The sequence below is a fragment of the Micromonospora sp. LOL_013 genome (genome assembly GCF_048060315.1).
Lineage (GTDB): Bacteria > Actinomycetota > Actinomycetes > Mycobacteriales > Micromonosporaceae > Micromonospora_E.
The window spans coordinates 1-57,671 of sequence record NZ_JBHMIQ010000038.1; the positions used below are offsets into that span (position 1 = coordinate 1).

Consider the following 57,671-nt stretch of genomic DNA (forward strand, 5'->3'; position numbering starts at 1 on the left):
GTCCGCCGACGCCACCCGGCCCGGCGACAACACCCCCCGGATCATGCGCACGACAGGGGCAGTCAGTCATACCGAGCCGGGCGACCGAGCAGTCCCCTGTGGGGACGATCAGTAAGATAACAGGGCACTCCTCAGCTCTACCGCAGGCGGATGTCAGCCCTGCTGGGCGGCCCATTCGGCGACCCGGCGGGCGCTTTCGGACTCGGAGAGGTCCTCGACCCGGGTCATGATCGACCAGCGCACCCCGTACGGGTCGCGGATGCTGGCGAACCGGTCACCGGAGACGAAGGTTGTCGCCGGCTCCCGCACCGTTGCGCCGGCCGCTACCGCGCGGGTGAGCGTGGCGTCGACGTCCGGGCAGTACCGGCCAATCGAGTAGCAGTCCTCGTCGCCAGCCGGTGGGGCAACCAGCCCGTACGCCGGGGACGGCTCGCCGAGCTGCAGTTGGCCGTTGCCGAAGTCGAGCACCGCGTGCACCACGGCGCCGCCCATCTCGGTCACGTCGACCACTCGGGCGCCGAACACGTCCCGGTAGAAGGCGATAGCGCCGCGTGCGTCCGGAAGGGCCAGGAACGGAGTGAGGCTGGTGACGCCGTGCGGCGTACCGTTGGTGGTGTATCGGCCGTCGGCGGCCGGGAAAGTGTCGGACATGTCCCGACCCTAGGCAGCGTGCGGGTGTGGTGACTTGAAGATTCGCGACAGCCGACAGCCGTCGGTGCCGCAGGCCGTAGCCTGGCAGCCGTGGACTCGGCGCAGCGCGGCATCCTGTACCCGTCCCGGCTGCCGACCTTCGCCCGGCTGCCGCCGCCGGAGCAGGTCGCGTCGCTGGTCCGCTGGTTCTGGATCCCCGAGTGGCGGATCGCGCCGGGCCGTACCTCCCGGCAGCAGATCCTGTCGTTCCCGGCCTGCAATCTGGTGGTCGGCCCAGACGGCGTGGAGCTGGCCGGTCCGACGACCCAGGTCTCGTACCGGGACCTGACCGGCACCGGCTGGGCGGTCGGGGCGCTGCTGCGCCCGGCGGCGGTGCCGCACTTCACCCCGGAGCCGGCGGCGCTGCGGGATGCCTCCCGCCGGCTGGACCTGCCCGATCTTCGGCCGCCGGTGGTCGACGCGATGACCGGTGCCGTTGACGCTCCGCAGCGGCACGCTGGTGCGGTGGCGGCGTTCGCCGACTGGCTGAGCGCCACGGTCGGGCCGCCCGGTCCGGAGGCGCTGCTGGCCAACACCTTGGCGGAGCTCGTCGACACCGACCACACGGTGCTGCGGGTCGAGGACGTCGCCGCCCGACTGCACGTGTCGGCCCGTACGGTGCAGCGGCTGGCCCGCCGCCACGTCGGCCTGCCGCCGTCGATGATGATCCGCCGACGGCGGTTGCAGGAGGCGGCGCAGCTGCTGCGGACCGATCCGGCCACCGACCTGGCGGGTCTGGCGGCCCAACTCGGGTACGCCGACCAGGCCCACCTGGCCAACGAGTTCCGGACGGTGCTCGGCTACACCCCGAGCGCGTACCGTCGGGAGTCCACGCCGTCCTGACGACGCAGCCTCCGCTTGACGACGAGGATCGCGTCCTCGTAGCCGACGTACGAAGGCTGGACGCTGCTCGTCAGCGCAGTCAATGTCGCGCTGGCCGCCCGCTACCAGACCGACACCCTGTTGGCCTTGGATCGGCGGGACTTTCGAGCGCTGCGACCGCTGACTCCGCATCCAGCGTTCCGGCTACTCCCGGACGACAGGTGACTGCGGCCTTTGCCCTGTCAGGGAGGTCGTTACCGCTAGGCGGAAGTCGTCCGGACGCTCTACCCACGGCAGGTGGGCGGACCCGGTGAGGATCACGCGCTGACTGTTGGGCAGCGTCCGGTGCAGCGAGTCCACAGCCCAGCGAGGGCGGATGTCCTCGGCGCCGTCGATGATCAACACTGGTAGATCGAGCGCCCGGCAGCGTACGGCTATCTCGGTCTTGGCGAGTTCCCGCTTGACCTCGGCGTTGATGGCCCGGCTGCAGTCGTAGCTGATGCCCAACCATGGTTCGGCCATGCGTTGGGCGTGACTGAGCGCGGTGTCCTGGTCGGCGAAGTCGGCCGACCACTGCAGGACCGCCCACTCACGTTCCTCGGCGGGGGTACGGGAGCGGGCGCCCAGAGTCTCCCACCGGGCCAGACGATCCCCGAGCCGGAGCCGCAGATTCCGTTCGTAGTGCGGATGCCAGTCCCGCCCAGGGTCGATGCCGGTCCCGGACACGTAGATCAGCTGACTGACCCGCTCGGGGTACGCGATGGCGTACCGCAACGTCAGGTGGGCCCCCCAGGAGTGGCCGAGCAGGGCCATGCGCGGCCCGGCCAGCTGGTCGCGTACCGCGTCGAGGTCGGCGACGAAGCGGGCGATGCGGTACGGCCCACGCCGCTGCGATCGCCCGCAGCCGCGTTGGTCCCACCGGATGATGCGAGCGTGATCTTCGAGGAGCCGGGCGAGCGGGTCGAAGTAGTCCCACAGACCCGGACCGCCGTGACAGAGCACCAGCGGCGGTCCGGTGCCCGACTGCTCGGCCCACAACCGACAGCCGTCGTCGCTGCGGACATCCAGGCTCATCGGGTCATTGTCGCGGTGGCGGTCGGGCATGAGGCACCGACCCGCCGACCCGCCGAATGGGTACGATGACGGATGTACCCGCCGTGAGGCTCGTGGCAGATTGTCGTACATGGATGTCGATGATGCCCCGCGTCGGGCACCGTACGGGCGCAGCCTGCTCGTCGCGCTCGGCTGGTACGTCACAGTGATCACTGCGGTTCTCGTCGGGCAGTCAGGGATACCGGCTGCGCTGCGCACCGACTGCTCGGTGATGTTCAGCTGCCTGACACCGCAGGAGGAGATAGATCTGCTGCTGCTCGTCGGCAGTCCGGTCCTCCTCGGCCTGCTGGTCTGCACACTGGCGGTCACCGGTCTGCTGGCCCGCCTGATCCCTTCTCCGATCGTCGTCGGCACTCTTCCGGTGCTGGGCAGCGTCGCTGTCGTGGCGGTAGTCGTCGCGGTCTGGCAGGGTGCCCCGTGAAGCGCATCGGACTCGGCGTGTTGCTCCTCGGTTGGCTCTACGGCGTGCCGTTCCTGCTCATCGTCGGGCTGATTCGACGTACGTCGTCGCCCTATCTCGACACCCGTGCACAGGCACAGGCGTTCGGCGCGACCACCGACACCATCCTGACCACGGCCCTGGTGCTCAACCTGGTTCTCCCGGCGGCGGGGATGTTGCTCGCCTGGCTCATCCACGACCGGTACTGGATTCGCCACTTCGTCGGGGCTCTGGTGGGGGCGGCGCTGATCTACTGTGCTGTCGCGATAGCCGGGCAGGCGGCCACGACGCCGCTGATCGGTTGGACGCCGACCGGCAACGAGCCAGCGCCGCAGGTCACGCAGTGCATCCCGACCAGCGGTGGCCGTAGCTGCCCCGGTGGCTGATCCCGGGGGACGGCTGCCGTGAGGGTTGATCCACTACGCCCTATCGACTCGACACGCCGACACCAGGTCGGCTGAGCCGTCTTGATCACGACCCACCGGCGTGGGCGGGCCCGGCGTGTCATGGTGTGGTGTTGGGTCCAGGTGGCGCCTGGCCTTGGAGTTTGTAGACCCGGACGCCTTCGAAGAGGTTGTTGGTGGTGTCGGTCGTGATGGAAGTTGCCGATGGGCATGCTGGCGCGGTATATGCGGCCGTTGTCGCTGGCGAAGGAGAGGTATCTGTTCTGGTCGTCGCCGATGAGTGCCTGGTCGATGGGTCCGGTGCCGGAGTTGCTGATGCTGCCGGTGAAGAGGGTCTGGTGGGCGGACCAGCTGTTGACGTCGGCCGGGTTGGTGGAGGTGCGGTAGGAGAAGGCGGGGCCGCCCCACTGGTAGGCGAGAACCCAGATGTACCGCTTGCCCTGGCGGCACACCTGGTGCAGGGTCCGACGAGGCGGGCTCGCCCGGTGAGCCGCAGGTGCCATCGCTCTTGGACATAGGCTGTGGGCGAGCAATCTCGCTCGTCAAGCCGTAACATGCCGCGATCGGGCCACCGGTAGCGCCGGCCGGTGCCTCCCAAAATCAGGTGAGCGCCATGGACCTCACCGCACGGTCTTGAGGTCCATGGCGCTCACGTGATCATGACGAGGCCGCCGCCGGTTCTGCGGCCCCGGGTCAACAGTGGGTCACTCAGCGGCCCGCTGTCGTCGCGGTGGCGGTGATCGGGCCGCGGTGCAGCCAGTCGACCAGCTCCGGTACGGCGAGCTTGGCGACCTGCTCCTCGTAGCGCCGCAGGTCGTCGTCGTCGAGCAGGTCACGCCACTGACCGGTGGCGCCCCGGTTGAAAAATTGCTTCGGGTCCCGCCACATCGCCAGGACGGGGGCGAACTCCTTGGCGCGGTTGCGCATGGAATCGAAGGTGGCTGCCTGCACCAGCTCCGGCCAGCGCTGTTCGGGCACCTCGATGTCGAGCCGTTTGGCGATTGCCCGCATCTGGCCCTCAAGGTCGGACTTCAGCTCGTCGTAGTGCAGCAGCAGGACGTTTGACCGCTCACGCTCCGCCCAGAAACCCGACATGTGGTGCAGCATCGACGGCAGGCCGATCTGCACGTCGGGGTGTTCCATCCAGGCCCAGAACCGGTCGTACTCGGACTCCAGCTGCGGTGGCGCGTCGTCGGTGAGCTCGCCGGTCAGGTCGTCGTTGCCGACCGCCTCGTCGCGCAGCTTCAGGACCACGTCGTAGTCGGTGTTGCGGAAATGTGCATCCCAGGACAGGGCGACGTCCCGCGGGTCCCGGCCGACGGCGATGTAGGTGACCCCGTCGTGGATCGGCAGACCGTCGAACGGGGTGTGGGTCTTGATGATGCGTCGGTGCTGCTGCGCCTCGTAGAACGCGAGCACGTCGGCCTGGCTGCGCGTCTTCATGTCCGGCCAGATGGTGATGTCGTCCAGCGGGCGGGGCAGCTCCGGTGTCTGGAAGATCAACAGAGCGCAGATCGTCTGGGTCCACGTCGTGCCGCATTTGGCGGGTGTCGAGATCACGATGTCGCCGTCGCGGAAGGGGAACCCCTCCCATCGGGCGCTGTCCATGATCGCATTGTGGTACCGAACCGTGGGTTGGCGCACCGGCCCTCCAGCCTGAGTTGGTCGACTCGTCCAATCCAGACCGTAATCTCCACAGTGTAGCGATGTCCAGAGTCGGGTGAAGAACACGGCACCTGACCAGACGGCGACGGGGCCAGCCGAACCCGGCTGGCCCCGTCGCCGTCTGTGCCCTGGGCCCCATCGTGATCAGGGCTGTCTGGATCGTGGCCGGCGGACGGCCACGGCCAGAGCGGCCACCGCCAGGGCGGCGAGGCCGATCGGCCATGCCCAACGCCACCAACCGGCTCCGGCCGTACCGCCGGATTCGTCCTCGACCGCTGCGGCGGCCAGATCGGCGACCGGCGGAGCCTGACCCTCCACCGCCTGTACATCGACCGTCGTCGCACTGTCGTACGGCGCCGGAGCGCTCACCGTCACCTGCCAGTCACCCGGGCTGAGCACCGGGCCGCTGGCGTAGAAGCCCTGCCCTTCACCGGCCGGTTCGAGCTGCAGCGGGCCGACCGACCGCCCACCGTCGGCGGTGGCGGTCAGCACCAGCCGGACCGGAAGGTCGAGCCGGTGCCCGTCCTCATGGAAGGCCTGCACGGTCACCCCGGTGGCGCCGTCGCCGGCCACCTCCAGGTCAAGTTTGCCGTTGTGCGCCTGCGCGGGACCGGCTACCGGTAGCACCGCCAGCAACAGGCCGAACAGAACGGCGGCCGATCCACGCGTACGACGCATGGTGTCTTCCTTCCTGTCTCGTAGACGGGTCGGTGACCCGTTGATAGGACGCTGGCCCCGCCCGGCACCGAGGACCGGGCGGGGCCACCGCGGATCAGAGTTGCTGGTCGGGGTCGATCCGGGTGGGGTCCTCCGCCAGCCGACCGGCACCGGTGACCGGCTTTCCGCCGTTCGCCTGCACCCCGGCCGAGCTCGCCGTGCCACCGAGCCGTTCGATCATGGCGTCGGCGTCACGGACCAGGGTGTCCCGAACGTCGGCGTCGGTGACCAGATCCGGGTCGGCGGCGAGGGCCTTGAACGCGGTCAGCTGCTGAATCGCTCGCTTGTCCTTGCCAGCCGCCTCCGACAGCCGGACCGCGTCCAGCTTGTTGGACAGCTTGCGGTCCGCCTTCTTGGACAACCGTCCGGTCGACTTGAACCTGTCGATCAGGTTCTGCATGTCCCGGAACGACGTGGTGACGAAGAACCGGACCGTCGAGGTGGTGTCGTTGCCCGCCTTGTCGGTCGCGGTCACGGTCAGCTCGTGCAGGCCGAGCGGCAGGTCGTACATCACCTGCAGGGTGTCGTTCGCGTACGGCTGCCCGTCCAGCGTGCCGACGACGGTGTCGATGCCGGAGGTCGGGTCGACCGCCTGCCACGACACCCGTACGTCCTGGCTGTCGCCGTACAGCTGGCCGTCGGCCAGCCCGGAGATCAGCAGGGTCGGCTTGCTGCCGTCGATCTTCACCACGGCCGACTTCAGCGCCTCGACGTTGCCGGCGAGGTCGGTGGCCCGGTAGAGCAGCTCGTGGTCACCGTCGCCGGTCACCTCGACCGGCTCGTCGTACGGCGTCCAGTCACCGCCGTCGAGCGACCACTCCAGCAGCTCGACCCCGGAACCGTCGTCGGTGGAGGAGAGCACCACCGGGATGGTGCCGTCGTGCCAGCCGTTGTCGTTCGCCGGGGCGAACTCCGCCGAGCTGACCGGCGCCGTGGCGTCGATCTGGAAGGTGACCGACTGGGTCTGCTCCACGTTGCCGGCGGCGTCGGTGGACCGGAACCGCAGCTCGTGGCTACCGTCCCCACTCACCGCTACCGGCTCGGTGTACGCCGTCCACCCGGTCTCGTCGTCGAGCGAGTACTCGGTACCCGCCACCCCGCTGCCACCGTCTTCGTCGGTGGCGGTCAGGGTGACCGCGACCGGCCCCGGGTACCAGCCCTCGACCGGACCAGCCGGCTCGCCGGTCCCGACGACCTCGGCCTCGGTCACCGGCGCCGTGGTGTCCTCCTCCGAAACCTCCGTGGTCAACCGGAAGTAGTCGAACGACGCGGTCTTCGACTCCGTCTGGTTGCCGCTGAGGGTGAATACACCGATCTTCGGGGTGGCCCCGACGACCGCGCTGGTCAGCGACTCGAACTCTGTCCAGTCGGTGCCGTCCGCCGAGTAAGCGGCGGTGAAGACGTCACCGGCACGGGACACCCGCAGGTACCACACACCCGAGGTCAAACCGGTGGCCCCCGGCTGCGGGTTCTGGATCACCGCGTCGATCTCGCTACGGAACTCGATCCGCCGGCTGACTGCCGAACCGGGCGAGTTGTCGGTGACGAAGTCCAACTTCAGGTAGTTGTCGTCATCGGCGTACACCAGCAGACCGGCCTGCTGGTACTGCTCGTTCAGCAGGCTGCCGTCGATCTTCGTCTCGATCGTCCAGTCGCCCTCCGGCGCGGTCTGCAGGATGAAGTTCGTCGGCCCGGTGTTGTCGCCGGTGTAGATGTCGCCGTTGGGCACGTCGATGAACAACGACCCGTCGACTACCCGGTAGGCGGCCAAGTCCTCCCGCACGATGGCGTCCCACCGGCACTTGTCCAGCGCGTTGCCGTCGAACTCGTCGGACGGCTCGACCGGCCCGGCCGGCTCATCCGGCGTCACCTGGAACCAGTCGAAGGCGGCGTCGACCACCGGAGCCTCGGTCCCACCGTTGAGCGCGAACACGCCGAACTGCGGGTTCTCGATGCCAGCCAGCGCCGCCGACCGGCCGACCGGGGTGAAGGTCTGACCGTCGGCCGACATGGCCGCCGTCAGGTTCGTCCCGTCGCTGGTCACCCGCAGATAGAGGGTGTCACCTGTGGGCGCGTCGGTGGCGTCGGCACCCTCGTTGCGCGGGGTGCCGGCAGTCTCCCGGATGAACTCCACCCGGCGACTGCCGTTGAACAGCAGATCCAGCTTGGCGTAGTTGTCGTCGTCGCCGTAGACCAGCAGACCAGCCTGCTGGTAGTTGGCGGTCACCGGCAACGTGACCTTGGTGGTGGCCTGCCAGGCACCGTCCGGCGCGGGCTGCAGGACCAGGTTGGTGGCGTCGTTGCGGCCGCCGTACAGGTCACCGACGCCGGTCGGCAACAGCAGCGCGCCGTCGGCCAGCGAGTACACCTGGCTCTCCCGGACCACCGTCCACCGGTCACGGTCCAGTTCGTCGCCGAGGAAGTCGTCCGACCGCGCCCCGAAGCAGGACGTGTTCGGCGCCTCGACCCGCACCGACGTGTACGCCGATGCGGTCGCGCCCCGGGCGTCGGTCACCACCAGGGTGGCGACGAAGGTGCCCGGTGCGGTGTAGGTGTGGCTGGCGTCCAGGGTGTCAGCGGTACCGCCGTCACCGAAGTCCCAGGCGTACGTCAACGGGGTGTCGCCCTCGGCGTCGTTGGCCGTGCCGTCAAACGCCACGGTGAGCGGCGCGGTGCCGGACGTCGGCGTCGCGGCGACGCTGACCTGCGGCGGCGCGTTCTCGGTGACGCCGCGGCCGAGGAAATCCATCCAGTTGACGTTGAACAGCGAATCGGCACCGCCACCCGGATCCCGGGCGACGAAGTACAGCACCGCCGCGTCGGCGCCGCCGGTGACTGGCGCGGTCACGTCGGTCCAGGTCTGCCAGCCGCCGGTACCCGCGATGTCAGCGGAGGCGACCACCGGACCGTCGACGGCGTCAGCGCGGACCTCGATCCGGCCGCCGGCCGTCGCCGACGCGACCCGGAACCGGATCGAGTCGACGTTGGTCAGGTTGGCCGGGTCGACCGACCACCAGTCGCCGTCCTCGATGAAGCCGATGTTCTCGCCGCCACCGGCCGGGTCGCTGGTGGTCTCGATCCGTACGCCCGGGTCGTCGTCGCCGGTGGCGCCGTCCACCCGTCCGGTCGAGCTGAAGTACTCGGCCTGCTTGCGCTTGGGCTGCAGCAGCTCGATCGCCCGGCCGGTCAGTGGTGCGGCACCGCCGACACCGCCGTCGTCGGTGTAGGTGGCCTCGAACACGCCGAAGACGTTCGCCTCGGCGCCATGGCCGGCGGCGAGCTGGGTCTGCACTGTGCCGGAGCAGCCGGTGTGCTGCTCCAACGGGTGGGCGTGCTCGTCGTGGCCGAGCAGCACCTGCAGCTCCACCCGGTCACAGTCGATCTCGCCGTCCTCCGGGTCGGTCACGGTGATCGTGTACTCGACCTGGTCGCCCCAGTTGAAGAAGCCGCCGGCCGGCGGGAAGTCGATGGTCACCGTCGGTGCGGTGTTACCGACTGTCACCGGCACGTTGGCAACCGCCGTGCGCTCGTTGGGGTTGGTCACCGTCAACTGCGCGGTGTAGTTGCCGGCCTCGGTGTAGGTGTGGGTCGGGTTGGCCTCGGCGGAGGTCCCGCCGTCACCGAACGCCCAGGCGTAGGTCAGCGTGCCCCCGTCCGGGTCGCGCGAGCCCGCGCTGGAGAACTGCACGGTAAGCGGTGCCTGGCCGGAGGTCGGGGTGGCGCTGGCCTCCGCGATCGGTGCCCGGCTACCGGCGATGTAGTCGATCCGGTAGACCCCCGAGTCGTCGTTGTTACCGCCGAAGCCGCTGCCCCATTCGATCAGGTACAGGGCGCCGTCGGGGCCGAACTCGAAGTCCATCGGGCGGATGAAGCTCATCCCGGTCAGCAGCTGGTTGATGTCCACCAGCTCGGTGCCGCCAGCGGACAACTGCATGGTGTACATCTTCGACTGGTTCCACTCGCCCAGCAGCGCCTTGCCGTCGTAGTACGCCGGCCACTTGCGGTCCGAGGCCAGCTCGGTGTCGTAGCGGTAGACCGGTCCACCCATTGGCGCACCGCCGCCACCGATTTCGGGGTAGCGCGGGTCACCGCTGTAGCCGTAGTCGACGGTGGCGGGGATCGCCGGCGGCAACTCGGTCAGGCCGGTGTTGTTGGGGGAGTCGTTGACCGGTGCCGAGCAGTCGAACTTCGCGCCGCTGGGGCCGGACGGGAACTGATAGTCGTTGTACGCCTCGTTCGTCCCGGTGCAGTACGGCCAGCCGTAGTTGCCGGGGGTGTCGACGATGTTCCATTCGACCAGGCCCCGGGGACCCCGGTCGGGGTTGTCCGAGTTGGCGTCCGGGCCGTAGTCCGCCACATACAGCGTGTCGGTGGCCGGGTCCACGCCGATTCGGAACGGGTTGCGGAAACCCATCGCGTAGATTTCCGGGCGGGTCTGCGCGGTGCCCGGCGCGAACAGGTTGCCCTCCGGGATGCTGTACGTCCCGTCGTCCTCCGGGTGGATCCGGATCACCTTGCCGCGCAGGTCGTTGGTGTTGCCAGAGGTACGCTGCGCGTCGTAGTCCTGCCGTCCGGTCCGCTCGTCGATCGGAGTGTAGGCGCTGGACTCGAACGGATTGGTGTTGTCCCCGGTGGCCAGGTAGAGGTTGCCCTGGCTGTCGAAGGTCATGGTGCCGCCGGCGTGACAGCAGGTGTTGCGCTGGGTGTCGACCTGCAGCACGGCCTTTTCGCTGGCCGGGTCGATGCTGTCGCCGACCACCGTGAACCGGGACAGCAGGTTGCGGGCCACGCCGTCGTTGGGGGCGTAGTAGAGGTACACCCAGCCGTTGTCGGCGAAGTCCGGGTCGAGCCGGATACCGATCAGGCCGTCCTCGTTGCCGGTGAATACGTCGAGGTCGATCGCGGTGACCGTGTTGCCGGTGTCCGGCTTGACGATCTGCACCCGGCCGTCCCGCTCGATGTAGAACACCCGCCCGTCCGGGGCGATGTCCAGCTCCATCGGGTTGCTGGTGTTGTTGTCCAGGGTGATCTTCTCGAAGCTCTCGGTCAGCGAGGCGCCGCAGTCGGAGTCGACGACCCCGGCGGCGGTCTGGATGCCGCCGAGCAGGTGGTCGAGGAACTCCGGTTCGGCGAACGACTCGTTGGTGTGGCCGCCGCCGGTGTACCAGGCCCGGCCGCCGTCGTAGTCGCTGCACCAGGCGATCGGGTGGTCGGCGCCCATCGCGCCGGCACCGGGGGTGTAGCTGGTCTCGTCCAGGCTGGCCAGTACGTGCACGTCGCCGCGCGGGTTGGTCTGGAAGTTGTACCACTCGTCGTAGCGGACCCACTCGGCGGGCAGTCCGTCGGTGGACGGGTGGGCCGGGTCCTCGACCTTCACCACGGCGTTCTGGTTGGCCGGGTGGCCGGAGAAGTAGGCACCGACCAGTTCGCCGTACCAGGGCCAGCTGTACTCGGTGTCGGAGGCGGCGTGGATTCCGACGTACCCGCCACCGGCCTGGACGTAGCGCTCGAAGGCGGCCTGCTGGGCGGTGTCGAGGACGTCGCCGGTGGTGGACAGCCAGATGACCGCCCGGTAGTTGGCCAGGTTGGCGTCGGTGAAGTCGGCGCCGTCCTCGGTGGTGTCGACGGTGAAGCCGTTGTCGGCACCGAGCTGCTCGATCGCGGCGATGCCAGCCGGGATGGAGCCGTGCCGGAAGCCGGCGGTCTTGGAGAAGACGAGCACCGAGTACGGCTCGTCGGCGGCCGTCTCGAAATCGCCCGTGCCGGCCTGCACGGCGGGGGCCGGATCGACCGGGTTGCCAGGGGTGCCCGGGGTGCCCGGTGCGGCCTGCGCGGCGGGGGCACCGAGCAGGGCGGTAGACAACATGGAGAGCGAAAGTATTGCAGCGGTTAGCGGGCCACGTTCAAGGTGGCGTCGGCGGGTTCGGGACACGTGGTCTCCTAGTCCTGGTGAACACACTGTCGGGTGGGCCGACCCGCCGATGGCCGTCCCGTCTGGCCCGGTGAACGCGCTGCCACGACGCGGTCACCGAGATTTTGTTAAGCCGTTGGACAAATTAGGGACTGCCGGCTCTGTTTCCGGCAAGTGCTATGCGTGTAACGGTTTGATAAACGCTCAGCCGGTGAACCAGCTGGGAACCATCGCAAGTGCGACGAATCGGATCGATCTGCCGATGAAGCAGACCACTGTGAACACGCTGGCCGGCATCCGGGTGCCACCGGCCACCACCGTCGTGACCAGTAGCGGAGGCACGCCGATCACGCTGCTCGCGAACAGGGTCGGGATGACGAACGCCGGCTCGTACAGTCGGCGGTGCTCCCGGGCCACCCAGCCCGCCCAGCCGGACAACCTGCTGCGCAGCCCCTGCGGCAGCCGGTCGCCGATCGCCGGACCGATCCGGCGGAACCATTGGACCCGCGACCTGCCGTCCGCCGTCGTCGGGTCCGCCGTCGTCGTGCCGTCGGCCGCTACCGCGCTGGCCGTGGCCGTCGCCTTCGGCGCGGTCCGCTTGTCCAGCCACCGGCGTAGCCACGGCGACCGGATCACCCCCCGCGACGCCAGGAACATGGCGAGCTTGGCGGCGGTCTGACCGAGCGCCGCAGCGACGCCCAACGCGACCGGCTGATGGGACGTGGTGGCGGTCAACGCGATCAGGTACGGCTCGATCGGAGTCACCGGCGACACCGCCGACAACGCACCCACCGCGACGGTGGCCAGCAGAACCGCGATCACGAGGAGGCGGCGCGCAGACCCGGAAGGTCGACAGCGAGCGGGATCCGGGCCACCACGACGAGCGAAGCGAGCTTCACCGCGGCGATCGCCAAGGTGAAAGCCACCGGAAGCACCGGCGACGGTGCCAGCACCACCAGCAGCACCAGGCCGCCGGTGTTCAACGCCTTCGCCACCGGCGACCAGTTGAACCGGTACACCTGGGTGTGCACAAGATGGAAGTAGTTCGGGCTCAGCAACGGCCACCGCAGGAAACTCAGGCTCAACACCAGGTCCACCACGACGAACTGCACGACGAAGATGCCCAGCGGTACGCCCATCGACGGCAGCAGCGGAATCAGCGCGGCGGCGACCGCCAGGCAACAGATCCGGTCGCAGACGATGTCATAGACGGCGCCGAACCGGGTCTCCTGCCGTAGCCGCCGGGCGGCCAGACCGTCCGCCATGTCACCGATCCAGTAGCAGGCGATCGCGACACCGGTGAGCACCGCGCTGCCGCCGACGACGGCCAGCACGGCCAGGCCGACGGCGACCACGGTCCGGACCGTGGTGATCAGATTCGGTACGTTGCGGACCGGCCCGGCAGGCCCGTCCACCCAACCGTGCGGCGCGGCCGTGGCGGCACCGGCGGACGGGTGCGTGTCGCAGGCTCCCGGAGACGTGATGGCCGGCCCCCGCCTTCCTCGTCGACACCGAGTGTGGACTGACAGACGGTAGCACGGCCGGCGGACCCCGCCCCCGAGTCACATCCGTAGCTGTGGCCAGTCCAGCACGTCGGCGGCGAGCGCCGCGACCGTGGCGAGCAGACCCAGCCGGGCCTGACGCAGCTGCGGATCCTCGGCCATCACGAAGACGTCGTCGAAGAAGGCGTTCACCGGCGCGGTCAGCTGCCCGGCGATCCTGGTGAACCGGTCGAGGTCCGTGCTGTGGTCCAGGTCGGCCCGCACCTGCTTGACCACCTCGTGGAGCCGCACCTCGGCCGGCTCGGTGAGTAGCGCCGGGTCGTACTCGGCGGGCACGTCGGCCGGGACGATCCGCCGGGCCCGCTGCAGCGCCTCGGCGAGTGCCCGGAACTGCTCGTCGGCCAGCAGCCGGTCCAGCTGGCTCAGCAGCCGGTCGACCAGCTGCGGCCGGTCGGCGTGCGCCAGCACCGCGCGGACCCGGTCCACCGGCTGGCCCTCCTCGGTCAGCAGTTGCTCCACCCGGCGGGTCAGGAACTCGACGATCTCGGCCAGCACCGGATCGTCGACCGGCACCGGCTGCCGCCGGGCGGCAGCCGCGAGCCCGGCGGCCAGCGAGACCCCGGCCAGCCCTGGCTGACTCCGGTGCACCGCCAACAGCCCCAGCACCGCCCGCCGGATCGCGAACGGGTCGCTGCTGCCGGTCGGCATGCCGACCGTGGCAGCCAGCCCGGTCACCAGATCCAGCCGGTCGGCCAGCGACAGCAGCGCCCCCGGCAGCGACTGCGGCAGCTGGTCACCGGTGCTGCGCGGCAGCTCGGCCTCGAACACCGCCTGCGCGACCGCCGCCGGCTCCCCGGCGTGCTCGGCGTAGTCACGGGCCATCACCCCGGCGAGACTGGTCATCTCGGTGACCATCTGCGAGCCGAGGTCGAACTTGACCAGCTCGGCCGCGCGGTCCAAGGTCGCCCGGTCGGCATCGGACAGTGCGATCATCTCGGCCAGGTCGCCGGCCAGCCCGGCGATCCGGTCGGCCCGGTCCGCCATCGACCCCAGCTTGTCGGTGAAGGTCAACCGGTTCAGTCGGGACCGCAGCTCGGCCAGCGGGGTCGCCCGGTCCGCGCGGTAGAAGAACGCCGCGTCCTCGTACCGGGCCCGCAGCACCGCCTCGTTGCCGGCCCGTACCAGATCGGTGTCGATCGCGCCGTTGGCGACCGCCACGAAGTGCGGCAACAGGGCACTGTCCGCACCACGCACCGGCAGGTACCGCTGGTGCTTGCGCATCACGGTGGCCAGCACCGCCTCAGGTAGCTCCAGGTAGCGTTCCTCGAACCCGCCGAGCAGCGGCGTGGGCTGCTCGATCAGGTCCACCACCTGGGTGAGCAGACCGGCTTCGGCGGCCAGGTCGACCTGACCGCCTACGCCAGCGGCCAGCTCACCGGCGGCGGCGGTGACGATCGCCCGGCGTTCCTCTGGGTCCACCACGATGCCGGCGTCACGGACCGTCGCCAGGTAGCTCTCCGCGTCGGCCACCTCGACGGTCGACGTCGCGGCGGTCCGGTGCACCCGGGTGGTCCGGCCGGCGGCCAGCGTGGACACCTCGACCGGCACCACCACGTCACCCCAGAGCGCCAGCAGCCACCGGACCGGACGGGTGAACGCCAGCTGCGGATCCCGCCATCGCATGTTCTTCGCCGAGCGCAGGCCGGTCACCACCCCGGCGAGCACCTCGGTGAGGACCTCCGTCGCGGTGCGGCCGGGCTCGTCGCGCAGCACCGCCAGATGCGGTACGCCGCCGATTTCCACCCGGGCCAGGTCGGCCACCTCGGCCCCCTGGGAACGGGCGAAGCCCGCCGCAGCCGGGGTGGGCGTGCCGTCCGGGCGGAACCCGGCGGCGACCTTCGGGCCGCGTACCGTGCGGGTGTGGTCGGGCTCGCGGGCGGCGACCGCGTCGACGACGGCGACCAGCCGGCGCGGGGTGGCCAGCACCCGGACGTCGCCGTGCGCCAGCCGGGTGGCGGCCAGCCGGTCGGCGACCAGCTTGGCGACCTGCTGGCGGGCCGAGCGGACCTCCGACGGCGGCAACTCCTCGGTGCCGATCTCGAAGACCAGCTGCCGGGCCGGGGCCGACTCACCGGACGGCACGGCTGCCCCGTCGGCCTGCCCGGCCGGTGTCGGCGGCACCACGCCGAGTGGGTGGCCCAGCTCGTCGCGGCGGCGCACCCACAGCTGCGCCACCTCGCCGGCCAGCCGGCGCATCCGGGCGAACTCCGTCGCCCGCTCGGCGGTGGAGACCGCGCCCCGCGCGTCCAGTACGTTGAACGCCTGCGAGCACTTGAGCACGAAGCTGTGCGCCGGGACCGGCAGCCCGGCGTCGATCATCCGCTGCGCCTCGGCGGCGTACAGGTCGAGCAGCTGCCGGTTGGTGGTGACGTCGGCGTCGTCGAGGTAGTAGCGAGACATCTCGTACTCGCCGGGGCCGAAGATCTCGCCGTAGGAGATGCCCGGCGCGTACGCGATCTCCTTGAAGTGCCGGACCCCCTGCAACGCCATCATGATCCGCTCGATGCCGTAGGTGATCTCCACCGACGGCACCTCGAGGTTGATCCCACCGGCCTGCTGGAAGTAGGTGAACTGGGTGATCTCCAGCCCGTCCAGCCAGACCTCCCAGCCCAGACCCCAGGCGCCGAGCGCCGGTGAGGCCCAGTTGTCCTCGACGAACCGGACGTCGTGCGCGGCCACGTCGATGCCGAGCGCGGCCAGGCTGCCGAGGTAGAGCTCCTGCGCGTCGCCCGGCTCCGGCTTGAGGATCACCTGGAACTGGGTGTGGGTCTGGATCCGGTTCGGGTTCTCGCCGTACCGGGCGTCGTCCGGGCGCACCGACGGCTCGACGTAGGCGACCCGCCACGGCTCAGGACCGAGCACCCGCAGGAACGTGGCCGGGTTGAGCGTGCCGGCGCCGACCTCGGTGTTCATCGGCTGGACCGTCAGGCAACCCTGCTCGGCCCAGTACGCCGCGAGGCGGGCCAGCGCGTCCTGCATCGTCAGCACGAATTGCTCCCAAGGTCGGTGACGGACGGTACGTCGGGTACCGGCCGGCGGCGGTTGATTCCGGGCCATTCTATTTGCCCGGCCGCGACCAACCTGAACGGGCCGTGACCGTGCACCGGTGGGCGGTCCGCTGGGAGCGGAGGTTCAGCACTCACACCTGATCGCGCAGGCCTTCCGTCCGTTGCTCAACCGTGGTCCGCAGCTGTTCCAGCTCGGTCGCGACCACCGAGCCGTTCTGACCGTCGACGGTTGCCAGGACGGCGGCCAGGTCGTCCAGCGCGGCCGTCGCCGCGCCGCTGGCGAACATCCGCTGATAGAGATCGCGGTACGCGGCCTCGTACACCTCGGTGAACGCGTCGCTGGCCAGGAACCGTTCCTTGAGCGGGTGCCCTGTCGACCGGCCGGGACCGCCGCCCTGCGGCGCCGCCCCGGAGCCGGCCCTGTCGGGTGGCTGGAATCCGTCGGGTGGCTCGAACCTGTCCCGTGGTGCCGTGCCGTTCTGCGGCGTGGCCCCGCCGTCGCCACCACCGAACCGGCCACCGCCCATGGTCACCGCGTCCTGCGGCCCGAGGTTGGCGTCGCCACTGAACGTCAGGTTGTGGTCCCAGCTGACCACCGTGAACTTCCGGGTGGCCAGGTCATACCAAAGGTAGTAGTTGCGGCCGGGACCGGCCATGTCGTCGAAGTTGAGCAGCAGGTTCTGGGCGGCGACGTAGCGGGCGAACGACTCGACGTCGACGTGATCGGCCAGCTCGTCGTCGAACTCGTCGTCGGACGCCTCGGACACCCAGCGGGTCAGGTTGATCACCGACTGTAGGTCCTGGCTTCCGGTGAGGTTGATCTGCTTGAAGTCGTCCTGGTACTCGACCGGATCCTCGCCCTGGTAGGTGAACGAACCGCCGGCCAACGACTTGTAGAGCACGCCACTGTCGCCCAGCCCGGCGGCGTAGTGCTCGTCGGGGTGTTCCACCACGAGGCGGGCGGTGGTCGGCCGGTCGTTGACCGTGAACGCGCTGTACGCGTACCGCTGGGTGGCCATACCGGCGGTGGCCAGCAGCGACAGGGCGAGGGCCTCGTTGGCCACGGCGCTGCCGCCGCCCATTCCGCCGACCCGCACTGCGATCTCCTGCAGTCCCTGGTAGCGCCGTCCCTCGACAAACGTGTCGAAGCTGATCAGCCAGGGCAGGGTTTCCGGCTCCTCAGCGGCCAGCCCGGCCCGGCCCATGCCGCCGCCCGGCCCGCCTGCGCCCTGCCGCTGTCCCTGCCCACCGTCGGGTCGCTGGCCACCGTCGAACCGGCCGCCGTCGGGGGCGGCCCCGCCGCGTTGCGCGGTTTCACCGTCGCGGGTCAGACCGGACAGGGTGGAGTTGCCTTTGAGCCGGATTCCCACGCTCGGGATCGTGGTCGAGTCGATCACCAGGTCCGCCTCGACGTACTCCTTCTCGCCGTCGTCGAAGTAGGCGTCGAGCATCCGTTGGTAGTCGTCGTCGCGGAAGACCAGGGAGATCTCGTGTGCCACCGTCGAGTCGAACAGGTCGACGGTGCCGGCGATGTCGACCGTCACCACGTCCGTCGCGGCGTTCGCCGCGCTGGTGACGTACGGCCGGATCCGGGTGCTGCCCAGCGCGACCGTGACCACCAGCAGGAATACGGCGCAGCTGGCCAGCAGCCGGTAGTTGTGCCGGATCCGCAGCGGGATCCGGTGCCGTAACCGACGCTTCGGCGCAGCGACCGGCGGCCCGGCCGGTGGATTCGGGGCGGACGGCGTACCGCGCATCAGAGGTCCGTCTGGTCGTAGCCGGTGAGCACGGTGACCCGCTGGCCGCCGGTCAGCTCGCTCAGACTGGCGATCAGTTCACCCGGCTCGCTGCCCTTGTTCAACCTGACCGTGTACATCAGCTCGGTCAGCGCTCCGCCCCGGATGGACTCGATGCTGACCAGCTCGAACTCGGTGGTCAGCCGCAGCAGCACGTCCTGTACGGCGTGCGTGTGGTCGCGGTCCGGTGGCACCTGCACCTTCACCACCTGGCGTTGCACGTTGAGCGCGAACCAGTTGAAGCGGTACATCACCCCGATGATCAGGCAGATCGCGACCGTGGCGATCACCGCGAGCAGGTAGAACCGGGTGCCGCAGGCCATGCCGACGCCCATCACCAGGAAGATGAAGCCGACGTCGCGGGTCTCCTTGATCGCGTTGCGGAACCGGACCACGGACAGCGCGCCGACCAGGGCGAAGGCCCGGGCGATGTTGGAGCCGACGACCAGCATGATCAACGAGATCAGCATGCCGAGGATGATCAGTGTCTGAACGTACGACTGGCTGTACGACACGTTGCGGTGGGTGGCCCGGTAGACCCAGCCGATGATCGCGCTGAGCACGAAGGAAAGCGCCAGCGACGCGGCGATGTCGCCGAGGCTGAACGTGCTGGACAGGTCCTGGAAGGTGATGTCCATGTCAGGCCCGCCCGCCGCTCGCGCCGACGGGCAGCAGCTCGCCGGCCGGCCGGTCCGGCTCCGCCGGTGGCGCGTCGGCCGGCAGGTGGAACACCGACCGCGGGGCCCGCCCGAACGCCTCGACGCACTGGCAGTACTTGCTGACCCGCACGACCGACAGGTTGGCCTGCGCGGCGAGGTCGGTCAGCCAGTACGGGACCCGTTCGTTCGCCTTCACCTCCATGATCGAACGCCACGGCGGGACGATGAACCGGTTTTCGGCGTCGACGCCCAGGTGCAGGTCACGGTCCCGACCCCGGACCCGGGTGTCCAGGGTGACCCGCAGGCCGAGATCGGCACCGGTGCCGACGAACGCCTGCCGGTGGTAGCCGGTGATCGCCACCGGGCGCAGGTCCAGACCGCTGACCAGGCCGAGGACCTCCTGCACGAAGCCCCGCTGCGGCTCGGCGTGGTCGATCATGGCGCGGCCGTCGCAGAGTTGACGGGCCAGTCGGTACGGCAGCGCGATCCGCCGTTTCTGGGTGACCCGGTTGACCCGCTGCTTGATCTCGACGTGGACGGTGGTGTCGTCGTCGATGCCGGTCCGGTCGCCGTAGTGCCGGATCCGCAGTTTGCGGCGGAACCGCAGCCCTTCGATCTTCTCCCAGTAGAAGCGCAGGTCGTCGGTGTCGTAGTAGAGGCTCCACACCCCGTACCCGGTGGTCCCCGCATGGCTGTCCCGGTCGAGCCGGCGGGCGAGCTGGTCACGCAGGGCGGGTACCGCCGCGTTGTCGACCAGGTACTTGATCTCGTACCGGTTGAACGCGTGCAGCCGGGTGACGCCCCGCAGCGCGTGGCCGGCCCGGTCGTCCGTGCCGTGGCCAGTGGCCGTCGGCGGTGCCGAATCGGGTCGCATGGGCAGGTCCTCACCTTCAGGTAGGGCGGATTCGGTGTGAAGGTGAGGAAACACCGCGCAGATCAAAACAACCTCGGAACGGACTGCGAACTCACAGCGGACGGCAGATGTCGGAAAGGTGGCCGCTGCTCGGCCACCCCACAGCCGGCTCCCAGCCGGCTCCGAGACTCCGCCGGTATGCATGGCGGATGACCTCATCCGCCGAGATCGGCCAGGCAGCCGACGCCGGACCGGACCGGGCTCCCCGGATCCTGGTCGTCGACGACGAGCCGAACATCTGTGCCCTGCTCGCCGCCACGTTGCGGCTGATTCGGTTCGACGTCCGGGTGGTCGACGGTGGCCGAGCCGCTCTGGTGGCGATCGAGGAGTTCGAGCCGGATCTGGTTGTCCTCGACGTGATGATGCCGGATCTTGACGGCTTCGAGGTGGCCCGGACGATGCGCCGGGGCGGCCGCCGGCATGTCCCTGTGCTGTTCCTGACCGCGCGGGACGCCGTGCAGGACCGGATCGCCGGGCTGACCGTCGGAGCCGACGACTACGTCGCCAAGCCCTTCAGCCTGGAGGAGGTGGTGCTGCGGATCCGGGCGATCCTGCGGCGTAGCGGCGTCGCCGACGAGCCCGAGCCGACCGACCGGGTGCTGCGCTACGCCGACCTGGAGCTGGACGAGGACGCCCACGAGGTACGCCGGGCCGGCCAGCGTGTGGACCTGTCGCCGACCGAGTTCAACCTGCTGCGGTATCTGCTGGTCAACGCCGGCCGGGTGGTCAGCAAGAGCCAGATCCTGGACCGGGTGTGGAACTACGACTTCGACGGCGACGGCCGGATCGTCGAGTCGTACGTCTACTACCTGCGTAAGAAGATCGACCAGCATGAGCCGGCGCTGATCCACACCGTCCGGGGGGTCGGCTACACGCTGCGACTACCCCGATCGGGCGGCGCCTGATGCGGCACCTGAACCGGTTCCGCTCCCGGATCACCGTGCGGCGGTGGTCGCACTGGACGCTGCGGTCCCGGCTGGTGCTGGCCACCGCGGTCCTCACCGCCGTCGCCCTGCTGCTGGCCAACACGGCCGGGTTGGTGCTGCTGCGGCAGAGCCTGACCGACCGGCTCGACGAGCAGTTGCGGCTGATGAGCCGACCGTACGCGGGGTCCGCGTCGCCCGCCCTCGACCCGGACGGTCACCGACCCCGCCTGTTCCCCGGTGCCTCTTTGCAACCGGCCCAGTCGGTCCTGCTGTACGCCGCCGACGGGACCCTCACCCAGCAGTTCTCCTCCGACCCGGATGCCGCCCTGCCGGAGGTGGACGACTATCCGGCGCTGGTCGAGCGGGCCGCTGCCCGGCGTTCCTACACAGTGCCCGCCGTCGACGGTGACGGGTCCTGGCGGGTGCTCGCGGTGCCGCGTGCCGACGGCGGGCTCGCGGTGGTCGGCGTCTCGCTGCGCCAGGTCGACGCGACCGCCGACACGCTGCTCATGATCGACGTCGCGGTGGTGCTGCTGATCCTGGTCCTGCTCGGTATGGTCGCCGCCGCGACGGTCCGGCTCGGGCTGCGCCCGCTGACCCGGATGGAACGCATCGCCGCCGAGATCACCGGCGGCAGCCTGGCCCGGCGGGTCCTCGACGCCGACCCGCACACCGAGGTCGGCCGGCTCGGCGGCGCGCTGAACTCGATGCTCGACCGGATCGGGTCCGAGGTTGCCGCCCGGACCGCCTCGGAGCAGCGACTCCGGCAGTTCGTCGCGGACGCGTCGCACGAACTGCGCACCCCGCTCACCTCGATCCGGGGATTCGCCGAACTGTACCGGCGGGGCGGGGCGACGCCCGGCCCGGAACTCGACGAGGCGATGCGCCGGATCGAGGCGGAGGCGGCCCGGATGGGGCTGCTGGTGGAGGACCTGCTGCTGCTGGCCCGGCTCGACCAGCGTCGGGAGCCGGTGCGTCGACCGGTGGATCTGCTCGCGGTCGCCGCCGACACGATCCGCGACGCGTCCGCACGGGCCCCCGATCGTCGGGTCCGGATGGCACCGGCCGGACCGGTCGGCTCCACCGCACCCGAACTGCAGCCGGTCGCACCCGAACTGCAGCCGGTCTCGGTGCCGGGGGACGAGCCGGCGCTGCGCCAGGTGGCAGCCAACCTGGTGGCGAACGCGCTGCAGCACACCCCGCCGACGGCCGAGATCACCGTACGGGTGGGGTATCTGCCGGCCGGCGCTGGCGGTGCCGTGTCGGACCGACCGCTCGCGGCGGTCGGGCGGGACCTGCCGGCGGACGCGCCGCTGGCGGTGATCGAGGTGACCGACACCGGTCCCGGCGTACCGGCGGCGCACGCCGGGCGGGTCTTCGAGCGGCTGTACCGGGTGGATCCCAGCCGCACCCGGGGGCGGGGCGGCGGCTCCGGCCTCGGGCTGGCGATCGTCGCGGCGATCGTGGCCGGTCACGCCGGCCGGATCGAGCTGTACGACCGGCCGGGCGGTGGTGCCGTGTTCCGCGTACTGCTGCCCGGGCCGATGTTGTGCCGGCCCGCGCCGGCCCTCATGCTGTAGCCGGGGGTCGGTGCGGTCCGCGGTCCGGGCGGCGCCAGTTTGTTGGAGGAGTCCCGGTGCCACGGCGCGTCCTGACCGGTTACCTCGCGGTGCAGGCTGTCCTCGGCGCGGCGGTCTTCGGGGCCCCGGCTGTCGCCGCCGCCTGGTGGGGGGCGATCGGCGTCGTCAGCGTGACCGCGGTCGGTTGGGGAATCCACCGGCACCGGCCGCCTCGTCGGCTTCCCTGGCTGCTGCTGGCCGGTGGTGCCGGGGCGTTGGCGGTCGGCGATGTCCACTACGAGCTGTCGCGGCGTACGGTGGGCGCCACCGGCGACGTTCTGTCGCTGATCGCCGACCTCGCCTACCTGGCGACTTTCGGTCTGCTCGCCGCCGGGGTGCTCAGCCTGACCCGGATCACGGCGGCGTCGCGGGACCGGTCCGCTCTGCTGGACACGCTGGTGCTGGTCGTGATGACCGGCCTGGTCACCTGGACCCTGGTGGTCGGCCCGGCGGTCACCGATGTGGCTCTGCCGGCGACGGAGAAGGCACTGCTGGCCGTACAGGGCCTCGGTGGGGTGCTGGTCGTCGTGGTGATGCTGCGGCTGGCGGCCGCCGCCTGGCGGGATCCGACGGTGATCGGGCTGGCCGTCGGCGCGACCAGCATGTTCGCCGCCGACGTCTGGTACGCGACCGCCGAACTCAACGGCGGCTGGCAGCCGGGGCACCCGGCCGAACTCGGCTGGTACGTCTTCTACGTCAGTTGGGGGGTCGCCGCCCTGCATCCGAACATGGCCCGGCTGGCCACCCGGTCCGATCCGGGCCCGGACGACATCGTCGCGATGCGGGTCGGTCTGTTGACGATCACCTGTCTGACCGTGCCGTTCCTGCTGGTGATCCAGGCGTTCGCCGCAGAGCCGGCCGAGCTGCCCGACGGGCTGGTCACCGCTGCGGCGGCCGGTCTCACCATGTTGCTCGCGGTGACCCGGGTGGTCGATTCGGTGACCGGGCACCGGGCCGCGGTGCACCGGGAACGGTCACTGCGCAGCGCCGGGATGCGGCTGCTGTCGGCCACCACGACCGCGCAGGTGGCCGAGATGGTCCGCCGGTCGGTCGGTGAGCTGCTGCCGGCCGGGACTGATCATCAGATCCTGTTCGCCGTGCGTCGCCCGGTGGCGGGGGCCGGCGGCGAGCCGTCCGACCCGGAGTCGGTGGCCGACTGGCAGCCACAGGTCGTCGTCGGCGACCCGTTGCCGGTGGACGCGGCGCGGCGGCGTACCCGGATCATGCCGACCCGGCTGTTGCATCCCGACCTGGCTGACCGGCTCACCCCGGCACCGGCCGCCCTGGTGGCCGGCCTGGCCGCGCCGGCCCCGTCCGCCGGGACCGGTACCGCGCTGCTGGTCGGGGCGGCGGGCGGGGTGCTGGCCGCCTGTCGGGACGCGATCGAGGTGGTCGTCGCTCAGGCGGCGCTGGCCCTGCACCGGATCGCCGCGACCGAGGAGGCCGCCCGGCGGGACCGGGACCGCTACCTCAATCTGGTCGCGGGCACCGCCGGCGACGCGGTGGTGATCGTCGGAGCGGACGACCGGATCCGGTACGCGAGTCCGCCGTGCAGCCGGTTGTTCGGCCTCGAGCCGGCGGTCCTCGCCGACTGGCGGGACCTGGTGCACCCCGCCGATCATGCGCAGGTGTCCCGGACCCTCGGCGCGGCCGGTGACCGGGACGACGGTTCGGCGGTGGGTGACCAGTGGGTGCTGCGCCGGCCGGACGGCAGCCATGTGCTGCTCGAGGTGCGGTGCCGGGATCTGCGGCGGGTGCCGGGGGTACGCGGCCTGGTGCTGACCTTCAGTGATCTGGCTGATCAGCGTCGCCGTGACTCGGAGCTGGCGCTTCGCCGGATCGACCGCAGCGCGCCGGGGCAGAACCGACGCAGTCTCCGCCGCCGCTTTCGCTGACTATGACAGTGGATGTCGCTTTTGGTGGTTGTTCCGTTCCGTGCTGAACCGCAAACTAGCCTTGCCTGGCCCGTTGTGCGGCAGGGGTCGACCTGGTTAAGCTTTTCACGCGCGCCCCTATCGCCCGCTTCCCCCGTGGCAGGCGATCGGGGCGCGCTTCTTTTGTCTTTCAACACTCTCCGGCACCCTCGCCCACCTGCTGTCTCAGCCGACGCTACTGATCACAGTGGAGACTTGGGCCGGGAGCGTCCATGATCGGCTGACGGCACCCGTCTGGCGGTCGTCGACCACCGGACGGGCAGCGGGCCGGGAGCAGCCGGCGCGATGGTCAGATCCAGCGCCCGCCGAGCCACATCCGCGCCGACCAGTCCTCGTACGGCAGCGGCTCACCGACGAAGATCGGGTAGAAGTACGCGAAGCAGACGGCGACCAGCAGAACGTAGGTGCCGGCGACCACCGCGCCGACCAACCGCCGGTCGTTGCCGGCCGGATCGGCGACCGCCGTCCCACCCGACGGTGTGACGATCGCGCCGAGCACATAGGTCACCGCGAGGATCAGGAACGGCAGCGCCGGCGCGGTGTAGAAGGAGAACATCGTCCGGCCCTCGGTGGCGTAGTAGAACCACGGCAGCAGCCCGGCGGTCACTCCGGCGAGGATCGCACCGGCCCGCCAGTCCCGCCGGGCGATACCGAGCCAGACCAGCGCAGCCAGGGCCGGCAGGAACGACCACCACAGCAGCGGAGTGCCGAGCAGCAGTACCTCCTCGGCGCAGCTGGGTGCTCCGCAGGCGGTCTGGTCGGTCCAGTGGAAGGCGACCGGGCGGCCCAGCAGCAGCCACTGCCACGGCCACGACTGGTAGCGGTGCTCCGTCTCCAATGTGCTGTGGAAGCCGTACGCCTGGGTGTGGTAGTGCCAGAGGTTCTGCAGGGCGCCGATGACCGGCGCCTCGGACATGCCGTTGTCCGCCCGCCAGTGCCGCAGGTAGCCGCCGTCGGTCGCCAGCCAGCCCGACCAGCTGGCGAGGTAGGTGCCGAGGATCAGCACCCCGCCGAGGACCAGCCAGCCGATCTCGCCGAGCACCGCGTCCAGCCACGGCCGGCGGACCCCGGCGGACCGGCGGGCACCGGCCTCCCACCAGATCACCAGCAGGCCGAACACCGGGATGAACCACAGCGCGCTCCACTTGACGGCGAGACCGCAGCCGAGCAGCAGGGCCGCGATCAGCCGCCACCACGGTACGGCGAACGGCGGTCGGCCGGCCCGGCCCGGCAGAGTCGGGTCGAGCCCGGCGTCGACCGCCCGCAGCCACCGCCGCCGACTCCAGTCCCGGTCGACGACCAGCGCGGCGAAGGCAGCGAGCACGAAGAACGCGAGGAAGATGTCGAGCAGGGCGGTCCGGGACAGCACCAGATGGAAGCCGTCCAGGGCGAGCAGCAGCCCGGCCGTGCAGCCGAGGACCGTGGAGCGGAACAACCGCCGAGCCGTCCGGGTGATGATCAGCACCATCAGGATGCCGACCACTGCCGCCGAGATCCGCCAGCCGAACTCGGTGAAGTCGAACAAGCGGACGCCGAGCGAGATGATCCACTTGCCGAGCGGCGGATGCACCACGTACGCCGGGGTGTTGTTGGTCTCGTCCCACTCGAAGCCGTACTGGCGCAGCTCGTTGGCCTCGTTGGCGTAGTAGAGCTCGTCGAAGATCAGGCCCGGCGGGTGGCTCAGGTTGACCAGCCGCAGTACGCCGGCGATGGTCACCACCACGGCGGTGGCCAGCCAGGACCACGGCTCCAGCCAGTTGTCCAGCGGTGCCAGCCGGCGGCGGACCACGGCCGGCAGCCCGACCCCGCCGGTCGGCCCCGACGGCCCCGACGCCCCGGTGCCGCCCGGGTGGGGGCCCGTCGGGCCGGCGTCCGGTGGACGGACCGGCCGGTCCGCTGTCACCGTCACCGCTGGTTCACCGCTTGCCGCATCCGAGTCTGCCGCCGAGATCACCCCGTGATCGTAGGCCGCCGCCCGATGTCGCGGGACCTCCCCGCCGAAGAATATATTTCGGGTCGTCGATGCTTTGTGTCCTCGGGTGGTCGCCGTCGTGCCCCGGTCGGTCGATGTCAGACGCTCCAGGCGGCGGCCAGAAACCCGGCGGCCAGCAGGACCGGTGCCAGCAACGCGGCGACCGTGGCGCCCCGGCGGGCCGCCGCGCTGGCCAGCCGGCGGGCACCGCTGCCCCAGATCAGCAGTACGCCGAGCAGCACGGTCAGCCCCCAGCCGACCGACCACCGCAGGTGCAGCACGACCAGATCGGCCACGACGTACGCGGTGTCCCGTTCCCGGTGCAACATCCGGGCGGTCAGCTCGGCGCCGACGGCCTGGTCCACCGGCGGTACGCCGAACAGCCGTACCTGGTCGACGGTGAAGCCGGTCTGTGCGGCGAACTCGCCGAGACACCGTCGGCCCAACCCGTCGCCGGTGCAGTCGGTGACCGTGGCGGTGCCGGGGACGCCCCGGCCGACGGCCAGCCACAGCGGTTCGGCGCTGACCCAGCCGAGGAACGCCGCCGCCGCCGCGACGACCACGATCCAGGCGATGCCGGTCGCCGGCCGCCGGGTCCGCCGGGTCCGCGTCCGCCGCTGCTGGGCGACCGGGCGATCCAGCGGCCGCTCCGCTACCGGTGTCACGGTCCGCACCGGTCTGCCGTCCCGGGTCGCTGCGCCGGCACCCGGTTCGCGGGTGTCGGCCGGTCCGCCGGTGTCCGCTGGTGTGTCCGTGTCGGCTGGTGCGCCGGTGTCGGCCGGCTCGTCGGCGTCCGGGGTCACCGGCGTGGCCGGTTGGGCGGCGGCTGATTCGCCGCCGTGCCACCAGGTGCCCTCCGGCCCGGTAGTCGCCCAGGGGCTCGGCCGCCGCCGACGCTGCCCGGGAGCGCTCGCCGGCTCCCGGGTGGGCCGGGCGGTCGTCGGCCCGTCGGACTCCGGCATGCTGGGTTCCCCGGTCACCTCGCCATTCCACACCCCGGTACGTGAAGCCGGGGCGAACCCCTCCGGGCGTGTCGCGCTCCGTCGGGCGGCTCGGCAACCCGTTCGCGTACGCCTGGTGACACTAACTAGGCTGGTCGCATGAGTCACGTTCTCGCGGCGGTCGCCTGGCCCTACGCCAACGGGCCCCGCCACATCGGCCACGTCTCCGGTTTCGGGGTGCCCTCCGACGTGTTCAGCCGGTACATGCGGATGGCCGGTCACGACGTGCTCATGATCTCCGGCACCGACGAGCACGGCACGCCGATCCAGGTGCAGGCCGACAGCGAAGGGCTCAAGCCGCGCGAGCTGGCCGACCGGTACAACCGGGTGATCGTCGAGGACCTGCACGGGCTCGGTCTGTCCTACGACCTGTTCACCCGGACCACCACCGGCAACCACTACCGGGTGGTCCAGGAGCTGTTCGAGACGTTGCACCGCAACGGCTACATCGTTGCGGAGACCACCCTCGGCGCGATCTCCCCATCGACCGGTCGCACCCTGCCGGACCGCTACATCGAGGGCACCTGCCCGATCTGTGGCTACGACGCCGCCCGGGGCGACCAGTGCGACAACTGCGGCAACCAGCTCGACCCGGTCCAGCTGATCGAACCGCGCTCCAAGATCGACGGGGAGACGCCGAACTTCGTCGAGACCGAGCACTTTTTCCTCGACCTGCCGGCGTTCGCCCAGGCACTCGGCAAGTGGCTGGACACCCGCGACGGCTGGCGGCCCAACGTGCTGCGGTTCTCCCGCAACCTGCTCGACGACCTGCAGCCCCGGGCGATCACCCGGGACCTGGAGTGGGGCGTGCCGATTCCGCTGGACGGCTGGCGCGAGCGCGGCGACAAGCGGATCTACGTCTGGTTCGACGCGGTGATCGGCTACCTCTCCGCCTCGATCGAGTGGGCCCGGCGGTCCGGTGACCCGGACGCCTGGCGCCGCTGGTGGATCGCGGACACCGACGGCGAGGACGCCCGTGGCTACTACTTCATGGGCAAGGACAACATCGTCTTCCACTCGGTGATCTGGCCGTCGCTGCTGCTCGGCTACTCCGGCGAGGGCGACCACGGCGGCGAGCCCGGTCGGCTCGGTCGGCTCAACCTGCCCACCGAGGTGGTTTCCAGCGAGTTCCTGACCATGGAGGGGCGCAAATTCTCCTCCTCCCGCCAGGTGGTCATCTACGTGCGGGACTTCCTGGCCCGCTACGACGCCGACGCGCTGCGCTACTTCATCGCCGTAGCCGGTCCGGAGAGCCAGGACACCGACTTCACCTGGGCCGAGTTCCGGCGCCGCAACAACGACGAGCTGGTCAACGACTGGGGCAACCTGGTCAACCGGTCGATCTCGATGGCCGCCAAGAACTTCGGCGCCATCCCGCCGGTCGACCCGGCCGGGCTGACCGCCGCCGACGAAGCGCTGCTGGCGACCAGCCGGGCCGCGTTCGGCACGGTCGGCGCGCTGATCGAACGGCACCGGCAGAAGCAGGCCATCGGTGCGGCGATGCGGGTGGTCGCCGAGGCCAACCGGTACCTGTCCGACCAGGCCCCGTGGAAGCTCAAGGGCGAGGCGGACAAGCCCCGGATGGGCACCGTCCTGCACGTCGCCCTGCAGGTGGTCGCCGACGCGAACACCCTGCTCACCCCGTTCCTGCCGCACTCGGCGCAGAAGATCCACGAGCTGCTCGGCGGCACCGGCGTACACGCGCCGATGCCCCGGATCGTCGAGGTTGACGACCTCGACGTCGGGCCGGCCTACCCGATCCTCACCGGCGACTACCGCGACGGTGCCCGGTGGGAGTCCACTCCGGTCGAGGTCGGTCGGCCGCTGGCCGCGCCGAAGCCGGTGTTCCGCAAGCTCGACGAGTCGATCGTCGACGAGGAGCTGGCCCGACTCACCGGCTGACCGGTGACCGACTACCTGGCCGGGTTGCTGCTCGGCCTCGGCCTGATCATGCCGATCGGGCCGCAGAACGTCTTCGTGGTCAGCCAGGGGCCGGCGGCCGGCCTGCCGCGTGCGCTGTGGGCGGAATCCGGCCACCTGCCGGCCGGAGAGAACCTTCCTCATCCGGGTGCCACGCTGGACCGTGCGCCGGACCACGGTGATCGCCGGGTGATCGGCGGCCGTCGGCGTCTGGCTCAGCTGGTGCACGTCCGCCCAGCTGGCAGCTCCTCAGCCGGGTAGACCGCCCCCTCGAAGCGGACGTGCCGGCCGGCCGGGGCATCGGCGACGCCGCCCGGGTGGGCCGGTGAACCGGCCGGACCGGGACGTGTGATGCTGTCCGATGATGACGCAGCCAGCCGAGACCCGCCGGCAGCGGGCCGCCCGCCGGGCCGGGGAGTTCCCGCCGCCACCCGACCCGCTGCCCGTACCGGTGATCGACAGCCACACCCACCTGGACCTGACCGTCGCCGAACCGGCGGTGCCCGGCCGGGACAGCGGTGACCCGGTGGCCACCCTGATCGCCCGGGCCGCGTCGGTCGGCGTCGACCGGCTGGTCCAGGTCGGTGTCGACCTGGAGTCGTCGCGCTGGGGCGCGGACCTCGCCACGCGATCGCCGGCGGTGGTCGCCACGGTCGCCCTGCATCCCAACGAGGCACCCCGACTGACCGACCTGGATGAGGCGCTGCGCGAGATCGAGGCGCTGGCCGCCGCCGACCGGGTGTGCGGCGTCGGCGAGACCGGGCTGGACCACTTCCGGACCGGGCCGGACGGACTCGTCGCGCAGCAGGCCAGCTTCCGGGCGCACATCGCGATCGCCAAGCGGTACGGCAAGCCGCTGGTGATCCACGACCGGGACGCGCACGCCGACGTGCTGCGGGTGCTCGACTCCGAAGGCGCCCCGCAGACCGTGGTGATGCATTGCTTCTCCGGCGACGCGGATTTCGCCGCCGACTGCGTCCGGCGCGGCTTCGTGCTCAGCTTCGCCGGTACGGTCACCTTCGGCAACGCCGCCGGGCTGCGCGCCGCAGCCGCCGTGACGCCGGTCGAGCAGATGCTGGTGGAGACCGACGCACCGTACCTGACGCCGATGCCGCACCGGGGCCGGCCGAACGCCTCCTACCTGATCCCGCACACCGTCCGGCTGCTGGCCGAGGTCACCGGCACCGACCTGGCCGAGCTGTGCGCCGCGATCTCGGCCACCGGTGACCGGGTGTTCGGGCCGTGGTGAGCCGGTGACCGAGCTGCTCGGCCCGGCGCAGATCCGGGAGCTGGCCGGCCGGCTGGCGGTAGCGCCCACCAAACGGCTCGGGCAGAACTTCGTGCACGACCCGAACACGGTCCGGCGGATCGTGTCCGCCGCCGATCTGCCACCGGACGCGGTGGTGCTGGAGGTCGGCCCCGGGCTCGGCTCGCTGACCCTTGGCCTGCTCGACCAGGTACGCCACCTGCACGCGGTGGAGATCGATCCGGTGCTGGCCGGCGCGCTGCCGCCGACCGTCGCCGGCTGCGGCGGTGACCTCGCCCGGCTGACCGTGCACACCGCCGACGCGCTGCGGATCACCGCCGCCGGCCTCGGCGGGCCCAAGCCGACCGCGCTGGTGGCCAACCTGCCGTACAACGTGGCGGTGCCGGTGGTGCTGCACCTGCTCGCCGAGCTGCCCAGCCTGCGGCAGGGGCTGGTGATGGTGCAGAAGGAGGTGGCCGACCGGCTGGTCGCCGGTCCGGGCTCGCGCACGTACGGCGTACCGTCGGTGAAGCTGGCCTGGTACGCCGCCGCCCGCACCGCGGGTCGGGTCCCGCCGAGCGTGTTCTGGCCGGTGCCCAACGTCGACTCCGGGCTGGTCGCGTTCACCAGCCGGGAGCCACCGTCGGTGCCGGCGGGGCAGCCGGTGGACGGGTTCCGGCGGCGGGTCTTCGCCGTGGTGGACGCCGCGTTCGCGCAGCGCCGCAAGACGCTGCGGGCGGCGCTGGCCGGCTGGGCCGGCGGGGCGGACCGGGCGGCGGAGGTGCTGGCCATGGCCGGGGTTGACCCGGGTGCGCGGGGCGAGGCGTTGACCGTGGCGCAGTTCGCGGCGATCGCTGCGGCGGCGCCGCTGGCCGAAACGGTGGCCGAGTAGGCTGGCGCCCGTGATCGTGATGAGAGGTACCCGCGCGGCCCACCTCAGCCGGGGTATTTCCCGGTGACCGAGGCGTGGCGGCCGGGCGACGAGGACGACGGTTTCCGTCGCGGCGCGCGCAACTCGGTCAAGGTACGGGTGCCAGCCAAGATCAACCTGCGGTTGGCCGTCGGCCCGCTCCGGCCGGACGGCTACCACGAGGTGAGCACCGTCTACCACGCGATCGCGCTCTACGACGAACTGACCGCCCGGCGGGCCGACACCCTGATCCTGACCATGGACGGTGAGGGCACCGGCGAGCTGGCGCTGGACGACTCCAACCTGGTGCTGCGCGCCGCCCGGGCGCTGGCCGCGCACGCCCGGATCCCCGCGCACGCCCGACTGCACCTGCGCAAGCAGATCCCGCTCGCCGCCGGCCTGGCCGGCGGCAGCGCGGACGCCGCCGCCGCGCTGGTCGCCTGCGACGAACTGTGGGGGACCGGGCTGTCCCGTGACGACCTGGCCGGGCTGGCCGCCGGCCTCGGCTCGGACGTGCCGTTCCTGCTGCACGGCGGCACCGCGCTGGGCACCGGCAGGGGCGAGGCGATCAGCCCGGTGCTGGCCCGACCCACCACCTGGCACTGGGTCGTCGCGGTCGCCGACGGCGGCCTGTCCACCCCCGAGGTGTACGCCGAGCTGGACCGGCTGCGGGCGGCCGGTGCGGCGCCGCCGCCGGTCGGCGCCGCCGACGAGCTGCTGGCCGCGCTGCGCCAGCGGGATCCGCAGGTGCTGGCCGGCGCGCTCGGCAACGATCTCGAGCCGGCCGCGCTGTCCATGCGTCCGGCGATCAAGCAGGTGCTGGCCACCGGGGTGGCCGCCGGGGCGCTGGCCGGCATGGTCTCCGGGTCCGGCCCGACCTGTGTCTTTCTGGCGGCGGACGCGGCCGGTGCGGGCACCGTCGCGGCCGCGCTCGACGACGCCGGGGTCTGCCGGGACGTACACCTCGCGCACGGCGCCGTCGCCGGGGCGAGGCTGGTCTGATGGTGAACATCGTCAATCTGGACCGGGTGTCCAAGGGCTACGGCGCAGTCGGGCAGTTGCTCACCGAGGTCTCGCTGGGCCTGGACGACAGCGACCGGATCGGCGTCGTCGGTCTCAACGGTGCCGGCAAATCGACCCTGCTGCGGCTGCTCACCAAGGCCGAGGAACCCGACGCCGGGCGGGTCACCCACCGCCGGGACCTGCGGGTCGCCGCGCTGCCCCAGACGCTCGAGCTGGCTGGCGACGCCACCGTACGGGACGTGGTGCTCGGCACCGGGTGGCTGGCCGAGGGGTTCGGCGCCGAGCACGAGTGGGCCGGCGACGCCGGGGTGCGTACCGTCCTGGACGGTCTCGGCATGCCGCACCTCGGCCTGGACCAGCCGGTCGGGCCGATGTCCGGCGGCGAGCGGCGCCGGATCGCCCTGGCCGCGTTGCTGATCCGTCCGGCCGAGCTGCTGATCCTGGACGAACCGACCAACCATCTGGACGTCGCCGGGGTGGCCTGGCTCGCCGCGTACCTGGTGCAGCGTCGCCGGGGCGCGCTGGTGGTGGTCACCCACGACCGGTGGTTCCTCGACGAGGTCTGCACCGACACCTGGGAGGTCGCCGACCAGACAGTCCGCGCCTACGAGGGCGGGTTCGCCGCCTGGACGCTGGCCCGCGCCGAACGGGAGCGGGTCGCGGCGGCCACCGAGGCCCGCCGGCAGAACCTGCTGCGTAAGGAGATCGCCTGGCTGCGCCGTGGCCCGCCGGCCCGTACCTCCAAACCGCGCTTCCGGATCGAGGCGGCGAACGCGCTGATCGCCGACGTGCCGCCGCCGCGCGACACCGTGTCGCTGCACCGGCTGGCCACCGCCCGGCTCGGCAAGCAGGTCTACGAGCTGGACGAGGTCACCGCGTACGCCGGGGACAAGCTGATCCTCGACGGGCTGACCTGGCAGATCGGTCCGGGGGACCGGTGCGCGATCGTCGGCGCCAACGGGGCCGGCAAGACCACACTGCTGCGGCTGCTGGCCGGGGTCCGCGCCCCGCAGCAGGGCCGGGTGATCACCGGGGCGACGGTCCGGCCGGCGTTCCTGTCCCAGGAGCTGGCCGAACTGCCCAGCGAGCTGCGGGTGCTGGAGGCGGTGGAGGAGGTCGCGCGCCGGGTGGTGTTCGGCGACCGGGAGTTGGCCGCCACCCAGTTCGCGGAGATGTTCGGCTTCACCGACCGACGGCTGTGGACCCCGGTCGGAGATCTGTCCGGTGGCGAGCGTCGCCGGCTGCAGCTGCTGCGACTGCTGGCCGCCGAGCCGAACGTGCTGCTGCTCGACGAGCCCACCAACGACCTGGACACCGACACCCTGACGGCGCTTGAGGACCTGCTCGACTCGTGGCCGGGCACGCTGATCGTGGCCAGCCACGACCGGTACCTGATCGAGCGGGTCACCGACGAGGCGTACGGCATGTTCGGCGACGGCCGGCTGGTGCACCTGCCGGGCGGAGTCGACGAGTACCTGGCCCGAGCCGGCGGCGCCGCCGGTGCCGGGGCGGCGCGGGCCGCCGGTGCCGGCTCCGGGGCGGCTCGGCCGGCCGGTTCGGGTACGGCCGGCCCGGCGGGGGCCGGCGATCGGTCGGTGGGTGACGCCGCCGGTGGCGGGCTGTCCGCCGGTGACCTGCGGGCGGCCCGCAAGGAGCTGGCCCGGCTGGAGCGCCAGGTCGGCAAGCTGGAGCAGCAAGAGGCAGCGCTGCACGAAGAGCTGGCCCGGCATGCCACCGACTTCAACCGGCTCGCCGAGCTGGATGCCCGACTACGTGAGGTACAGGCGCAGCGCAGCCGCACCGAGGAGCAGTGGCTTGCCCTGGCCGAGCAGGTGAGTTAGACGGCAGGTGGCCGGGGCCACCCCCCGCTGGTCGCGGGCGATGAGCGACAATCGTCGGCGACCACCCCCCGTCGGCGTTGGAGCAGACCCCATGCACACCCCCGTCAACCACCCCGCCCGGCCGATCTACCGGGCGGTCGCCGCGCTGACCGGCCTCTACCTGGTGATCTTCGGTGTCGTCGGGATCATCGTCACCAGCGGTGACGCCCTCTTCGCGCAGAACGACAGCCGGGTGCTCGGTCAGGGCGCCAACCTCGGCTTTTCCGGGCTGTGTCTGGTGCTGGGCGTGGCCGTACTGGCCGGCGTGGGGCTCGGCCGCAACATCGACACGGCGATCAACAAGGTGCTGGCGTACGGTCTGATGGCGTTGAGCCTGGCCGAGTTGGCGGTGCTGCGCACCGACGCCAACTTCCTCAACTTCACGGTGAGCACCTGCCTGGTCGTGATGGTCATCGGCCTGGTGCTGCTGATGGCCGCCATGTACGGCCGGACCGGCACCGAGCAGGAGGCCCAGGCGTGGCGGGACGGCCGGCTGGTGCTCTGACCTGGTCCTGCGGCCGCCTACCGGTCGGTTCTGCTGCGCGCAGCCCACTCCCGGCGGGAGAATCCGGGGAAAGACGCCCGCGTCGCCGCGACGCGGGCCCCTGGTCGGCGACAGGAGCGGCAGCCATGGCGCACATCCCGGTCAATCACCCGCTGCGGCCGGTCTACCGGACGATCGCCGGGCTGACCGGCCTCTACGTGCTGATCTTCGGCATCGTCGGAACGGTGGCGACCTGGGGTGATCCGCTTTTTGCCCGGGACGACGTCTGGGTGCTCGGGCTGCGCACCAACCTCGCGTTCTCAATCTCCTCGATCGTCTACGGCGGGCTGATCCTGATCGGGGCGATCATCGGCGGCCGGGCCGGGCACCTTGCCAACCTCACCATCGCGGTGGTCTTCATGGTCACCGGCCTGCTGATGATGGCCCTGCTGCAGACCGACGCCAACTTCCTGAACTTCTCGATGTCGACGGTGATCGTGTCGCTGATCTTCGGGCTGGTCTTCCTGGCCACCGGCCTGTACGACAAGGTGGGGCCGGTCGAGGCGGCCGGCGACGAGGAACGCTACCGGCGCGGCGCGCACCGACCGGCCGAGCGGGCCCGGCGGTGAGCGTACCCAGACCCGACCTGACCCGGCGGTCAGTGGTTGCGGCGTCGGGTCAGCAGGGTGGGTTTCGCTTCCAGGTGGGACAGGCCGTTCCAGGCCAGGTTGACCAGGTGCGCGGCGACCGTCTCCTTGCGCGGCTTGCGTACCTCCAGCCACCAGCGCCCGGTCAGCGCGACCATCCCGACCAGCGCCTGGGAGTACAGCTCGGCGAGCTTCGGGTCGTACCCCCGGCTCTTGAACTCGGCACCGAGGATGTGCTCCACCTGGTGCGCCACGTCGTTCATCACGCTGGAGAAGTTGCCGGCGGCCGACAGCAGCGGCGATTCGCGCACCAGCACCCGGAAGCCGTTCGTCTCCGCCTCGATATAGTCCAGTAGCGCCAGCGCGGCCTGCTCCAGCAGCTCCCGTGGGTGCCCGGCGGTCAGCGCGTTGGTGATCCGGTCGAGCAGGGCGCGGACCTCCCGGTCCACCACGACCGCGTACAGCCCTTCCTTGCCGCCGAAGTGTTCGTACACCACCGGCTTGGATACCTTCGCCCGGGAGGCGACCTCCTCGATGGAGGTGGCGTCGAACCCCCGTTCGGCGAAGAGCTGCCGCCCGATGGTGATCAGCTGTTCCCGCCGCTGCGCGGCCGACATGCGGACCCGGGAGTTCGATTTGGCCGGCACCGCCGGTGGTGGTGGCGGTGCCGGTGTGCCGCCCGGTGAAGGGTCACCGTTGGTGGTTGGGTTGTCCGTCACTTGGCTCATCCTGCCAGTGCCGGGCCACCGGGTCGGTGCCCGCACCGACCCGGTGGGTAACCGTACCGGCCGCGGACCGGCTCAGCCGGCCGGCTTGACCAGCTTGGCCGCGATCCGATCGGGCTTCGGCCAGCGGACGTTGGAGACCGCGCCGGTCTTCTCCAGCAGCCAGATCACCCGCGCGGAGATGTCGATCTGCCCGCGCAGTACGCCGTGCCGTGCGCAGGTAGGGTCGGCGTGGTGCAGGTTGTGCCAGCTCTCGCCGAAGGACAGGATGGCCAGCGGCCAGAAGTTCGACGCCTTGTCGCCCTGCCGCACCTCGAACGGCCGTTCCCCGTAGACGTGGCAGACCGAGTTGATCGACCAGGTGATGTGGTGCAGCATCGCCACCCGGACCAGGCCGGCCCAGAAGAACGCGGTCAGCGCACCCTGCCAGGACCAGGTGACCAGGCCGCCGATCGCGGCCGGGGCGAGCATGGTGAACACGACCAGCGCCGGGAAGAACTGGTCGATGCGACGGATGTCCTTGTCGGCGAGCAGGTCGGGGGTGAACCGCTTCTGGTTGGTCAGGTCCCGGTGGAACAACCAGCCGACGTGGGCGTAGAGCAGGCCCTTGGTCAGCCCCCAGACGCTGGTGCCGAACCGCCAGGGGGAGTGCGGGTCACCTTCGATGTCGCTGAAGGCGTGGTGGCGGCGGTGGTCGGCGACCCACTGGATCACGTTGCCCTCGATCGCCAGCGAGCCGGCGAGCGCCAGGGTGATCCGCAGCCACCGCTTCGCCTTGAACGAGCCGTGGGTGAAGTACCGGTGGAACCCGACGGTGATGCCCAGTCCGGCCACCACGTAGAAGACCAGCCCGATGGCGACGTCGGTCCAGCCCAGCCAGCCGCCCCAGGCGACCGGTACGGCGGCGATCAGCGCCAGGAACGGGACGGTCACGAAGGCACCGAGGACGATCAGCACACCGATCGACTGTTTGCCGACGGTCAGCGGCTTGGGGGCGGGTCCGGGGTTGGTCTGTGGTGGCTCGAGTAGGGCGGTTGACATGGCACCTCGCAGCGGTGACGGTTCGACCGCGGTGCGCCGGGGCGTTCCAGCCGGTGCGGCGGCCAGCGGTGAAAGAACGGGAACTTACGCCTACGTCACCGTAACCTACGGAGCCGTAGTTTTCTACGGTCGAGTTCCGGAGCCGGGTCGGCGTGCGTGTCCACCCGGCCCGCCCGTGCCGGGCGACGGGAGTACGCCGGACTCCGCCCGGCACGCTAGGCTGTCTCCGTAGCACGATCGGCCGTGGTGTAATTGGCAACACCTCGGGTTTTGGTCCCGATATTCTAGGTTCGAGTCCTAGCGGCCGAGCTTCCCGTGGCACTCAGCCTCGCTGTCGTGACGCTGAATGTCTCGTCTGGTCAAGTAGAACGTGCCGCCGCCCTGACGGGAGCATTTCTCGTGATCCAGCCCCGGTCCCGTACCGTGGTCGTCCTCGCTGCCGGCGAAGGCAAGCGGATGAAATCGGCGCTACCCAAGGTGCTGCACCCGCTGCTCGGCCGGACCCTGGTCGGGCACGTCCTCGCCGCCGCCACGGCCGCCGCCGCCGAGCGCACCCTGGTCGTCGTCGGACACCGCGCCGAGCAGGTCACCGCCCACCTGTCGGAGATCGCCCCGGCGGCCGTACCGGTGCTGCAGGCCGAGCAGCACGGCACCGGGCACGCGGTCCGGCTGGCGATGGCGGCCGCGCCCGACGCCACCGGCACGGTCGTGGTGCTCAACGGCGACGTGCCGCTGCTGCGCCCGGAGACGGTGGCCGAGCTGATCGAGGCGCACGAGTCGGCCGGGGCGGCCGCCACCGTCCTGACCGCCGAGGTCGCCGACCCAACCGGGCTGGGCCGGATCGTCCGCGACCCAACCGGCGGCCTGGAACGCATCGTCGAGGAGCGCGACGCCAGCCCGGAGCAGCGCCGGATCCGCGAGATCAACGCCGGGATCTACGCCTTCGACGCGGCCGGACTGCGCGACGCGCTCGGCAAGCTCACCACCGACAACGACCAGGGCGAGGAGTACCTGACCGACGCCGTCGGCCTGCTCGCCGCCGCCGGAGCACCGGTCGGCGTGCACATCGCCACCGACGTGACCGAGACCCTGGGCTGCAACGACCGGGTGGAGCTGGCCCGGCTGCGCCGGCTGCTCGCCGACCGGGTCAACGAGGGCTGGATGCGCGCCGGGGTGAGCATCCTCGACCCGGCCACCACCTGGATCGACGTGACAGTGCACCTGGAACGCGACGCCGTCGTCGAGCAGAACACCCAGCTGTACGGCACCAGCACGGTCGGTGCCGAGGCCACCGTCGGGCCGGACGTCACGCTGATCGACACCGCCGTCGGCGCGGGCGCGACCGTGCTGCGGTCGCACGCCGTGCAGGCCCGGATCGGCGCCGGCGCGAGCGTCGGGCCGTACGCCTATCTGCGCCCGGACGCCCAGCTCGACGAGCGGGCCAAGGTCGGCACCTTCGTCGAGGTGAAGAAGTCGCAGATTGGCGCGGGCGCCAAGGTGCCGCATCTGAGTTACGTCGGGGACGCCACGATCGGCGCCCGGGCCAACATTGGTGCGGCGACGATCTTCGTCAACTACGACGGGGTGCACAAGAGCCACACCACAGTGGGGGAGTCCGCCTTCGTCGGCTGTGACAGCAGCCTGATCGCCCCGGTCGAGATCGGCGCCGGTGCGTACGTCGGAGCAGGCAGCGTGGTGAACCGGGACGTGCCGCCCGGCGCGCTCGCCGTCACCCGGGCCCAGCAGCGCACGGTCGACGGCTGGGTGCGGTCCCGCCGGCCGGGCACCGCCGCCGCGACGGCCGCCGAACGCGCCACGGCCGGTACGGTCGGTGCCGGGAACGGGCCGGCCGACGCCGGGAACGGGCAGGTCGGGGCTGGGAACGGTGAAGCGGCCCACCATCACGGTGCCACTGACCCGGTTCCGGGAGATACTGCGTCTGACTAGTCCAGCGGCGCACGGCCCAGCCAGGTCGGCGTCCGCAACCACCCTGACGGGAGCAGACGTCTCGATGGGCAGCATCGTCGCCGAGAACCGCAAGAGCCTGATGCTTTTCACCGGCCGGGGTTTCCCCGAGCTTGCCGAGGAGATCGGTGAAGTGCTCGGCATCGCACCCACCCCGGCCGACTCGTACGAGTTCTCCAACGGCGAGATCTTCGTCCGGTACAAGGAGTCGGTCCGCGGCTCGGACGCGTTCGTCGTCCAGTCGGTCACCCACGGTGTCAACCGCTGGGTGATGGAGACCCTGATCATGATCGACGCGCTGAAACGTGGCTCGGCCAAGCGGATCACCGTGGTGCTGCCGTTCTACCCGTACTCGCGTCAGGACAAGAAGCACCGCGGCCGGGAGCCGATCTCCGCCCGGCTGATCGCCGACCTGCTGCGCACCGCCGGCGCGGACCGGATCCTCACCGTCGATCTACACACCGCGCAGATCCAGGGCTTCTTCGACGGCCCGGTCGACCACCTCTTCGCGATGGACATCCTGGCCGGCTACGTCGAGAGCCGGTTCGCCGGGCGGCCGATGACCGTGGTCGCGCCGGACTCCGGCCGGGTCCGGGTGGCCGAGCGCTGGACCGACCGGCTCGGCGGCTGCCCGCTGGCCTTCATTCACAAGACCCGGGACCCGCTCAAGCCGAACCAGGTGGTGGCGAACCGGGTGGTCGGCGACGTCGAGGGCCGGGTCTGCCTGATCGTCGACGACATGATCGACACCGGTGGGACGATCACCAAGGCGGCGGAGATCCTCTACGACGCGGGTGCGTCGGACATCGCGGTGGCGGCCACCCACGCGTTGCTGTCCGACCCGGCGACCGAGCGGTTGAAGAACAGCCGGATCAGCGAGGTGGTGGTGACCAACACCCTGCCGTTGCCCGCGGAGAAGCAGTTGGACAAACTCACCGTACTGTCCATCGCGCCGCTGTTGGCCCGGGCGATCCGCGAGGTCTTCGACGACGGCTCGGTGACGACGCTGTTCGGCGGGCTGAGCTGATTCATGGCCCGCGCCTGCGGGCTGGGCCGCCCGCACAGGGACAGGGGTACTGGCTGAATCTGTTCACCAGCCTCGGGTAGACTGGTGCGGTTGCCACGGCGAGGGTGCCCTGCGGGCCGCTGCTGACGAAGCGCTGCCGCCCGGAGCACCGTGATCGACGCGGTGCTCCGGGCACTGCCCAGTTGGACGAGCGCCCAGCGTGCCCCTTCGCCCGGCACCGCCGACATCGCGTCCGTCTCTCCGGAGCCGGATCAGGTTCCCCCGCACGCACTGCCGAAACTCCAGGAGTACTCCCGTGTCCGAGGTAAAGATCAGCGCCGAGCCCCGCACCGAGTTCGGTAAGGGTGGTGCCCGCCGTACCCGCCGGGCCGGCAAGGTGCCCGCCGTGCTGTACGGCCACGGCGAGAAGCCCAAGCACATCGCGCTGCCCGCCCGTGAGTTCGCCGCCGCTATCCGGCACGGTGGCGCCAACCAGCTGTTCGCCATCGACATCACCGACGGCACCCAGGCGCTGGCGTTGACCAAGGCGATCCAGCGTGACCCGGTCAAGGACACCTTCGAGCACGTCGACCTGCTGCTGGTCCGCCGTGGTGAGAAGGTCACCGTGGACATCCCGGTGCAACTGGCCGGCGAGCCGGCCAAGGGCACCCTGGTGATGCACGAGCACGACACGCTGTCGGTCAGCGCCGAGGCGACCCGGGTGCCGGAGTCGCTGGAGGTCTCGATCGAGGGCTTGGAGCCCGGTTCGCACGTCACCGCTGGCGACGTTCAGCTGCCGGGCGGGGTCGAGCTGGCCGTCGACCCGACGACCGTGCTCGTGGTGATCTCCGCCGCACCGACCGCCGCCCAGACCGGCGAGGAGACGGCCGAGGAGCCCGTCGCCGAGGGCGCCGCGGAGCAGCCGGTCTGACCTGCCGTTCGACGATCCGGGCGTCCCGCTGCCGGCCCTGCCGCGGCGTGACGCCTTGATCCGTTTCAGGAGGTGTGGTGGAGACGGCGCCGTGGCTGGTCGTGGGGCTGGGTAACCCGGGCCGGGAGTACGCCCGCAACCGGCACAACGTCGGGTTCATGGTCGCGGACCTGCTCGCCGGTCGGCTGGGTGTCCGGTTGAGCCGGCACCGTAGGGCGGCGGCCGAGTCCGGCGAGGGGCGACTCGGCCTGGGCGGCCCGAAGCTGGTGCTGGCGAAGCCGCTGACGTACATGAACCTCTCCGGCGGCCCGGTGGCCGCGTTGGCGAAGTTCTACAAGGTGCCGGTCGAGCAGATCGTCACAGTGCACGACGAGCTGGATATCGACTACGGTCGACTGCGGGTGAAGCAGGGCGGTGGAGAGGGCGGCCACAACGGGCTGCGCTCCATGTCCCGGTCGCTCGGCAGCAAGGAGTACCTGCGGGTCAGGTTCGGGATCGGGCGTCCGCCCGGTCGACAGGATCCAGCAGATTATGTTTTGTCAGATTTCTCGACAACTGAACGCAAGGAACTCGACTTTCTCGTCGATCGGGCCGCTGACCTGGTGGAAGCGGTGGTCGTCCGGGGGCTCGAGTGGGCCCAGAACACGTACCACAGCAGCTGAGCGGCGGCTGTGGCGTTACATCTGGGACAGCTGGATCGTGAACCGGGCAGAACACCGCCCGTGGATTCCGGTGGACGGCCCGGCGTCCGCCGGGCAGGTACGAGAGGAGCCAGATGAGCACGCCGCCGGTAACCGATGCCGCATTCGCCCGATGGCTCGCCGGGCGCGCCGGCGAGTCGCTGCTCCAGGTCCGTGAGGAGCTGGGGTACGCCGACCCGACCGCGCTCAAGGCAGCCGGTGACAAGGTCTCCCACGACCTGCTCCGTACCGAGCTGGCCCGCTGGCGGCCGGCGGACGCGGTGCTGTCGGAGGAGGACGACGGCGCCCGCCAGGCGCTGCCGGACCCGGACGCCGAGATCTCGACGGACGCCGGGCCGTCCCGGCTCACCGCCGACCGGGTGTGGATCATCGACCCGCTCGACGGCACCCGGGAGTTCTCCGAGGAGGGCCGCGCCGACTGGGCGGTGCACGTGGCGCTCTGGTCCCGCAGCGGCTCCACCCCGCACCGGCTGGTCGCCGGCGCGGTGGGACTGCCCGCCCAGCACCGCACGATCAGCACCGAGCACCCGCCGCCGTACCCGCCGATGCCGGCGGCGGCGTCGGCCGGCGGCGCGATCCGGCTGGCCGCCAGCCGCAGCCGGCCACCGGCCTTCGTCACCGCCCTCGCCGAGCAGCTCGGTGCCGAGCTGGTGCCGATGGGCTCAGCCGGTGCCAAGATCGCCGCGGTGATCGCCGGCGACGCCGACGCCTACGTGCACGCCGGCGGCCAGTACGAGTGGGACTCGGCCGCGCCGGTCGCCGTGGCGACCGCCACCGGTCTGCACGCTTCCCGGATCGACGGATCTGCGCTGCAATACAACGAGGCCAACCCGCGGCTGCCAGATTTGGTGGTCTGCCGACGGGATCTTGCCAGCAAACTGCTCGCAGCGTTGCGACAGCATCTGCAGGTATCCTGACCCTCTATCTCCAGCTTGCCAACCGGAAAGGTCTGGTATTCGGATGACCAAGCTTCGGATGACCCACAACCAGGGGTGGGTGTGATGACCAACGCGACCGCGTACCGCGTCTCCCACCTCGACGCGCTGGAGGCGGAGAGCATCTTCGTCATGCGCGAGGTCGTCGCCGAGCTGGAGCGGCCGGTGCTGCTCTTCTCCGGCGGCAAGGACTCGATCGTCATGCTGCGACTGGCGCAGAAGGCGTTCGCCCCGGCCCGGATCCCGTTCCCGGTGATGCACGTCGACACTGGGCACAACTTCCAAGAGGTGCTCGACTACCGGGACCGCCGGGTCGACGAGCTCGGCCTGCAGCTGGTCGTCGCCAGCGTGCCGGAAGCCCTGGAATCGGGGCTGGTCCGCGAGTCGCCGGACGGGATGCGCAACCGCATCCAGACCCCGGTGCTGCTGGCCGCGGTCGAAAAGTACCGGTTCGACGCCCTGTTCGGCGGGGCCCGCCGGGACGAGGAGAAGGCCCGGGCCAAGGAGCGGGTCTTCTCGTTCCGCGACGAGTTCGGCCAGTGGGACCCGAAGAACCAGCGCCCCGAGCTGTGGTCGCTGTACAACGGCCGGCACCACCCAAGCGAGTCGATCCGGGTCTTCCCGCTGTCCAACTGGACCGAGCTGGACGTCTGGCACTACATCGCGCGGGAGCGGATCGAGCTGCCACCGATCTACTTCGCCCACGAGCGCGAGGTGATCGAGCGCGACGGCATGCTGTACGCGGTCAACGAGTTCATCCAGCCCCGCTCCGGCGAGACGCCGTTCGTCGAGAAGGTTCGGTACCGTACCGTCGGCGACGCCTCCTGCACAGCGGCGGTCCGCTCCCCGGCGGACACCGTCGAGAAGGTGATCGACGAGGTCGCCGCGACCCGGATCACCGAACGCGGGGCCACCCGGGGCGACGACCGGGTCAGTGAGGCCGCCATGGAAGACCGCAAGCGGGAGGGCTACTTCTGATGACGGTGACGGCTGACGCCCCCACCACCCGGACCATGGACCTGCTGCGGTTCGCCACCGCCGGCAGCGTCGACGACGGCAAGTCGACCCTCATCGGTCGGCTGCTCTACGACACCAAGTCGCTCTTCACCGACCAGCTGGAAGCGGTCGAGGCGGTCAGTGCGGCCCGGGGCGACGAGTACACCAACCTGGCGCTGCTCACCGACGGCCTGCGCGCCGAGCGGGAGCAGGGCATCACCATCGACGTGGCGTACCGCTACTTCGCCACCCCGCGGCGAAAGTTCATCATCGCCGACACCCCCGGGCACACCCAGTACACCCGCAACATGGTCACCGGTGCCTCCACTGCCGACCTGGCGCTGATCCTGGTCGACGCCCGCAAGGGTCTGGTCGAGCAGTCCCGCCGGCATGCCTTCCTCTGCTCGCTGCTGCGGGTGCCGCACCTGGTGCTCTGCGTCAACAAGATGGACCTGGTCGACTGGGACCAGTCGATTTTCGAGGCGATCGCCGACGAGTTCACCACGTTCGCCGCCAAGCTGGAGGTGCCCGATCTGTCGGTCATCCCGATCTCGGCGTTGAACGGTGACAACATCGCCACCCGGTCCGAGCGCAGCCCCTGGTACGAAGGACCGTCGCTGCTGCACCACCTGGAGCACGTGCACATCGCCTCCGACCGCAACCTGGTCGACGTACGGTTCCCGGTGCAGTACGTGATCCGGCCGCAGTCGACCACCGTCACCGACTACCGTGGCTACGCCGGCCAGGTCGCCTCCGGGGTGCTCAAGCCCGGCGACGAGGTGATGGTGCTGCCGTCCGGGCTGACCAGCACGATCGCCAGCATCGAGACCGCCGACGGCCCGGTCGACGAGGCGTTCCCGCCGATGTCGGTGACCGTACGGCTCACCGACGAGCTGGACATCTCCCGGGGCGACCTGATCTGCCGGCCGCACAACGCGCCCACCCCGGCTCAGGACGTCGAGGCGATGATCTGCTGGATGGACGAGACGCGGCCGCTGCAGTTGGGCGGCAAGTACGCCATCAAGCACACCACCCGCAGCGCCCGCGCCGTGGTCCGTGGCGTGCAGTACCGGCTGGACGTCAACACGTTGCACCGCGACGAGGCGGCCAGCCAGCTCGGCCTCAACGACATCGGTCGGGTCACCTTCCGGACCACGGTCCCGCTGCTCACCGACGAGTACCGGCGTAACCGGACCACCGGCGGTTTCATCCTGATCGACGAGTCGACGAACCGGACCGCCGCCGCTGGCATGATCATCGAAGCCGGCTGACCCAGGGTCGACGGGTCGGGTCCGCTGTCACCGGCGGGCCCGACCCGGTGGCTGAGTTTCACCAGCGTCCGTAGACCGGGGCCCGGCCGGCGGCCAGCGCACCGAGCGCCGCGACGATCTGGGTGCTGCCGCAGTCCAGCAGCATGGTCGGCACCATCAGCCGGGCACCCGGCGGCACCGCCGGGTGCGGCGTCTGCGCGTCGATGAAGATCAAGTCCTCGATCCCGGTCCGGCGGACCTGCACCGCCGACACCGCGTCCCACGGCAGCCAGACCGGGTTGGCGCGGAAACTTCCGTTCGCCACCCAGACCCCGGTCCGGTCGGCGGCCAGCACCGGGCCCCGGCCGGTGAACCGGCCGTGCCACATGACAACCGTCGCGGCCAGCAACCCGCCGAGCAGCAGCACCGGCAGACCGGCCAACGCCATTGTCGCCGTGCGGCCGGCCGCCGCCTCCCTCGCGGCCAGGTACGCCACCCCGCCGAGCAGCCCACCGGCCAGCAACCAGCAGACGGCGGCCAGCCCGCCGGCCCAGATCAGGAACCGGCGTCCGTCGATCCGGACCAGGAACGGGGTGTCCTCCGCCGGCCGGTCGGTCATCTCCTGCACCACGGGCACCTCCGCCGCCACTGGTCTAATGTGTCGCGGCGAGGTTAGTGGATCCGTTTGGCTCCCGCGCAGGGCAGGGCGGTGAAGAACGTCGGTGGCGGGAAGCCGTGCTCGGCGTACGCCGCGCCCACTGTGGCCGCCACCCGGTCGGCGGCATCCGCATCGACCAGCGCCAACACGCAGCCGCCGAAGCCGCCGCCGGTCATCCGGGCACCGTACGCGCCGCCGGCCAACGCCGCGGTCACCGCGACGTCCACCTCCGGCACGGTGATCTCGAAGTCGTCACGCATCGACGCGTGCGAGGCGGTCAGCAGTGGACCGATCTCGCGGATCCGGCCGGCCCGCAGCAGCGTGACCGTTTCCCGGACCCGGTGGTTCTCGGTGACCACGTGCCGGACCCGGCGTCGTATCGGGTCGTCCGGCAGCCGGTCCAGGGCGGCTGGCAGACCATCGACCGGCACGTCGCGCAGCGCCGGCACGCCGAGCAGCCCGGCCGCCCGTTCGCAGGCGGCCCGCCGGGCGGCGTACTCGCCGGAGACGTGCCGGTGCGGGGCCCGGGTGTCGACCACCAGGACGGCCAGCCCGGCGGCGGCCAGGTCGAACGGGACGTGGTCGACGTCGAGTGACCGGCAGTCCAGGAACAGCGCATGCCCGGCCCGGCAACGGATCGACGCCGACTGGTCCATGATCCCGCAGGGCACCCCGGCGTAGCCGTTCTCCGCCCGCTGGGCCAGCGCCGGCCGCCGGGCCACCGGCAGCTGGTCGGTGCCGATGCCGCCGAGGTCGGCCAGGGCGGTCAGCACCGCGGCCTCCAGCGCGGCCGACGACGACAGACCGGCGCCGAGCGGTACGTCGGACGCGATCGCCATCCGGACGGCCGGTACGGGGTACCCGGCCTCGCGCAGCGCCCACACCACGCCGGCGACGTAGCCGCCCCAGCCGTCGACCGCGCCGGGCCGGTCCGCGTCGGCGGCGCTGAACGCGATCTCCTCGCCGGACTGCTCCGACCAGACGGTCCAGCCGGGCTCTGCCGGGCCGGCCTCTCCGGCTGCCTCTGCCAGGCTCGCCGCGACGACGGTGCGGTGCGGCAGGGCGAACGGCAGCACGAAGCCGTCGTTGTAGTCGGTGTGCTCGCCGATCAGGTTGACCCGTCCAGGTGCCGCCCACGAACCGGCTGGCGGTACGCCGTACCGCTGCTGGAAGCCGTCGTGAGCGCGGCGGGTGACCGGCCCCGCGTCGCTGTCGCCTGCGCCGCCGCCGGCTACCGGGAGTGTCACGATCGGTGTCCCTTCACTCCGCCGGTCGTCCGGTGAAGATTCCACCACATCCGGCCAGGAATCAACAGTGGCTACGGGTAAATCCAACAGAGCCGAACATTGCCGACCGGCGGCCGCCGGTCGGATACCGGCGAGACATCGATCCACCGGTGCTGTCAGAATTGTCGACATGTCCGAGCCCGCCTCCCGCCCCCGGGTGCTCTCCGGCATCCAGCCCACCGCCGACTCGTTTCACCTCGGCAACTACCTCGGCGCGGTGCGCAACTGGGTGGCGATGCAGGACACCCACGACACCTTCTACTGCGTGGTCGACCTGCACGCGATCACCGCCGGGCACGACCCGCAGGTGCTGCGTCAGCGGACCCGGGTGGCCGCCGCCCAGCTGCTCGCCGCCGGCCTCGACCCGGGCCGGTGCACCCTGTTCGTCCAGTCCCAGGTTCCGCAGCACGCCCAGCTCGCCTGGGTCATGGGCTGCATCACCGGGTTCGGCGAGGCGAGCCGGATGACCCAGTTCAAGGACAAGTCTGCCAAGCAGGGCGCCGAGCGGGCCAGCGTGGGGCTGTTCACGTACCCGGTGCTGCAGGCCGCCGACATCCTGCTCTACCAGGCCGACGCGGTCCCGGTCGGCGAGGACCAGCGGCAGCACCTGGAGCTCACCCGGGACCTGGCCCAGCGGTTCAACACCCGGTTCGGCGCCACCTTCACCGTGCCGGCCCCGTACATCGTCCGGGACACCGCCAAGATCCTCGACCTGCAGGACCCGACTGCCAAGATGTCCAAGTCGTCGTCCTCCCCGGCCGGCATCATCGACCTGCTGGCCGACCCGGCCAAATCGGCGAAGAAGATCCGCTCGGCGGTCACCGACACCGGCCGCGAGATCATCTACGATCCGGAGAGCAAGCCCGGTATCAGCAACCTGCTCACCATCTACGCCGCGCTCAGCGGCCGGACGCTCGACGAGCTGACCGCCGCGTACCAGGGCAAGGGCTACGGTGACCTGAAGAAGGACCTGGCGGAGGTGGCGGTGGAGTTCGTCCGGCCGATCCAGGAGCGCACCCGCGGCTACCTCGACGACCCGGCCCAGCTGGACAAGATCCTGGCGATCGGCGCCGGGAAGGCCGAGGCGGTGGCGGCCGCGACGCTCGCCGCCGTGTACGACCGGGTCGGCTTCCTGGCACCCGCGGGGACTGTCTGACAGTGTCCGTCATCGGCGCGCGACCAGCTCCCGGTCAGGTGCGGATCGGCGTCGCCATCGACATCCCGCAGCCCTGGGGCGAGGAGCTGACCCGCCGCCGGGCCGAGGCCGGCGACCCGGCCGCCGAGTACGTGCCCGCGCACATCACCCTGCTCGGCCCGACCGACATCGTCGAAGATCAGCTGGCCGAGGTGGAGGCGCACCTGGCGGCGGTGGCCGCCGCGCATCCGCCGTACCCGTTGCACCTGCGCGGGACCGGCACGTTCCGGCCGATCACCGAGGTGGTCTTCGTCGCGGTGGCGGCCGGGATCAGCGAGTGTGAGCTGCTCGCCTCGGCGATCGGCACCGCCGACCAGCTCATCCGGGAGAGCCGGTTCGCGTACCACCCGCACGTGACCGTCGCCCAGGACGTGCCGACCGACGCGATGGACAAGGTGTACGACGACCTCGCCGGCTTCGAGGCGCAGTTCGAGGTCGACTCGTTCACGCTCTTCTCGCACAGCGGTGAGGGGCGGTGGCGTCCGCGCCGGGATTTCCCACTCGGCGGCTGACCACCCGGCGGCGTCCCGGCGCACCAGGATGAAGGGTGCACCGGGATGACCGGTGCACCAGGATGACGGGGTGAACGTTTTCGGCCGGGCCTGGTCCGGCACCCAGCGGGCGCTGGACCGGTCCCGGCGGCGGTACCCGCGCCTGGATCACCTCTGGCGGGCGGTGGAACGCTACAACCAGGTGCTGGGCGGGCGGCTGGCTGCGGCGATCGCGTACTACGGGTTCTTCGCCGTCTTCGCCCTCGGTCTGGTCGCGTACTGGGTCTTCGGTGCCCTGGTGGAGGCCAACGCCGAGGTCAGCGCGGCGGTCGCCGACTTCCTGCTGCAGAACCTGCCGTTTCTGGACCTGGCCCAGATCCAGCGCAACAGTGGCCAGGTCGGCGTCGTCGGCCTGGTGCTGCTCGCGTTGACCGGCATCGGCTGGGTGGAGGCGATCCGGTCCTCGCAGCGGTTCGTCTACCGGCTCGACCAGCAGCCCGGCTACTTCGGGGTACGGCAGATCGTCGACCTCGCCGTACTCGTCGGGGCGTTCCTGCTGATCGGCATCTCGGTCGGTGCGGTCGACGCGCTGCGGTCGCTACTCGGCTGGCTGCTCGGCGAAGGATCGGCCGCTGCGGCCGTCGCGAGCGTGCTGCTCGCCTTCGTGATCAACCTGGTGCTCGCCTCGGCGCTGCTGGTCGCGGTGCCCCGGCTACGGATGTCCGCCCGGCGGCTGGTCGCCCCGATTCTCGTGGTGGCGCTCGGGCTGACCGTGCTGAACACCGCCGGGCGGTTCTACGTCGGCCGGTTCGAGCGCAATCCCGCGTACACCGTGGTGGCCGGCGCGGTCGGTCTGCTGATCTATCTCTACCTGCTCAACCAGCTGCTGCTGTTCGGCGCGGCGCTGGCCGCAACCAGCCGGCACGGCCGGGTGGTCGACCTGACAGCCCGGCGGGCGGCGGGGCGTACGCCATGGACGGCCGGATCGGCACCGCCAAAAGCAGTAAAAGCCGCAAAAGCCGTCGACGGTCTCCGGCGTACGACGATGATCGGTCAGGTGGGGGCACTAGTCACGCTTGAGCTGCCGGACGACTCGCCGGCGCACACGATGCCATGGATCATCACCTTCGGGCCGCTCGGCGACCAGGACGGCGAGTGGGAACCGGTGGTGTGCGGGCCGTACGAACGGGCGCACGCGCTGGCCCTGGCCGAGACGGTGGTCGCCGACGAGGAGTTGATGGCGGTGGTCGAGCCGCTGCTGACCCTGGTCACCGTCGAAGAGATCCGCGGCGAACTGGCCGCCGCCCAGGCCTCCGCCGACGAGGACGTCGCCGAGTACGACGACTTCGAGGACCTGGTCGGCGGCAACGACGCCGAACCGCAGGAGCGGCATGTCGAGCCGTCGCCGCCGCCGTCACCGGACGAGGTACGCGCCGGCATGGTCCGCATCGCCAACATGCTGACCGCCAAAAGCTGACCGTCAGTGGTGGTGCCCCGGGACCATTTCTGGTCCCGGGGCACCGTCACCACCTTCGCCCCCCACCACAAGGGGTCCTTGCCCAGCCGCCCGGCGGCGCTTCCGGCTCGACGAACGACCGGTGTTTCCTGCCCGAGCCATACCCGGCGGCAGGCTGTCGTAAACCTGGCCGCACCCTGCCAGCCGGCCGGGGCGAAACGGGTGTCAGGCCGGCTGGAACCAGGCGGCGGCGTCGACCGGCAGCAGTCGGCGACCGGGCGGTCCGTCCAGCGGCGCGCTGGTGATCAGCGGTACGCCGTACCCGTCGACCGCCACCGGCGCACCACTGAGGTTGACCACGCAGACCAGCGTCGCCTCGCCGGTACGGCGGAACGCCAACACGCCCGGCCCGGCCTCCACCCAGGTCAGCCCGGTGCCGTCGCCGGCCGGGGCGTCGCGCAGCGCCGGATGCTCGGCCCGGACGGCCAGGGCCTGTCGGTACAGCTGCAGCGTCGAGTCCGGGTCGCCGGCCTGGGCCTGTGCGGTCAGCGGCGCCCAGTCGGCCGGGGCCGGCAGCCAGGATTCGACCGAGCCGGCCGGCCCGAAGCCGTACGGCGGGGTGTCGCCGCGCCACGGCAGCGGCACCCGGCAGCCGTCGCGGCTGGCCCCGGTACGGCCGAACGCCGGGTCCTGCCGCAGGTGGTCGGGCAGGTCGAGGACCTCCGGCAGGCCCAGCTCCTCACCCTGGTAGAGGTAGGTGCTGCCGGGCAGGGCGAACATCAGCAGCGCGGCGGCGCGGGCCCGCCGCAGCCCGACCTCGCCGTCGCCGTACCGGGTGACGTGCCGCTGCTTGTCGTGGTTGGACAGCACCCAGGTGGTCGGCGCGCCGACGATCGTCGCTTCGGCGAGCGCGGTGTCGATCACCTTGTGGAACGAGTCGGCCGACCAGGTGGCGTCGAGGAAGTCGAAGTTGAACGCCTGGTGCAGCTCGTCGGGGCCGATGTAGCGGGCCAGCCGCTGCGGGGTCTCCGCCCACGCTTCGGCGATCGCCATCCGCCCGCCGGGGTAGCTGTCCAGGATCGGCCGCCAGGTGCGGTAGATGTCGTGCACCTCGTCCTGGTCGAAGTAGGGCAGCCGGCCCTTGCCGAGCAGTTCGATCTGCCGGCGGCCGGTGGTGGCCGAGGTCCAGCCGATGTCCGGCAGCCCGTCGGCCTTGATCATCCCGTGGGCGACGTCGATCCGGAACCCGTCGACGCCCCGGTCCAGCCAGAAGCGCAGGATCTGCTCGAACTCGGCCCGGACCTCGGGGTGGCGCCAGTTGAGGTCGGGCTGGGCCGGGTCGAACAGGTGCAGGTACCACTGGCCGTCGGGCAGCCGGGTCCAGGCCGGCCCGCCGAAGATCGACTCCCAGTCGTTGGGCGGCTCGTCGCCATTGTCGCCGCGGCCGTCGCGGAACATGTACCGGTCACGCTCCGCCGACCCGGGCGCGGCGGCGAGCGCCGCGACAAACCACGGGTGTACGTCGGAGGTGTGGTTCGGCACGATGTCGACGATGATCCGCAGGCCGAGCGCGTGCGCGTCGGCGATCATCTCGTCGAAGTCGGTGAGGTCGCCGAACATCGGGTCGACCTCGCGGTAGTCGGCGACGTCGTAGCCGCCGTCGATCATCGGGGAGCGGTAGAACGGGGTCAGCCAGAGCGCGTCGACGCCAAGGTCTCGCAGGTACGGCAGGCGGCTGCGGATGCCCTGCAGGTCGCCGATGCCGTCGCCGTCGGAGTCGGCGAAGCTGCGCACGTACACCTGGTAGACGGCGGCGGTGCGCCACCAGTCGTCCCGGGCGGTGCGCGGGTGGGCCTGGGCAGGATCGATCGTCACGGGTTCCCCGTCCTGTCGGTGCGATGCTGGCCTCGCCGTTGAGTCAGCGCGCTGCGGGTGCTGGGCTCCCTATCGAGGATGCCCGGCAGTTGCTGCAAGCGTCAAGCAAGCCTTGCGCAAGGCAATCAGCCGGTGGTGGCAGCGGCGGCGGCGAGGTGGGTGACCTGTGGAGCGATCCCGGTGGAGCCACGGGCCACCAGCTCGGGGCGGAACACGTACTCCGAGTTCGGGGCGGCGTGCCCGTTGATCTCGTCGACCAGGGCCCGGACCGCCGCCACCGCCATCGCGATCACCGGCTGGCGCAGCGTGGTCAGCGGCGGATCGGTGAACGCCATCAGCGGCGAGTCGTCGTAGCCGACCACCGACACATCGCCGGGCACCGACAGGCCGCGCTGCCGGGCGGCCCGGATCGCGCCGAGCGCCATCAGGTCAGAACCGCAGGTGATCCCGGTGACCCCCTTGTCCAGCAAGCGGTTCGCCGCCGCCTTACCACCCTCCACACCGAACAGTGACAGGGCGGTCAGCTCGTCGATCTCGGCGTCGCTGGCGCCGACCAGCCGCTGCATCGCCGCGCGGAAGCCGGCCAGTTTGCGCTGCACCGGCAGGAACCGGTCCGGCCCGGTGATCAGCCCGATCCGCCGGTGGCCGAGGGAGACCAGGTGGGCCACGGCCAGCTCGCCGGCTTCCCGGTCGTCGCAGGAGACGAACGGGGCTTCGATGCCGTCGGCGTACCCGTTGATCAGCACGATCGGCAGCGGCCGGGCGATCAGTTTGCGGTAGCGGTCGTGGTCGGCGGCGGTGTCGGCGTGCAGGCCGGAGACGAAGACGATGCCGGCGACCTGCCGGTCCAGCAGCATCTCCACGTACTCGTCCTCGGTGACCCCGCCGGGGGTCTGGGTGCAGAGCACCGGCGTGTAGCCGGACTGGGCCAGCGCCGACTCGATGGTCTGCGCGAACGCCGGGAAGATCGGGTTGTCCAGCTCCGGCACGACCAGGCCGACCAGTCCGGCGCTGCGTTTGCGCAGCCGGGCCGGGCGTTCGTAGCCGAGCACGTCGAGCGCGGTCAGCACCGCCTGGCGGGTCTCGGTGGCCACCCCGGGGCGGTCGTTGAGCACCCGGGACACCGTGGCCTCGCTGACTTCGGCCTGGCGGGCGATGTCGGACAGTCGTGCGCGCATGGCGTTCACGGTAGCGCACCGGCAAGTTCTTGCGGTTGCGCCTGCAAGCCCTTCCATTGCTTGCAACGTCTTGCTAACGTCCCGGCAACACAAGACAGGCTGCGTGCTGAAACACGGCACCGAACTGCAATAACTTCCAGGACAGGAGTCCCGATGCGCGTCCGTACCACGACGGTGGCCGCCGGGCTGGCCGCCGCGCTCGCGCTGGCCGCCACCGGCTGCGGCAGCAGCGACGGCGAACCCGCCAGCACCGACAGCCCCGACACCGCCGACGGCGGCACCCTGGTCATCTGGGCCGACGACAAGCGCAGCGCCGCCCTCGCCCCGTTCGCCGAGAAGTTCGGCGAAGACAACGGCGTCACCGTCGAGGTCCAGGCGATCTCCAAGGACCAGCAGACCACCTTCGTCACCGCGTCGCAGCAGGGCAGCGGCCCGGACGTGATGGTCGGCGCGCACGACTGGATCGGCAACCTGGTGCAGAACGGCGCGATCGAGCCGGTCCAGCTCACCGCCGACCAGACCGCCGGCTTCGCCGAGGTCGCCATCCAGGCGGTCACCTTCAACGGCCAGGTCTACGGCGTCCCGTACGCGATGGAGAACGTCGCCCTGATCCGCAACACCGCGCTCGCCCCCGACGCCCCCGCGACGATCGAAGACCTCGTCGCCACCGGCGAGCAGCTCAAGGCCGACGGCAAGGTGTCGGAGATCCTCTGCCTGCAGGTCGGGCAGAACGGCGACGCCTACCACCTGTACCCGCTCTACATCTCGGCCGGCGGCAGCCTGTTCGGCACCACCGCCGAAGGCGACTACGACCCGACCCAACTCGGTGTCGGCACCCCGGAGTCGATCGCCGCGTTCGAGAAGATCGCCACGCTGGGCGAGAAGGGCTCCGGCGCGCTGAAGCGCTCCATCACCCCGGAGAACTCGATCGCCACCTTCACCAGTGGCAAGTGCGCCTTCCTGGTCTCCGGGCCGTGGGCGATCACCGACGCCAAGGGCGCCGACATCGCGTACGACATCAGCCCGGTCCCCGGCTTCGCCGGTGGCGCACCCGCGCAGCCGTTCGTCGGCGTGCAGACCTTCTACGTCGCCGCGAAGGGCGAGAACAAGGCGTTGGCGCAGGAGTTCGTCGCCAACTACACCACCCAGACCGACCTGGCCGTCGCCCTGTACGAGGCCGAGCCGCGCCCGCCGGCGCTGACCGCCGCCCTGGAGCAGGTCTCCGGAGCCGACCCGGATCTGGCCAAGTTCCAGCAGGCCGGGCAGGGCGGCGCGGTGCTGCCGGCGATCCCCGAGATGGCCGCCATCTGGGACCCGTTCGGCAAGGCCGAGGCCGCGATCGTCGGCGGTGCCGACGTGGCGAGCACGATGACCGCGGCCGGTCAGACGATCGCCGAACAGATCAAGTAATGCGCGACACCGGACCAACCGGAGCGGGGTCCGCCGAGCAGCGGGCCCCGCACCCGGTCACGGCCGGCGGTCTGCTGGCCAAGGCGCTGCTGCTCGGGCTGGTCGCGGCGATCGCGATCTGGGCGGCGTTCCCGCTGATCGCCGCCGAGGCGTGGGTCGGGCTCGGCATCCTGGTCGCCACGACCGCCGGCATCGGCTACCTCTACCTGGGTCGGCGACACGTGCCGGCGAAGTACCTGATCCCCGGCACCCTGTTCCTGATCGCCTTCCAGATCTTCCCGGTGCTCTACACCGCCTCCACCGCGTTCACCAACTTCGGCGACGGCCACCGGGGCAGCAAAACCGAGGCGATCGCGGCCATCCAGGCCACGTCGGTGGTCCAGGTCCCAGGATCCATCGAGTACGCGATGACCGTCGCCACGGTCGGCGACGCCGCCACCGGTGACCTGGTGCTGCTGGTCGTCGACCCGGCCGACGGGGTCGTCTACGCCGGTGACGCCGACGGGCTGACCGAGCTGCCGGCCGGCGACGTCACCGTCACCGACACCGGCAAGGTGACGGCGGCCGACGGCTTCACGCTGCTCAACGCCGGTCAGGCCAGTGCCCGCAGCCAGGAGATCACCGACCTGGCGGTGCCGACCGACGACGGGGCGATCCGCTCCATCGGGCTGTCGCGGGCGTACGAAGGGGTCGCGGTCCGGGCGTACGACGATGATTGTGACTGTGTCACCGACACCGTGACGGGCACGGTGTGGACGGCCGACGACGACGCCGGCTCGTTCGTCTCCGCCGACGGTGACCGGCTGCTGCAGGGCTGGCGGGTCGGCGTCGGGCTGGACAACTTCACCCGCGTTTTGACCGACCGCAGCATCTCGGGGCCGTTCCTCGGCACCCTGGTCTGGAACTTCGCCTTCGCGATCGGCTCCACCGGCGGCACGTTCGTCCTCGGGCTGCTCTGCGCCCTGGCGCTGCACTCCGACCGGGTGCGGGGGCGCAACCTCTACCGGGTGCTGCTGATCCTGCCGTACGCGATGCCGTCGTTCGCGATGCTGCTGGTCTGGCGGGACATGTTCAACACCGACTTCGGGCTGATCAACCAGTTCTTCGGGTTGACTGTGGACTGGTTCGGGCAGGACTGGTCGGCCCGGCTGGCGGTGATCGGCGTACAGCTGTGGCTCGGGTACCCGTACATGTTCCTGGTCGCCACCGGCGCGTTGCAGGCCATCCCGAAGGAGCTGACCGAGGCCAGCTCGATCGACGGCGCGAACCCGTGGCAGGCGTTCCGACGGGTGACGCTGCCGCTGCTGCTGGTGGCGTTGACGCCGCTGCTGATCGCCTCGTTCGCGTTCAACTTCAACAACTTCAACGCGATCTATCTGACGACCGAGGGTGGGCCGTTTCCGGCGGACAACCCGAGCGTCGGCGCGACGGACCTGCTGATCACCTACACGTACCGGTTGGCGTTCGGCGCGGCCGGCGCCCAGTACGGCTTCGCCGCCGCCATCTCGATCTTCATTTTCACGCTCGTCGCGGTGATCTCCGCGGTCAGCTTCCGGCGCACCCGGCAACAGGAAGAGGTGTACGGATGAAGCAGCGCTCGCTGACCCGCTGGCTGGGTCGGGTCGGCTGGCGGCACCTGGTGGCGCTGCTGGCCGTGGCGTTCTCGCTGTTCCCGATCGTGTTCGTGCTGTCGGCGGCGGTGAACCCGCTGGGCACCCTGTCGTCGACCGACCTGTTCCCGACCGGGGCGTCGGGCAACAACTTCCGGCGGCTGTTCGCCGACACGTCGTTCGGCCGGTGGTTCGGCAACTCGCTGCTGATCGCCGGGCTGGCGTCGTTCGCGTCGGTGTTCCTGTCGTCGCTGGCGGCGTACGCCTTCTCCCGGATGCGGTTTCGGGGCCGCCGGGTCGGGCTGCTGTCGCTGCTGCTGATCCAGATGTTCCCGCAGTTCCTGGCGATCGTCGCGATCTTCCTGATCTTCTCGACGATCACCGACCTGTGGCCGACGATCGGGTTCAACACCCCGTGGGGGCTGATGCTGCTCTACCTCGGCGGCGCGCTCGGGGTGAACACGTGGCTGATGAAAGGCTTCTTTGACACGCTGCCGAGGGAGTTGGACGAGTCGGCCACCATGGACGGGGCGTCGCACGCCCAGGTGTTCTTCCGGATCATGCTGCCGCTGGTGGCGCCGATCCTGGCGGTCACCGGGCTGCTGGCGTTCATCAACACCATCAACGAGTTCCTGATCGCCAACGTCTTCCTGACCAACCCGGAGGCGAAGACGCTGGCGGTCGGCATGTACGGCCTGGTGGCGGGGGAGCGGAACAACAACTTCGGGATCTTCGCCGCCGGCACGCTGTTGACGGCGATCCCGACGGTGCTGGTGTTCCAGCTGCTCAGCCGCTACATCGTCTCCGGTCTCACCTCCGGGTCTGTGAAGGGTTAGCTTGTGGGCCAGCTGTTCGAGGCGCACCACGACGGATCATCGTTGTATGCGCCGGGTGCCGCCGCCGGGGTAAACCTGGGTGATCGGGTGTCGGTCTTCGTCCGGGTGCCGGCGGGTGCGCGGCCGGTCGACAACCTGTGGGTACGCTCCACAGCCGACGGTGAGCCACGCTTCTCCGAGGCGGTGGTCGACCGGCAGGACCCGAACGGGGACGTGTGGTGGCGGGGCGAGGTGGAGGCCGGTAACCCGGTCACGCCGTACCGTTTCCTGCTCGCCGGCGGCGACGGCCCGGCCGGGTCTGCTGCTGGCGGGTCTGCTGGCGGCGGGTCTGCTGGCGGCGGGGGTGGGCGGCGCTGGTTGACCGGGGTCGGCGAGGTCGACCACGACGTGCCGGACGCCACCGACTTCCGGCTCGTCACCCACGATGCGCCGCCGGCCTGGGCCGCCGACGCGGTGATCTACCAGATCTTCCCGGACCGGTTCGCCCGGTCGGCTGCCGCTGACGGGCGGGAGCTGCCGGAGTGGGCGATCCGGTGCGACTGGGACACCCCGGTCGTCGGGCGCGGGCCGGAGACGCCCTACCAGTTCTACGGCGGCGACCTGGACGGCATCCGGGAGCGGCTCGACCACCTGGAGCGGCTCGGCGTCAACACCGTCTACCTGACGCCGATCTTCCCGGCCCGGTCCAATCACCGGTACGACGCCGCCGCGTTCGACCACGTCGACCCGCTGCTCGGCGGGGACGAGGCCCTGGCGCGGCTGTCGGCGGCGGTGCACGCTCGTGGTTGGCGGCTGCTCGGCGACGTCACCAGCAACCACACCGGCGACGCCCACCCGTGGTTCACCGCCGCCGTGTCGGACGTGA

Annotated in this window: 47 protein-coding genes, 1 tRNA gene and 2 pseudogenes (1 of these 50 running past the window's edge); 30 read left to right on the plus strand and 20 right to left on the minus strand. The window is 71.0% G+C overall.

Translation table 11 applies throughout. From position 1 onward, the window contains the following. Nucleotides 1–153: 153 nt before the first annotated feature. A complete protein-coding gene (locus ACFHWS_RS22645) occupies nucleotides 154–651 on the minus strand; it encodes a VOC family protein (protein WP_416556875.1) in 498 nt (165 codons plus the stop codon). Between the two features lie 147 nt (nucleotides 652–798). Between ACFHWS_RS22645 and ACFHWS_RS22650 the strand changes: the two genes are divergently transcribed. Continuing rightward, a complete protein-coding gene (locus ACFHWS_RS22650; RefSeq protein ID WP_416569010.1) occupies nucleotides 799–1,533 on the plus strand; it encodes a helix-turn-helix domain-containing protein in 735 nt (244 codons plus the stop codon). 183 nt (nucleotides 1,534–1,716) lie between these two features. Here ACFHWS_RS22650 and ACFHWS_RS22655 read toward each other — a convergent pair whose 3' ends face one another. After that, entirely contained in the window at nucleotides 1,717–2,586 is an 870-nt protein-coding gene (locus ACFHWS_RS22655; RefSeq protein WP_416556876.1) for an alpha/beta fold hydrolase, read from the minus strand. Between the two features lie 109 nt (nucleotides 2,587–2,695). Here ACFHWS_RS22655 and ACFHWS_RS22660 point away from each other — a divergent pair, with 109 nt between their 5' ends. Both ACFHWS_RS22660 and ACFHWS_RS22665 read left to right on the plus strand, forming a co-directional pair. Next, a complete protein-coding gene (locus ACFHWS_RS22660; protein WP_416556877.1) occupies nucleotides 2,696–3,046 on the plus strand; it encodes a hypothetical protein in 351 nt (116 codons plus the stop codon). Further along, nucleotides 3,043–3,450 carry a hypothetical protein gene (locus ACFHWS_RS22665; RefSeq protein ID WP_416568990.1) on the plus strand — a complete coding sequence of 136 codons (408 nt, stop codon included), beginning with the start codon at nucleotides 3,043–3,045 and terminating at the stop codon, nucleotides 3,448–3,450. Before ACFHWS_RS22660 ends, ACFHWS_RS22665 begins: the two co-directional genes overlap by 4 nt. A 148-nt stretch (nucleotides 3,451–3,598) precedes the next feature. Here the strand turns inward: ACFHWS_RS22665 and ACFHWS_RS22670 are convergent. From ACFHWS_RS22670 to ACFHWS_RS22715, 10 genes and pseudogenes are all read right to left on the minus strand, one after another. Continuing rightward, nucleotides 3,599–3,902 (minus strand): annotated as a pseudogene (locus ACFHWS_RS22670) (non-reducing end alpha-L-arabinofuranosidase family hydrolase); the annotation flags it as partial. 274 nt (nucleotides 3,903–4,176) lie between these two features. Further along, nucleotides 4,177–5,076, minus strand: coding sequence for a sulfotransferase domain-containing protein (locus tag ACFHWS_RS22675; RefSeq protein ID WP_416556879.1), 900 nt, complete (start codon nucleotides 5,074–5,076; stop codon nucleotides 4,177–4,179). A gap of 201 nt (nucleotides 5,077–5,277) precedes the next feature. Continuing rightward, on the minus strand, nucleotides 5,278–5,811 hold the full coding sequence (locus ACFHWS_RS22680) for a hypothetical protein (RefSeq protein WP_416556880.1): 534 nt from the start codon (nucleotides 5,809–5,811) through the stop codon (nucleotides 5,278–5,280). Nucleotides 5,812–5,905: 94 nt separating this feature from the next. After that, on the minus strand, nucleotides 5,906–11,716 hold the full coding sequence (locus ACFHWS_RS22685; RefSeq protein ID WP_416568991.1) for a ThuA domain-containing protein: 5,811 nt from the start codon (nucleotides 11,714–11,716) through the stop codon (nucleotides 5,906–5,908). A gap of 249 nt (nucleotides 11,717–11,965) precedes the next feature. Then, nucleotides 11,966–12,583, minus strand: a complete 618-nt coding sequence (locus tag ACFHWS_RS22690; RefSeq protein WP_416568992.1) for a hypothetical protein — start codon at nucleotides 12,581–12,583, stop codon at nucleotides 11,966–11,968. Next, nucleotides 12,580–13,176 (minus strand): CDP-alcohol phosphatidyltransferase family protein, encoded by a 597-nt coding sequence (locus tag ACFHWS_RS22695; protein ID WP_416556883.1) that lies wholly within the window; start codon nucleotides 13,174–13,176, stop codon nucleotides 12,580–12,582. The genes ACFHWS_RS22690 and ACFHWS_RS22695 overlap by 4 nt, the downstream gene beginning before the upstream one ends. 147 nt (nucleotides 13,177–13,323) lie before the next feature. Further along, the gene (locus ACFHWS_RS22700; RefSeq protein WP_416569011.1) at nucleotides 13,324–16,302 is read right to left on the minus strand and encodes a glycine--tRNA ligase; all 2,979 of its coding nucleotides are present in this window, start codon (nucleotides 16,300–16,302) and stop codon (nucleotides 13,324–13,326) included. Nucleotides 16,303–16,462: 160 nt separating this feature from the next. After that, nucleotides 16,463–18,088 (minus strand): CotH kinase family protein, encoded by a 1,626-nt coding sequence (locus ACFHWS_RS22705; RefSeq protein WP_416568993.1) that lies wholly within the window; start codon nucleotides 18,086–18,088, stop codon nucleotides 16,463–16,465. Then, complete coding sequence (locus ACFHWS_RS22710; protein WP_416556885.1) at nucleotides 18,088–18,765, minus strand: DUF4956 domain-containing protein; 678 nt, start codon at nucleotides 18,763–18,765, stop codon at nucleotides 18,088–18,090. Before ACFHWS_RS22710 ends, ACFHWS_RS22705 begins: the two co-directional genes overlap by 1 nt. Nucleotide 18,766: 1 nt before the next feature. Continuing rightward, complete coding sequence (locus ACFHWS_RS22715; protein WP_416556886.1) at nucleotides 18,767–19,660, minus strand: polyphosphate polymerase domain-containing protein; 894 nt, start codon at nucleotides 19,658–19,660, stop codon at nucleotides 18,767–18,769. A gap of 188 nt (nucleotides 19,661–19,848) precedes the next feature. Between ACFHWS_RS22715 and ACFHWS_RS22720 the strand changes: the two genes are divergently transcribed. Genes ACFHWS_RS22720 through ACFHWS_RS22730 form a run of 3 tightly spaced genes read left to right on the plus strand, consistent with a single transcriptional unit; the run spans nucleotide 19,849 to nucleotide 24,139 of the window. Continuing rightward, nucleotides 19,849–20,604 (plus strand): response regulator transcription factor, encoded by a 756-nt coding sequence (locus ACFHWS_RS22720; RefSeq protein WP_416556887.1) that lies wholly within the window; start codon nucleotides 19,849–19,851, stop codon nucleotides 20,602–20,604. A gap of 8 nt (nucleotides 20,605–20,612) precedes the next feature. Further along, entirely contained in the window at nucleotides 20,613–22,205 is a 1,593-nt protein-coding gene (locus ACFHWS_RS22725; RefSeq protein ID WP_416556919.1) for an ATP-binding protein, read from the plus strand. Between the two features lie 56 nt (nucleotides 22,206–22,261). Beyond that, nucleotides 22,262–24,139, plus strand: coding sequence for a PAS domain S-box protein (locus ACFHWS_RS22730; RefSeq protein WP_416568994.1), 1,878 nt, complete (start codon nucleotides 22,262–22,264; stop codon nucleotides 24,137–24,139). Between the two features lie 328 nt (nucleotides 24,140–24,467). On the opposite strand, the gene ACFHWS_RS22735 is transcribed toward ACFHWS_RS22730, so the two are convergent. Further along, complete coding sequence (locus tag ACFHWS_RS22735) at nucleotides 24,468–26,081, minus strand: dolichyl-phosphate-mannose--protein mannosyltransferase (RefSeq protein ID WP_416569012.1); 1,614 nt, start codon at nucleotides 26,079–26,081, stop codon at nucleotides 24,468–24,470. Nucleotides 26,082–26,248: 167 nt separating this feature from the next. Continuing rightward, entirely contained in the window at nucleotides 26,249–27,130 is an 882-nt protein-coding gene (locus tag ACFHWS_RS22740; protein ID WP_416556890.1) for a hypothetical protein, read from the minus strand. A 120-nt stretch (nucleotides 27,131–27,250) separates the two neighbouring features. Between ACFHWS_RS22740 and metG the strand changes: the two genes are divergently transcribed. The 8 genes from metG to ACFHWS_RS22780 all read left to right on the plus strand — a co-directional run bounded on the left by metG (nucleotide 27,251) and on the right by ACFHWS_RS22780 (nucleotide 35,243). After that, nucleotides 27,251–29,053, plus strand: a complete 1,803-nt coding sequence (metG, locus tag ACFHWS_RS22745) for a methionine--tRNA ligase (protein ID WP_416568995.1) — start codon at nucleotides 27,251–27,253, stop codon at nucleotides 29,051–29,053. Between the two features lie 3 nt (nucleotides 29,054–29,056). After that, nucleotides 29,057–29,332, plus strand: a complete 276-nt coding sequence (locus ACFHWS_RS22750; RefSeq protein ID WP_416556892.1) for a hypothetical protein — start codon at nucleotides 29,057–29,059, stop codon at nucleotides 29,330–29,332. Between the two features lie 103 nt (nucleotides 29,333–29,435). Beyond that, on the plus strand, nucleotides 29,436–30,320 hold the full coding sequence (locus ACFHWS_RS22755) for a TatD family hydrolase (RefSeq protein WP_416569013.1): 885 nt from the start codon (nucleotides 29,436–29,438) through the stop codon (nucleotides 30,318–30,320). Nucleotides 30,321–30,324: 4 nt separating this feature from the next. After that, on the plus strand, nucleotides 30,325–31,209 hold the full coding sequence (gene rsmA, locus ACFHWS_RS22760) for a 16S rRNA (adenine(1518)-N(6)/adenine(1519)-N(6))-dimethyltransferase RsmA (protein ID WP_416568996.1): 885 nt from the start codon (nucleotides 30,325–30,327) through the stop codon (nucleotides 31,207–31,209). A 63-nt stretch (nucleotides 31,210–31,272) separates the two neighbouring features. Then, nucleotides 31,273–32,229 (plus strand): 4-(cytidine 5'-diphospho)-2-C-methyl-D-erythritol kinase, encoded by a 957-nt coding sequence (locus ACFHWS_RS22765; protein WP_416568997.1) that lies wholly within the window; start codon nucleotides 31,273–31,275, stop codon nucleotides 32,227–32,229. Further along, nucleotides 32,229–34,091: an ABC-F family ATP-binding cassette domain-containing protein gene (locus tag ACFHWS_RS22770; protein ID WP_416568998.1), complete on the plus strand. Its 1,863-nt coding sequence runs from the start codon at nucleotides 32,229–32,231 to the stop codon at nucleotides 34,089–34,091. The genes ACFHWS_RS22765 and ACFHWS_RS22770 overlap by 1 nt, the downstream gene beginning before the upstream one ends. A gap of 91 nt (nucleotides 34,092–34,182) precedes the next feature. Beyond that, nucleotides 34,183–34,635 (plus strand): DUF4383 domain-containing protein, encoded by a 453-nt coding sequence (locus ACFHWS_RS22775; RefSeq protein WP_416556897.1) that lies wholly within the window; start codon nucleotides 34,183–34,185, stop codon nucleotides 34,633–34,635. Nucleotides 34,636–34,760: 125 nt separating this feature from the next. Next, on the plus strand, nucleotides 34,761–35,243 hold the full coding sequence (locus ACFHWS_RS22780) for a DUF4383 domain-containing protein (RefSeq protein ID WP_416556898.1): 483 nt from the start codon (nucleotides 34,761–34,763) through the stop codon (nucleotides 35,241–35,243). Between the two features lie 29 nt (nucleotides 35,244–35,272). On the opposite strand, the gene ACFHWS_RS22785 is transcribed toward ACFHWS_RS22780, so the two are convergent. Then, on the minus strand, nucleotides 35,273–35,878 hold the full coding sequence (locus ACFHWS_RS22785; RefSeq protein ID WP_281555416.1) for a TetR/AcrR family transcriptional regulator: 606 nt from the start codon (nucleotides 35,876–35,878) through the stop codon (nucleotides 35,273–35,275). Nucleotides 35,879–36,061: 183 nt separating this feature from the next. Next, the gene (locus ACFHWS_RS22790; RefSeq protein WP_416556899.1) at nucleotides 36,062–37,027 is read right to left on the minus strand and encodes an acyl-CoA desaturase; all 966 of its coding nucleotides are present in this window, start codon (nucleotides 37,025–37,027) and stop codon (nucleotides 36,062–36,064) included. Between the two features lie 237 nt (nucleotides 37,028–37,264). Here ACFHWS_RS22790 and ACFHWS_RS22795 point away from each other — a divergent pair. From ACFHWS_RS22795 to ACFHWS_RS22830, 8 genes are all read left to right on the plus strand, one after another. Continuing rightward, a tRNA-Gln gene (locus ACFHWS_RS22795) sits at nucleotides 37,265–37,336 on the plus strand. A 147-nt stretch (nucleotides 37,337–37,483) separates the two neighbouring features. Continuing rightward, nucleotides 37,484–38,974, plus strand: coding sequence for a bifunctional UDP-N-acetylglucosamine diphosphorylase/glucosamine-1-phosphate N-acetyltransferase GlmU (glmU, locus tag ACFHWS_RS22800; RefSeq protein ID WP_416556920.1), 1,491 nt, complete (start codon nucleotides 37,484–37,486; stop codon nucleotides 38,972–38,974). Nucleotides 38,975–39,038: 64 nt separating this feature from the next. Next, a complete protein-coding gene (locus ACFHWS_RS22805; RefSeq protein ID WP_416556900.1) occupies nucleotides 39,039–40,019 on the plus strand; it encodes a ribose-phosphate diphosphokinase in 981 nt (326 codons plus the stop codon). Between the two features lie 295 nt (nucleotides 40,020–40,314). Continuing rightward, entirely contained in the window at nucleotides 40,315–40,929 is a 615-nt protein-coding gene (locus ACFHWS_RS22810; protein WP_416556901.1) for a 50S ribosomal protein L25/general stress protein Ctc, read from the plus strand. A gap of 74 nt (nucleotides 40,930–41,003) precedes the next feature. Further along, nucleotides 41,004–41,591 (plus strand): aminoacyl-tRNA hydrolase, encoded by a 588-nt coding sequence (gene pth / locus ACFHWS_RS22815; protein WP_416556902.1) that lies wholly within the window; start codon nucleotides 41,004–41,006, stop codon nucleotides 41,589–41,591. Between the two features lie 113 nt (nucleotides 41,592–41,704). Next, nucleotides 41,705–42,547 carry a 3'(2'),5'-bisphosphate nucleotidase CysQ gene (locus ACFHWS_RS22820; RefSeq protein ID WP_416556903.1) on the plus strand — a complete coding sequence of 281 codons (843 nt, stop codon included), beginning with the start codon at nucleotides 41,705–41,707 and terminating at the stop codon, nucleotides 42,545–42,547. 84 nt (nucleotides 42,548–42,631) lie between these two features. Further along, nucleotides 42,632–43,543, plus strand: coding sequence for a sulfate adenylyltransferase subunit CysD (gene cysD / locus ACFHWS_RS22825; RefSeq protein WP_416556904.1), 912 nt, complete (start codon nucleotides 42,632–42,634; stop codon nucleotides 43,541–43,543). After that, a complete protein-coding gene (locus ACFHWS_RS22830) occupies nucleotides 43,543–44,832 on the plus strand; it encodes a sulfate adenylyltransferase subunit 1 (protein WP_416556905.1) in 1,290 nt (429 codons plus the stop codon). The genes cysD and ACFHWS_RS22830 overlap by 1 nt, the downstream gene beginning before the upstream one ends. 58 nt (nucleotides 44,833–44,890) lie before the next feature. On the opposite strand, the gene ACFHWS_RS22835 is transcribed toward ACFHWS_RS22830, so the two are convergent. Together ACFHWS_RS22835 and galK are read right to left on the minus strand one after the other, a co-directional pair. Beyond that, nucleotides 44,891–45,439 carry a hypothetical protein gene (locus ACFHWS_RS22835; protein ID WP_416568999.1) on the minus strand — a complete coding sequence of 183 codons (549 nt, stop codon included), beginning with the start codon at nucleotides 45,437–45,439 and terminating at the stop codon, nucleotides 44,891–44,893. Between the two features lie 44 nt (nucleotides 45,440–45,483). Next, a complete protein-coding gene (gene galK, locus ACFHWS_RS22840) occupies nucleotides 45,484–46,716 on the minus strand; it encodes a galactokinase (protein WP_416569000.1) in 1,233 nt (410 codons plus the stop codon). Between the two features lie 169 nt (nucleotides 46,717–46,885). On the opposite strand from galK, the gene trpS reads away from it, so the two are divergent. The 4 genes and pseudogenes from trpS to ACFHWS_RS22860 all read left to right on the plus strand — a co-directional run bounded on the left by trpS (nucleotide 46,886) and on the right by ACFHWS_RS22860 (nucleotide 49,918). Next, nucleotides 46,886–47,911 carry a tryptophan--tRNA ligase gene (gene trpS, locus ACFHWS_RS22845; RefSeq protein ID WP_416569001.1) on the plus strand — a complete coding sequence of 342 codons (1,026 nt, stop codon included), beginning with the start codon at nucleotides 46,886–46,888 and terminating at the stop codon, nucleotides 47,909–47,911. A gap of 2 nt (nucleotides 47,912–47,913) precedes the next feature. Next, on the plus strand, nucleotides 47,914–48,462 hold the full coding sequence (locus ACFHWS_RS22850; RefSeq protein WP_416556909.1) for a 2'-5' RNA ligase family protein: 549 nt from the start codon (nucleotides 47,914–47,916) through the stop codon (nucleotides 48,460–48,462). 70 nt (nucleotides 48,463–48,532) lie between these two features. Next, a pseudogene (locus ACFHWS_RS22855) lies at nucleotides 48,533–49,390 on the plus strand (YihY/virulence factor BrkB family protein); the annotation flags it as partial. Nucleotides 49,391–49,498: 108 nt separating this feature from the next. Next, entirely contained in the window at nucleotides 49,499–49,918 is a 420-nt protein-coding gene (locus ACFHWS_RS22860; protein WP_416556921.1) for a hypothetical protein, read from the plus strand. A 204-nt stretch (nucleotides 49,919–50,122) separates the two neighbouring features. Here ACFHWS_RS22860 and ACFHWS_RS22865 read toward each other — a convergent pair whose 3' ends face one another. Both ACFHWS_RS22865 and ACFHWS_RS22870 read right to left on the minus strand, forming a co-directional pair. Beyond that, on the minus strand, nucleotides 50,123–51,766 hold the full coding sequence (locus ACFHWS_RS22865) for a glycoside hydrolase family 13 protein (protein ID WP_416556922.1): 1,644 nt from the start codon (nucleotides 51,764–51,766) through the stop codon (nucleotides 50,123–50,125). A 131-nt stretch (nucleotides 51,767–51,897) separates the two neighbouring features. Then, nucleotides 51,898–52,950: a LacI family DNA-binding transcriptional regulator gene (locus tag ACFHWS_RS22870; RefSeq protein ID WP_416569002.1), complete on the minus strand. Its 1,053-nt coding sequence runs from the start codon at nucleotides 52,948–52,950 to the stop codon at nucleotides 51,898–51,900. Nucleotides 52,951–53,103: 153 nt separating this feature from the next. On the opposite strand from ACFHWS_RS22870, the gene ACFHWS_RS22875 reads away from it, so the two are divergent. The 4 genes in view from ACFHWS_RS22875 to ACFHWS_RS22890 are tightly spaced (at most 3 nt apart) and all read left to right on the plus strand, a layout consistent with a single transcriptional unit that may run on beyond the window. Then, on the plus strand, nucleotides 53,104–54,360 hold the full coding sequence (locus ACFHWS_RS22875; RefSeq protein ID WP_416569003.1) for a sugar ABC transporter substrate-binding protein: 1,257 nt from the start codon (nucleotides 53,104–53,106) through the stop codon (nucleotides 54,358–54,360). Further along, on the plus strand, nucleotides 54,360–55,949 hold the full coding sequence (locus tag ACFHWS_RS22880; protein ID WP_416569004.1) for an ABC transporter permease subunit: 1,590 nt from the start codon (nucleotides 54,360–54,362) through the stop codon (nucleotides 55,947–55,949). The genes ACFHWS_RS22875 and ACFHWS_RS22880 overlap by 1 nt, the downstream gene beginning before the upstream one ends. Further along, a complete protein-coding gene (locus ACFHWS_RS22885; protein ID WP_282225489.1) occupies nucleotides 55,946–56,806 on the plus strand; it encodes a sugar ABC transporter permease in 861 nt (286 codons plus the stop codon). The genes ACFHWS_RS22880 and ACFHWS_RS22885 overlap by 4 nt, the downstream gene beginning before the upstream one ends. Before the next feature lie 3 nt (nucleotides 56,807–56,809). Further along, a protein-coding gene (locus tag ACFHWS_RS22890; RefSeq protein ID WP_416569005.1) for a glycoside hydrolase family 13 protein crosses the window boundary here: on the plus strand, nucleotides 56,810–57,671 show its start. It continues 1,049 nt past the right edge of the window; only the first 862 of its 1,911 coding nucleotides appear in the window; it begins with the start codon at nucleotides 56,810–56,812; its stop codon lies off the right edge, out of view.

Bases quoted from the DNA above. Each gene is read 5' to 3' on its own strand.
- trpS (WP_416569001.1), top strand. From the start codon at position 46,886: ATGTCCGAGCCCGCCTCCCGCCCCCGGGTGCTCTCCGGCATCCAGCCC.
- ACFHWS_RS22705 (WP_416568993.1), bottom strand. From the start codon at position 18,088: ATGCGCGGTACGCCGTCCGCCCCGAATCCACCGGCCGGGCCGCCGGTC.
- ACFHWS_RS22785 (WP_281555416.1), bottom strand. From the start codon at position 35,878: ATGTCGGCCGCGCAGCGGCGGGAACAGCTGATCACCATCGGGCGGCAG.
- glmU (WP_416556920.1), top strand. From the start codon at position 37,484: ATGAAATCGGCGCTACCCAAGGTGCTGCACCCGCTGCTCGGCCGGACC.
- ACFHWS_RS22715 (WP_416556886.1), bottom strand. From the start codon at position 19,660: ATGCGACCCGATTCGGCACCGCCGACGGCCACTGGCCACGGCACGGAC.
- ACFHWS_RS22645 (WP_416556875.1), bottom strand. From the start codon at position 651: ATGTCCGACACTTTCCCGGCCGCCGACGGCCGATACACCACCAACGGT.
- metG (WP_416568995.1), top strand. From the start codon at position 27,251: ATGAGTCACGTTCTCGCGGCGGTCGCCTGGCCCTACGCCAACGGGCCC.
- ACFHWS_RS22685 (WP_416568991.1), bottom strand. From the start codon at position 11,716: ATGTTGTCTACCGCCCTGCTCGGTGCCCCCGCCGCGCAGGCCGCACCG.
- ACFHWS_RS22790 (WP_416556899.1), bottom strand. From the start codon at position 37,027: ATGTCAACCGCCCTACTCGAGCCACCACAGACCAACCCCGGACCCGCC.
- ACFHWS_RS22880 (WP_416569004.1), top strand. From the start codon at position 54,360: ATGCGCGACACCGGACCAACCGGAGCGGGGTCCGCCGAGCAGCGGGCC.
- cysD (WP_416556904.1), top strand. From the start codon at position 42,632: ATGACCAACGCGACCGCGTACCGCGTCTCCCACCTCGACGCGCTGGAG.
- ACFHWS_RS22660 (WP_416556877.1), top strand. From the start codon at position 2,696: ATGGATGTCGATGATGCCCCGCGTCGGGCACCGTACGGGCGCAGCCTG.
- ACFHWS_RS22675 (WP_416556879.1), bottom strand. From the start codon at position 5,076: ATGGACAGCGCCCGATGGGAGGGGTTCCCCTTCCGCGACGGCGACATC.
- ACFHWS_RS22755 (WP_416569013.1), top strand. From the start codon at position 29,436: ATGACGCAGCCAGCCGAGACCCGCCGGCAGCGGGCCGCCCGCCGGGCC.
- ACFHWS_RS22770 (WP_416568998.1), top strand. From the start codon at position 32,229: ATGGTGAACATCGTCAATCTGGACCGGGTGTCCAAGGGCTACGGCGCA.
- ACFHWS_RS22700 (WP_416569011.1), bottom strand. From the start codon at position 16,302: ATGCAGGACGCGCTGGCCCGCCTCGCGGCGTACTGGGCCGAGCAGGGT.
- ACFHWS_RS22805 (WP_416556900.1), top strand. From the start codon at position 39,039: ATGGGCAGCATCGTCGCCGAGAACCGCAAGAGCCTGATGCTTTTCACC.
- ACFHWS_RS22830 (WP_416556905.1), top strand. From the start codon at position 43,543: ATGACGGTGACGGCTGACGCCCCCACCACCCGGACCATGGACCTGCTG.
- ACFHWS_RS22885 (WP_282225489.1), top strand. From the start codon at position 55,946: ATGAAGCAGCGCTCGCTGACCCGCTGGCTGGGTCGGGTCGGCTGGCGG.
- ACFHWS_RS22710 (WP_416556885.1), bottom strand. From the start codon at position 18,765: ATGGACATCACCTTCCAGGACCTGTCCAGCACGTTCAGCCTCGGCGAC.
- ACFHWS_RS22870 (WP_416569002.1), bottom strand. From the start codon at position 52,950: ATGCGCGCACGACTGTCCGACATCGCCCGCCAGGCCGAAGTCAGCGAG.
- ACFHWS_RS22875 (WP_416569003.1), top strand. From the start codon at position 53,104: ATGCGCGTCCGTACCACGACGGTGGCCGCCGGGCTGGCCGCCGCGCTC.
- ACFHWS_RS22720 (WP_416556887.1), top strand. From the start codon at position 19,849: ATGACCTCATCCGCCGAGATCGGCCAGGCAGCCGACGCCGGACCGGAC.
- ACFHWS_RS22655 (WP_416556876.1), bottom strand. From the start codon at position 2,586: ATGAGCCTGGATGTCCGCAGCGACGACGGCTGTCGGTTGTGGGCCGAG.
- ACFHWS_RS22820 (WP_416556903.1), top strand. From the start codon at position 41,705: ATGAGCACGCCGCCGGTAACCGATGCCGCATTCGCCCGATGGCTCGCC.
- ACFHWS_RS22780 (WP_416556898.1), top strand. From the start codon at position 34,761: ATGGCGCACATCCCGGTCAATCACCCGCTGCGGCCGGTCTACCGGACG.
- ACFHWS_RS22775 (WP_416556897.1), top strand. From the start codon at position 34,183: ATGCACACCCCCGTCAACCACCCCGCCCGGCCGATCTACCGGGCGGTC.
- ACFHWS_RS22680 (WP_416556880.1), bottom strand. From the start codon at position 5,811: ATGCGTCGTACGCGTGGATCGGCCGCCGTTCTGTTCGGCCTGTTGCTG.